This window comes from Metaclostridioides mangenotii (assembly GCF_017873185.1).
Lineage (GTDB): Bacteria > Bacillota > Clostridia > Peptostreptococcales > Peptostreptococcaceae > Metaclostridioides > Metaclostridioides mangenotii.
Genome location: NZ_JAGGJX010000003.1, coordinates 171,152 through 228,822, shown reverse-complemented (window position 1 = coordinate 228,822; position 57,671 = coordinate 171,152). Strand labels below are relative to the sequence as shown.

Sequence of the window (57,671 nt, the reverse complement as noted above, 5' to 3'; positions counted from 1 at the left end):
TCTAGATATTTAGCTTATGAAAATATGATTGCTGGATATATAAACAAAGAATATCAAGGAGAAACAATTGAAGAAAATATTATTACTGTACTGAAATTGTATTTTCCTGATAAACGAATGGGAGATCTACACAACTATCCGAAAAGTATATGCGATGGAATTGAAAAAAGCGGTATTATAAAAAATGATAAACAATTAAAGCCAGTATTGATGTTTGATTTTATAGATAAGGAAAATCCGCGCGTTGAGATAGAACTTTACCCTATTTCTAAGTATGATGTAAGTTACAACATAACTAAGAAATAGGGCATTTGTCCTGTTATTTTATTTAACTTATTATTTTTCAAGTTTTTCTCCTACATTTTTTAACATATCTATAATCGGTAAATCATATGGACATCTGCTTTGACAGACTCCACATTCTATACAAGCAGATGGCTTAACTTCCTGGCTTTCGTACCTCCCAGTCGCCCAATCCTTTAAATTATATCTTGTGTAATAACCTTCAAATAAGAAATTTGTCGGAATATTGATTCCCACTGTACAAGGCATACAGTACTCACATCTTCTACAAAATTTATTTCCTAATGTAGTTCTAATTTCTTCAATATTATTAACATCTTCGTCTGTTAATTTGTGATTATCCGCAGCTTTAATATTTTCACCTACTTGCTCAACTTTATCCATACCTGGTATTGCAACATCAATGTGGTCTCTAGACATTATGTACTTAAGTGCCAGTTCAGCATCATCCAAATTTCCACCAGCCAATGGCTTCATTACTATTGTTCCTATTCCCTTTTCATGAGCTTTTTTAAGAACTTCATCCGCTTGAATCTCCACCATATTGTAAGGGAATTGCACTGTAGCAAAATAATCCGTACCTATTGCTTTTCCTATTGTCTCTAAGCTATGACTAGTTATACCTATATATCTTATCTTGCCCTCTTCTTTTGCTTCTAAAAGTGCTTTATAGGCCATATTTTCTTCAAAAATCTTATCGTATTCTTCTGCTTTTACATTGTGTAATTGATATAAATCTATAAAATCAGTTTTAAAGTTTTTCAAACTTATTTCTATATCTTTTTTCATACCTTCGTAGTCTCTAGCCATGCTCTTTGTTGCTATAAAAAACTTATCTCTTCTTCCTTCAATTGCATTTCCTATTGCCTCTTCACTAATTGTGTATCCTCTAGCACTATCAATAAAATTTATACCGTATTTTTCTATTTCATTTATAACATCATTAGTCTCTTCTTGATTGATTCTTTGTATAGGAAGTCCCCCAAACCCTATTCTTTTAATCTTTATATCAGTATTTCCTAAATTTCTCATGATACACCCCCACAAAGTTTTATTAATGTATATTATACAGCAAAATAGAACTCTATTCTTTATTTTCAGATATTTTAGTGAATTTAAGTATACCTAAATAATATTTTACTTCGCTTCTATCAATCCCTTGATCATCTTTATCTCACTTTTATGCCCTTCATCATCAAAAGGAGTCTCTAAAAACAGAGGTATACCTTTTAGTTTTGGATGCTCTAAAATATTTATAAAAGCATCTATTCCAATTTCTCCTTCTCCTATAGGGGCGTGTCTATCTTTTTTACTTCCAAAAGGCATCATGCTATCGTTAAAGTGTATAGTCTTCAGTCTATCTAAGCCTATAACTCTATCGAATTCGTCAATAACACCATCTAAATCATTTACTATATCGTAACCCGCTGAGAATATATGGCAAGTATCTAAACATACACCTAATTTTTCGTTGCGTTCAACTCGATCTATAATCTCTTTGATTTGTTCAAAGCATGTCCCTATTTCAGTTCCTTTTCCAGCCATCGTTTCAAGCAGTATTGTAATATTTTCTTCTCCTGTCAGAGCTAAGTTAAGTGCTTTAACTATCTTTTCTATCCCAGCCTCAACACCTGATCCCACGTGACTTCCCGGATGAAAACACATATACTCTATTCCTAACGAATCCATTCTCTCTATGTCTTTTTTAATTACTATATTTGCAAATTCGTAAACTTCATCTTTAACTCCTGCTAAATTCATAGTATAAGGGGCATGCGCTAGAATAGGTCCAAAGTTATGTTCCTTTCTAATCTTTTGAAACTCACTTATATCTTTTTCATCAAACTTTTTAGCGTTACCTCCTCTTGGATTTCTACTAAAAAATTGAAATGTATTTGCATCTATGTCTACAGCAGTTTCAGCTGCCTTTTTAAATCCTTTTGCTATTGAAATATGTGGTCCTATATAAAACATAACTACACCTACTTATCTTATTTTTTATTTGAAGTTTTAACATCTGTAATAATATACTTTATGAATTTATAGATATATCTATTTGTAAATCTTTCTAGTTTTTAAATATCCCTAAATCTAATTCTTTAGATAAATCTTCTAATACTTTTATCCCAGCTACACTATTACCCTTGTCATTAAGAGATGGGCCATAAACGCCTATCCCTATTTTACATGGAACAGATGCCATAATACCACCGCCAACACCTGATTTTGCTGGAATTCCAGTTTTAATTGCAAACTCCCCTGATCCATCGTACATACCACATGTAAACATAACTGTTTTAACAGCTTTGGCTACTTCCTTACTTATTAAACACTCTTCATCTCCATGTTTGTACCCATCAGTTGACAAATTCAAACCCATCTTAGCTAGATCCTTTATATCTGCTTCTATAGAACATTGTTTAAAATAAAGATCCAGTATCTCATCAATATCTCCATCTATAAATCCACTGCTTTTAAGTAGATATGCCATTGCTCTATTTCTATCTCCTGTAAGCTTTTCAGATTTATATACTTCTTGATTGATATCCAAAGATTCATTTCCAGCAAATTTTCTGAAGTAGTCTAACATCCTTTTTTCTTTCTCTTCATAGCTATTTCCCTTTATCATTGAAGTTATGACTATAGCGCCTGAATTTATCATTGGATTGGATGGCTTTTTAATTTCATTTCCAATGCTAACTATTGAGTTAAATGGATTCTCACTTGGCTCAAATCCAACTTTGGTATTTACATATTCATATTTGTTTTCCATTAAAATCATAGACAGAAGTATAGGCTTTGATATACTTTGAATAGTAAATTTTTTATCTACATCTCCGGCTGTGTAGATATTGTTATCTTTATCTATAATACAGATACCTAAATCTCCTTTACATGCTTTTTTAAGCTCAGGTATATAGTCTGCAACATATCCAAACTCTGTATATTTTCTATTTTTCTCAATTATGTCTTTTAAAATTTTTTCCATATATACACCTCGACTTGTCTTAGTTATAGTATTTTTTATCAATTCACTTAAATAAATACCCTTTATCTAAATATCTCTTTATATTTCCCTCTAAATATAGTAGACAACAAAAGCGATTGATCATCTGTAGTGAGGTTTAAGTTTCTCACTTAACATTTGCTATGCAAATACAAACAATCAACCGCTCTATAAAGTTTTAAAAATCTAAAAAGATAGATCTCTATTCTTCTACTATTTTACTTCCGCCTATAAACTCTCTAAGTATTGAAGTTGAAGGAATATCTGATATATCCTCAAGTTCAACAAAATACTGTAAAAAATTAAGTAATCTATTAGATTCTATATAGGCTTCACTCGAAGTTTCTATTTCTTCTAATAACGGTTTTACATAACCTTTTAAAATCGACAGCTCATAAACACATGCTGAATTAAAAATAATATCTGCTTCCTCTTGGTAAGGGAAAATATTCTTCTTCTCTCCCCTTCTCACCGATTCCCATTGAAGTATAGTCTTTTCTGCGCTGTAGCCTCTAAAATTATGGTCTCTGACTATTCTCCTTATCAGTCTCAAGTCCGTAGTAGGAATTCTGTTGTGGTTATCTAAGTTCAACTGCGTTAGAGCACTTAAATATATCTTAAATTTTTCATCATCATCTATAGACTCTGTCAACATGGGATTTAATCCGTGTATTCCTTCTAAAATGATCGGCTGGTTTTTATCTATTTGTATAGTTTTATTTGTCTCTACTCTTTTTCCTGTCTTAAAATCGAACTTTATCTCCTGTATTTCCTCTCCGTCTAATAGTTTCTTTAGATCTGAGTTGAACTTATCTAAGTCAATTGCATATATAGACTCAAAATCAAAGTTTCCTAATTCATCTAAAGGTGTAAATTCCCTATCTACAAAATAGTTATCAAGTGATATAGATATAGGGTTTAGGTTATTTACCCTCAAATGTATAGAAAGTCTATTTGCAAAACTAGTTTTTCCAGAAGACGAGGGAGCTGCTATAAGTATTATTCTCTTGTTGTATTTACTTATCTCATCTGCAATTTGAGCGAGCTTCTTTTCATGGAGCGCTTCAACCGTTCTAATTACATCACCGTACTCATTGTTTTCAACTATCCTATTTAAAGATACTACTTTATCTATTCCTAAGAGCTTCGACCACTGCTCTGTTTCATAGTAAATATTTGCTAGCTTCGGCTGCGATACATACTTTGTTGGCACAGTCTTGTCATTTTTATTAGGTCCAAATAATATAAGCCCTTTATTGTGAAGCTCTACATTAAATATAGATACATCCCCAGTTGATGGCAGCATATAGCCATAGTAATGATCTATATAATCTCCACATTTGTACACAGTAGTGCTATCGTAATCCTTATATTTCAGAAGTTCTGCTTTTGAGTAAAGTTTATTTTCATTAAATATCTCTATTGCTTCATCTCTAGACATCTCAACTTTTTCTATCTCGTAGTTTTTATCTATTTTTTCTTGCATTGCTCTCTTTATATTTTCTAAGTCAACTTCATTTAAATCCCTACCAATGTGAACTTCACAGTACAGCCCTTTTGATAGAGAATGCTCTATGACTACTTTTCCATCACCAAATAATTCTTTGCAAGCCATAACAAGTATAAATGATAACGCTCTAAAATAGACTCTTTTTCCATCTTCCTCAGTAGTATCTATAAACTTTATTTTGCAGTCATCAAACACGTTGTAGTTTAGCTCTCTAAGTTTATTGTCTACACTTGCAATACATATCTTGCCTTTGTGTTTATCTTCAAAATCCTTTGCGATCTCTTTAAGTGGTATACCCAAATTATTTTCTTCTAAGTTGTATTGTTTTTCATTTCCATCAATATTCAGTGTTATTAATTTCATTAAAACAAATCCTTTCTTTAATATTGGATATCAAATAAATCACATTATAAAGAGAATCCACTCTAAACTAAATAAAACAGTGTATTCTCTCCATAGTATATATTAAATCTTCTTTTCGTACTTCTAAGATCAAATATTCTGGATCAACTTCTATTGATTTTTTTATATCCTTATCACTAAGCAAACCTTTACCTATCCCTATATGCAGATCATCTACTCCATCATTGTCGCTTAGATGGATAAGCTTAATATTTTTTTCTAATTTTTCAATATAATCGCTTTCATTTATTAAATTATGTCCGGTATCAAAGCAAAAAAATACTCCACTTTTTTTTATTCCTTTAAATATATATTCAAAATCAATGCTAGTAGTACCTATATTTGATATATCTCCACCTTTTGAATATGTATTTTCTAATGTTATTTTTGAGTCTATATTTAAATTATCTAAAAAATCGATACAGTTCTCTAAAAATTTGATTTTATTTTTTCCCAACCTACCCGTAATTGCATATCCTAAATGTAGGTTGTAGTATTCTATATCTAAATCTTTTAATTCTCTATCTACATTATGTAAAAAATGTATCCACGATCTTCTTATATACTCAACTTCTTCACAAGCGTTTAATTCCATAGGCAAATGAATACCTATGGATAAACCTAAATTATATATTCTATCTATATACGTATATAATTTTTTACAATCTTCAATGCAATCTACACCAACCTCTAAGTGATTTATTTTACTGTATTTTTCACAGAAATTTAGTGCAAAGTCAATATCTTGTACAAGTGACGATATACCCAACTTCATAGCTATTCAACTCCACCTATTTTATCAAATGGATAAAGTCTTATCATTACTTTACCGATAACAGAATCTTCATCTACAAGTCCAACTTCTTGAACCCTACTATCTTTACTTCTCTCTCTATTGTCTCCCATTGCAAATAGCTTGCCTTTTGGTATAGTTATGTCTATGTCTCCGCTAGTGTAATTATCATGAATATATACTTTCTCATCTAATAATTTATCGTTTACATATACATTTGAGTCTTGTATCTTTATATGATCTCCTTCAACTCCAATAACTCTCTTAACTAAATCTTTTTTACTCTTACCATCATCTTTAAGTATCTCTGATTTGAATACTATTATATCTTTCATCTCTGGCTCTCTAAATTTGTATGTCATTCTATTTACTATCAAATAATCATTTTCGTGTAGAGTTGGAAACATTGAGACTCCATACACTCTTGATGGTATGATAAAAATAGTTATTACAAATGCCAATATTAAGGCGGTTATAATTACCTTAACCCATTCAAAGATCGCTTTTTTTATATTTTCACTCATAAACAAATCTCCCAAAACTATTACTTTTGTCGTTTCATACTATATACAACAGATAAGACTAACTTCATAACTACTCAACTCCACCTATTTGGTCGAATGGATAAAGTCTTACCATAACTTTACCTATAACAGAATCTTCATCTACTAGACCAACTTCTTGAGCCCTACTATCTAAACTTCTCTCTCTATTGTCTCCCATTGCAAATATCTTGCCTTTTGGTACAGTTATATCTATATCTCCGCTAGTGTAATTATCGTGAATATAAGCTTTCTCATCCAATAATTTATCATTTACATATACATTTGAGTCTTGTATCTTTATATGATCTCCCTCAACTCCAATAACTCTCTTAACTAAATCTTTTTTACTCTTACCGTTATCTTGAAGTATCTCTGATTTGAATACTATTATATCTTTCATCTCTGGCTCTCTAAATTTGTATGTCATTCTATTTACTATCAAATAATCATTTTCATGTAGAGTTGGAAACATTGATTCTCCCTGTACTCTTGACGGTATGATAAATCTAGTTATTACAAATGCCAATATTAAGGCGGTTATAATTACCTTAATCCATTCAAAAATTTCTTTTTTTACATTTTCACTCATAAGCACATCTCCCTAAAACTATTACTTTTGTCGTTTCAAACTATATACATTATACTTCTTTTTCAAAGAATATTAAACCAATAATATAATATTGATACAATAATGTACTATAAAGTAGTCACTTCTTTTCAGATTCATCATAAATTTTTGATTTTTCCTTCTCAATTTTAATACTTTTTTCATCCATTTTCTTTTTTATATGAATATTTCTTTGCTTCTTCATATTGCTTTTAAATATTTTCTTAGAGTTTTCAATATACTTTTCTAACTTCTCTAAATTAAATTTTAAAAGTATAATAACATACAATAAAAACAATACTATAGCCCATCTGTACTGAATCATTAGAATAAAGTCAAATGTGCCGTGCATAAGAATGGGAACCAAAACAGATAAAATTAAATACTTTCTTTTCTTCTTTTTAGAGTCACAGAACTTATACTTTGACAAATAGTATCCCATAGCTATTGCAAACATTATATGCGCTGGTATTGATATAAAAGCTCTGTTTAAAGCTACTTGAAATACAATATCATGGTCTTCAGCAAGCAAGTAAATCAAATTCTCTACAGTTGCAAATCCTAATGATAAATACACTGAATAAGTTATCCCATCAACTCTTTTAGCAAACTCTTTTTTCTTAATGAGTATAGGTATCAATACTAATGCCTTAAATCCCTCTTCAGTAAAACCAGCTACTACAAAAGATATATATAAAATATTTGAATACCCAGTAAAATTATTTACATTCAATAAAAATTCTTCGGCGAAAATTACAATTACACTTAAAAATACTCCCATTAGAAAAAACTTTGATGATGCAATTATAGATTCTTTCGAATACTTTTTCGTTGAATATATCCACACTATCCCCATTAATATAGGTAAAATAGATAAAAAAATCAAATAGTATACCATAAACTTCCTTTCTATCCTGCCTTAACTTTAAATTTTTTAACCTCAAACAATCTAAATTACTAATATTTATTTATTATCTCCAAATATCTTAACAAAATAGCTTTATATTTATTTTTTTAGAATATAAATAGTAATAAAGACTTTTTTAGAAAGGATGATTATATGCAGGATGGTTACTTAACAGTCAGTTTGATTGACTCAACAAATAACAGACCCATACAAAATGGGTCAATTAATATCTACTCAGTTTCAGATGATGTAAGTAAAGCAAGCACTTCCATGTATCAAAATTTATTAACAAATGAGTCTGGTCAAGTATTAGATTTAGTACTTCCAGCTCCTGATAAGGAGTATTCACTAGATCCTACTAATACAATAAGACCTTACAGCCAGTACATTATAGAGGCAGTAGTGGATGGATATGAAACTGTCGTGATAGATGGTGCTCAATTATTTGCTACAATCGAAGCTAGGCAGGATATTACTATGATTCCAAGAACCAGAAGTAAACTTTCTTACTCAAGACAAAATGAATTAATATTCCCTATAGATGAACATACTCTATACGGAATATTTCCTCCTAAGATACCTGAGAGCAGTTTAAAACCTCTTCCACCTCCAACTGGATTTGTAGTACTAGATAATCCAGTAGTACCAGAGTTTATAGTAGTTCATGATGGGCTTCCAGAAAATACTTCTGCCGAAAACTACTGGATACCGTTTAAAGATTATATAAAAAATGTAGCTTCTTGTGAAATTTATTCAACTTGGCCTGAGCAGACGATTTATGCAAATGTTATAGCTATAATTTCATTTACTTTAAACAGAGTCTTCACAGAGTGGTATAGAAACAAAGGATACACTTTTACGATTACTACTTCTACTGCTTTTGATCATAAATTTGTTTATAAAAGAAACATATTTGATACAATAAGCGTCGTTGTAGACGATATCTTTAATACCTTCATTAGAAGACCTCCTACTTCTAGACAGCCTCTTCTTGCTCAGTATTGCGATGGACAAAGAACACAATGCCCAAATCAGATGACACAATGGGGAAGTAAGTCTCTAGGAGATCAAGGTTACAGTTGGGAAAACATACTTAGGAATTTTTATGGAAACGAACTAAGCTTTGATCAAGCTCCAGTTGTAACAGGCGTTCCTGTATCTTTTCCAGGTTATACTCTTCAAATTGGATCTTCAGGTAGATATGTTAGAACTATTCAAAACCAAATAAATGCAATTGCCAATAACTATCCAGCTATACCTAAGGTTCAAGAAGATGGTATTTTTGGTAATAACACTGCTGAATCTGTAAAAGTATTTCAAGGAATCTTCGGACTCCCTCAAAATGGTGTTGTAGACTTTAAAACTTGGTATGAAATCTCTAGGCTATATGTAGCTGTAACTAAAATAGCTTCTTTAAATCCTACGATATAGAAAAAGGTATGATATCCAAACTCTTGGGTATCATACCTTTTTTACTATTTAAACAAATCTACATACTCCTTTTTTACAATCGGCATTAATATATCGCTATTTATAGTAAATTCAGGTATTCCTGCAGCGTATGGAGCTATATCATATAGGTCGAAATATAGCACTATGTTATTTCCATAAAAATAGTATTTTTGGTTTTCTTTTATAGTATTAAACTGATAAATTCCTACGTTTTCTTTATTCTCACTCTCTAAAGATTTTATTTGAGATTTTATTTCGTTATTTATTATTTCTTTATAATTGCTTTGCTCTAAAAATAGATCCGACAGCTCTAAAAATTTCCCACTTCTAATATCTATATTATATGCAATATCATCATAAAATCCATGAGCTCCTCCACTGTATTTATAATACCTCATCTTTAAGCTCAAAATAGAATCTGTATTTTTTTCTACTTCAAAATCCGTATTTGCTTCAAATTTTACTCCATCTAAATTATTATTTACAAAATTATCTTTTGCTTCCTTATAGTTTTTTTCAAAAAATAAATTTACATCGCCTTTAATTTTATCATTTATAGTTTTTTCAACATTTTTATTTTCATTTACAATATTAGGTATATTTAATACACTATTGATATATTTATCAGTTTTATCTATTCTCTCATTATTTACTATACTCTTAGAACTATTGCTATCGGATGAATTTTGCCCTTTATTATCCTCTCTAACAACATAATTTGACTCAATTATATTTCCTGTTGTCTTATTTGTTTCCAACTTAAGTTGTTTATTTGTATAAACAACTACAGTAACTGTAATAATAAAAAATCCAATTAAAAAAATAAATTCATGTAGTTTTCTGCCTCTCTTACTTTTTTTATAAATCATATCAAACCTCCAAATACAGATAGTATTTGCTTTATGTTTGAATTATATTTATAAAATAAAAAAACTATTGGCAGTATCGAGAAAACTAGTTCTAATTTTTATAAATTAATATTATTTCAATCTTTATTGGCGATTTCTCATTAATTTATATAGCGGTTTTTTTAAATTATAGTAAACCGATTAATATATTATTAATTTGTTATTTAAATTTTTTGATATCTTTTCTACAAACCTTCTAACTTTAAAATCAAAACAAATTTATATGTGTTATAATATCTTCAAAATAGAATTTCAAGGAGAGGTTATTATGAGTAAATATAAAATTGCAGTTTGTCAGATGAAAACCACAGACGATAAAGAACAAAATATAGAACATGCTATAGACATGGTAAATATTGCCTCGAAAAAAGGAGCAGAATTAATAATTCTTCCAGAAATGTTTAATTGTCCTTATGAAAATAAGTATTTTCCCAATTTTGCAGAAGAATATCCAGGTGAAACTACTCAATCTCTGTCAAATGTAGCGAAAAAAAACCATATTTACTTAGTCGCAGGAAGTATACCAGAATTATCTTCAGGCAAAATATACAATACTTGTTACATATATAATAGAAACGGTGAATTAATAGGAAGACACAGAAAAATACATTTATTTGATATTGATGTAAAAGATAAAGTCTACTTTAAAGAATCCGATACCCTTTCAGCTGGAAATAAAGTCACAGTTGTCGACACCGACCTTGGAAAAATAGGTATAGCCATATGCTATGATATTAGATTTCCCGAACTATCAAGAATGATGGCTCTAGAGGGAGCCGAAATAATAATATTGCCAGCTGCATTTAATATGACTACTGGTCCTGCCCATTGGGAGTTATCAGTAAGGATGAGAGCTATAGATAATCAAGTTTTCTTCGTAGGTGCAGCTCCTGCTAGAAATAATGAGGCATCTTACACTGCATATGGCAACTCTAGAATTTCTGACCCTTGGGGAGATATTATTGCTTCGGCTGATGAAAGAGAATGTATCTTATACGCAGATATTGATAGAACAATGATAGGCTGTATTCGTGAACAACTGCCTTTACTTAAACATCGAAGAACAGATCTTTATTAAAACTATAAAGAAACTAGTCTTATAAGTAATTTTCAATATTAGCCTAGTTTCTTTCTATTTTATGTTTATTTTTTTATCTTTTATTCATTGTTAATTTTTATATTATTATTTTCATCCTCAACGTATGAATCCTTTGACACGCAATTTTTTTTTGAGGTCAATCGTAACATACTATTACTGAATACTATCCCCCCAGTCAACAGTATACCTTGGACAAAGGATGTGAATATTGCAAATAAAACTCCTTTCCAATTTGGTATACTAAGCGTAGAAAATAGATATAACCCACTTAGCAGAACTGATATAATCAATAAAATTATGTTTACTTTGTCTGGTTTCAGCTTTTCTGCAATTAAAAATTTCCCTAAAATATAAAGTACCGGTAGCAGTACAAGTAATTCACTTCTTATATATTTATTTATTAATGTAATAAAATCAGGCATAAAAAAATCACCTCCTTTAAATACACATGAATTCATAGTTATATTTTATTCAAAGTGAAGTGACTTTGTTCTTTAATTAATATTTATATATTTTAATTTCTATTTTATATCCTCGTAAGTATAAATTGACAGTTTCCTTCTATATTTATATCACCAGTGTTAGCAGGTATAAAAAGACTGTCCCCTTTTGTAAAATCTATTGAGACATTATCATTTACAACTCTTCCATCTCCTTCAAGTATAATAACAGAATTAAAACTAGCTTTGTCTACATTTATAAGACACTCTGATAATACGTCATACTTGAACACTGTAAAGTATTTACATGAAGATAACTTCCTCTTTGTGTAGTTTTTAAACTTCTCAAATTTATCTACAATATTAATATGTTCATCAGTTTTTTCTAACTTTACAACATCAATAGCTTTATCTATATGTAGCTCTCTGGTATTTCCATTCTTGTCTACTCTTCCAAAATCGTATATTCTATAAGTTTTGTTTGAATTCTGTTGTATCTCACAGATTACGATTCCTGAGCCTATAGCGTGTATAGTGCCCGCTTCAATAAAAAATACATCACCCTTTTTTATAGATATCTTATTTAAGACTTCCAAAACAGTATTGTTTTCTATTCTCTGCTTAAATTCGTCTTTAGATATATCTCTGTTTACCCCATAGTATAAAAATGAATCCTCTTCACAATCCATAACATACCATAGTTCAGTTTTACCGTGCTCTTTCTCTACTCTCAGTGCATATTCATCATCGGGATGAACTTGAACAGATAAAGAAGTCTTTGCATCTATAAATTTGATTAAAACAGGAAAGTCGTCAAATTGATCACAATTTGTACCTAAGCTTTCTCTACCTATTTTATTCAAATAGTCACCAAACTTAAGTCCTTCGTAAGTCCCACTTGCCACTATACTCTGCCCATCTTTGTGATTTGATAACTCCCAACTCTCAGCGACTTTATCTAAATCCACTTTTTTATTGTATAATTCTTTAAGTTTAGTTCCTCCCCATAGATAGTTCTGAAAGGCAGGTTTTAACTTTACTATCTCCATTATAAAATGTCCTCCACATCTGTTTACTAACTTGTTTATCTAAAATAAGATCTATACTGTATTTTAAGCTCGCTCTTTGGAAATAAAGTTTCGTATAGATTTATAAAATAATCATCAGTCATACTCGCAATATAATCTACAACTACTTCATCAGGTTTTACTTCTAAGTCACCTGTTATATTTTTTTTATAAAAATCTTTTAACTTAGGATGGTTTACATGGTGTCTATATATATAAGAATTGTAATCCTTACTTACTATATCTTCTATAAATTTATCATACAAGTCAAACAACATATGCCTTATAGTTTCATTATAAACGTCATCGATTTTAGGGTTTCTATATATTACTTTATTATTCTCATTTCTTAAAGCTATAAAATCACTGTATACTTTATCATCAATCTTTAAATAATTTTTTCCAAAGCTATTTTTCACTATATTAGATACCATCTTTTTTATAATATCTCTATTATCTTTTCCGAGTATTCCGCTGTGATCAAAATCCTCATCTGTTCTAAGCTTTGCTCTTATGGCATCCTGTCTATCTCTTCCTACATAAGCTACCATATCGCTAATCCTAACCACACAACCTTCAAGTGTAGCAGGTCTCATTTTATTTACAGCATTTTTATCTAAATAACACATCTCAATTCTTCTATTTAATTCTTCAAAATTATATATCTTTGATGATTCGAAATGTGAAAAATCTTTATCTCCATTGTGACATAAGATTCCATCAAGTGTCTGAAGTGTCAAATTGCTATTTGTTATATCCTGTAATACTCTAACACTATGCACATTATGCGTGAAGTATCTGCCAGTATTTTTGAAGAATTTTTCATTTAAAAACTCTTCTCCTTTATGTCCAAATGGCGTGTGCCCTATATCGTGACCAAGTGATATAGCTTCTATCAAATCTATATTTAAATTGAGCGCCTGACCAATTGTTCTCGCAATTCTAGACACAAGCTGGACATGTAGACTTCTTCGAGTTATGTCGTCATTTAAATAAAATGAAAATACTTGTGTTTTATCAGAGTATCTATTATAAAATAAATTATGAAGTATCTTATCAGTGTCAATTACAAAACTCGATCTGATTAAATCAGACTTGCTTCTCATCTTGTCACTTCTAAATGCTTCACTATCCTTTGTTGCAAATTTATTTAAATTTTCATTTTTCTTTTCAATTTGTTGTTTAAGTAATTCTTGTTGAGATGGATCTAATTGAAAATAATTTTCCATATTATCACAACTCCCAGTGTTTATTATAAACTTATTCTCATTTAATTAATATAAAAATTACTTATTTTCTATTCAAATTTTTTAGTATTATATTATTATAACATATGAAAGAGAGCGAATCTAATTTAAATCCACTCTCTTTTATATAAATTCTAAATCATTTTATTTTATTGTGTTGTTTGAAGCTACTTTTTAAAGTTTTCAATAATAAGTGGCTGTATCTGAGTCTTGTCAAATGCTAGTTCTATAGTCTCTACAAGCTTATCTAAGTTTGCAGTCATACTACTAGGCTTCGAAACAGGGTTATCTTGACCAAATGGAACAAAATAAATATGCTCTGTATTTATAAGCTTCATTATATTTATTCCATTCATCCCAAGAGCATCGTTAGTACATGGCGCTATAACGAGAGAATTCTTATTTCTAAGTGTTGCTTTTGCTGCCATTAAAACTGCTGTGTCCGTTATTCCATAAGCGAGTTTCGCCATAGAGTTACCCGTCATAGGTGCTACTACCATCATATCAAGCGGCATTATAGGTCCGAAAATCTCAGCCTCATCTATAGAATATATAACATCGTTTCCAGTTATACTTTTCAACTCTCCCAAAAATTCATCTCTATCGTGAAATCTAGAACTGCTGTTGTACACAATATCTGTAACTATTGGATATACTTTCGCATTTAGTTCTACTAGTGTTCTCATAGGTTCTAAAATTTCTTTTATTGTACAAAATGATCCTGTTATACCAAACCCTATTTTTTTTCCTGTAAGCATGACTTCACCTTCCTATAAATATTTTTAGCTAGTATATCTCCCGCAAACTTAACTGCACATTTGCTTGGAATACTTGATAGCATTACAAAGTTTTCACTTATACTCTCTACAAACTCCACATCAAATCCATGAGGCTTAGAAGATATATCTATTATTAGAGATTCTTTGAATTTTTCTATATGATCTCTTTCTAACACCTTATTTGGTACAGTATTTACAATTACATCAAAGGAGTAATTGTAGATATCTTCAATATATACTGGTTTTACTCCACTTCCTATAGCCCTAGCTTCTTTAATCTCATTCCTAACTAAAGCATATACATTTGCATTCAATCCGCTTAATCTTTTACACAAGTCTTGACCACATACCCCATAGCCAATAACCAGTATTTTACTGTCAAATACTGGCATCTTGGTATTTTGAATAATATGTGAAATTACTCCTTCTGATGTAGGAATCGCATTCATATGGGTTACACTCTTATCTTCCATCAAAGGCAAATAATCTAAATTGTAAATCTCGCTCATTTTATCCAAAAATTTATTTCTAACTCCTGAGAATAACAATGTATTTTTGCTCAATGATTCAAAGAATCTGTTGTTGTATTTTTCGTTGTCAATATCTTCTTTAAATGGAAATAATATAAAATCTAGATCTTGAATATTATTAGTACCAATATCAATTATTACTTCGTGTTCTTTTAAATATGAACTCACATAATCATATCTATCATCATCTTTAATGATCAGCCCTCTCAGATTGAACACCTCCCACTTTCTTAAGTATAATGTTATTTTATGCTTCTTAGACCTTTCTGTGATTAAACAAAATTGTGAATTAATAAAATAATATGTATGCTATAATGTGTTTATTATATCTTCGAGGTGATAAGATGCAGATAAGCCGATTATTTCAAATTGTGTACATACTATTAGACAGAAAGACCATCACTGCAAAAGAACTAGCTGATCGTTTTGAAGTGTCTGTTAGAACTATATATAGAGATATAAATACTCTCGGTACTGCTGGTATTCCTATATATACTAGCCAAGGTAGAGGTGGAGGAATTAGTATTTTAGACGACTATGTACTCAATAAATCTCTACTCTCAGATGATGAGCAAAAAGAAATCTTAATAGGACTTCAAAGCCTTAAAGTTGCTAACTATCCAGATATAAAAACACTAGATAAAAAACTTGGAGCCTTATTTAGTAAAAATAAGCAAAGCTGGATTGAGGTAGATTTTTCTCATTGGGGAAGTGGAAATGAGGAAAAAGATAAATTTCAAACATTAAAGAACTCAGTGTTAAACAAAAACACTGTAGGGTTTAGCTATTCCAACTCAAATGGAGAGCAAACTACTCGTCAAATAGAACCTCTAAAGCTTATATTTAAGAACAAGTCCTGGTATGTGAGTGGATTTTGCCTACTAAAAAATCAGTTTAGAATATTTAAAATTTCTAGAATATCAAATTTAAATTCTACAGAAATATTCTTTGACCGGGATTTACCAGATGACTTAGATCTAATCAAAGAAAAATCTGTGGGTTATAAAGCCTCAAATATAGTACTAAAATTTTCAAATCACATTTCTTACAGGGTCTACGATGAATTTAATATAAATGATATAGAAATAGATGCTGATGGAAATCTTATAGTATCATTATCATACCCACAAGATGAATGGCTTTATGGATATATACTTTCCTTTGGTTTTTATGTAGAGGTGATTGAACCACAAGGGTTAAGAGATGTTATTTCATATAAGATATCTAAAATGATGAATATTTATAATTAATGTAATATATAGTATTTTTATTATCAATGACTCTGATACAAGATCATACCTTTTCATAACAAATTTAAAAGACGCTCTACAGTGATAATTAATCACAGTTTGAGCGCCTCTTAGATTTTTTTATTTTTTAATACCATTTTTAAGTCTTTTTTAATTCTATTTTTTAATTCTATCTTTTAATGTAACTTTTATTGTATCTCCGGGTTGTTTACCTATCTTCTCCCTTATATCCTTTCTGATGCCAATTATATGGCATGGCGTTTTCATTCTGACTAAACTACCATCATAAGGTTCTCCGTCAAATGTAGCATGAACAGGGACTCTTCCCTTTCCAAATTCTTCTTTCACATCGAAAGGTATTTCTATATAGGCACCATTTATATCAGGAACCTTTTTTATAACTGCTTCAAATTTATATATTTTATCCATTTTGACTCCACGATTTAATTATAGTTTATTTTCCTTTATTCTATCTTTTGTCCTTTTAATAAAACTCCCCGACATAATTCCCATAAAATTAAATATAAAGTAAAGTACCCCATAGTATGCAGCTGAACTATTGTAGTATATAAATATTGTCGGAAAGAATAGTATTGCTAAAACTAGTAGATACATCAAGCTAAAACCATTTCTATATCCAAAAACCATGCTTATTATAATACATGCAATTGGATTTACAAGCACTAAAAACGTAAAAAGTAGCTCTTTTGAATAGTTGAATTTTGCTATCAGCGGCAATACATAAAACAACACTGCAAATATTATTGCATATATAGTTATATTATTTTTTGCTTTATTCAATTTCTACACTCCTTTTAGAGTAATACTCTTATTTTAAGTCTATCTAAGATTAATATACACCAATTTACTTAATTTGCAAAGAATTGTATATTTTTAGGAATTTTTCTAATTATACTATAGAATTTTCCCTTAATCAACACAATTTATATAATTACATCAATTTGAAAGAATAAAGATATATAGTATAATGTATTGGTATCTTAAGAAATTATTAAGATTTTCATAAACTTTAATTAAAACTCTAAATAAAGGGTTTTGATATGATTAACTTATCAAATTTCTGAGTTAAAAGAAATTAATATTAGGAGGAATCATGAGCGTAAATATTTTAGTAGTAGACGATGAAAAAGAAATAGCCGATTTGATTGAATTGTACTTAAAAAATGAAAACTACAATATATATAAGTTTTATAGTGCAAAAGAAGCACTAAACTGTGTCCATACTGTCGACTTAGATTTAGCAGTAATCGATGTCATGATGCCAGAAATAGATGGGTTTGAGCTCTGCCAAAAAATCAGGCAAACACATAACTTTCCTGTGATAATGCTTACTGCAAAGGTAGAGGATATAGATAAAATAACGGGCCTTACACTTGGTGCAGATGATTATATAACCAAGCCGTTTAATCCATTAGAAGTAGTTGCACGTGTTAAAGCTCAACTTAGGAGATTTACTAGATACAACGAAGGATCACAGGTTCAAAAAGATGTTATAGATTTTGCGGGACTTGTTATGAATAAAAATACATATAAATGCAGTCTAAACGAAAAAGAATTATCCCTTACTCCCACTGAATTTTCAATTCTGTGGATCCTCTCTGAAAATATAGGAAATGTAGTTAGCTCTGAAGAATTATTTGAAAAAGTATGGGGAGAAAAATATTTCAGCAATAACAATAATACAGTTATGGTTCACATTAGGCATATACGTGAAAAGATGAACGACACTGTGAGTGAACATAAATTTATTAAGACAGTTTGGGGTGTTGGTTATAAAATTGAAAAGTGATATTTCAAAATTAAAGAATAAGATATTTTTACATATTTTATTTGTAACAATCGTAATCAGTATTATAGGACTCTTTATTATACTATCAATGATGAATGGAGTTTTTGCAAACTTCATTATATCAGTCTTAGAAAATATCTTTGGAATGGACTCTAGAAATTCGTATTACTTTTATACCTATGTTATTAGAGGCAACAAAAGTTTTCTTCTTGTTTCCACATTTATAATTATTCTACTTATAGGATTTTATTTTGCACTTTCTAGATTAACAACCTACTTCAATCAAACAATTGAAGGCGTAGATAAACTTCTTGATGAATCCCATGAATCGATCAAGCTATCACCTGAGTTAGAATTTATGGAAAAAAAACTAAATGCAGTTAAAATGATACTTCGAGAGAGAAATGAACAAGCCCAAGAGAGCGAGCAGAGAAAAAACGATCTCGTTGTTTATTTAGCACACGATATAAAAACACCCCTAACTTCTGTTATAGGATATCTTACACTTCTAAGCGAAGCCTATGATATGCCACTTGAACAGAGGCGTAAATACACCGATATAGCACTGAACAAATCCTTTAAATTAGAAGATCTAATAAATGAATTCTTTGAGATCACTAGATTTAACCTTCAGAATATAGATCTCGAAAAAGAAGAAGTTAACTTATCATTTATGATAAAACAATTATCAGATGAATTCTACCCAACATTTGAATCTAAGGGTATTTCGTGCACAGTTTTAAGCGATGGAGATATATATTTAAAGTGCGATGCAAATAAACTTGCAAGAGTATTTAACAATATACTAAAAAATGCACTTTCTTATAGTTACAGCAACAGTGAAATCAAAATAATAGAAAAAAATTTTGGAGACTATGTTGATATCACATTCCAAAATAAAGGAAAAAAGATACCTGAACATCAGTTAAACTCTATCTTCGAAAAATTCTATAGATTAGACTCAGCCCGCTCTACAAATACTGGTGGCTCAGGTCTGGGCCTTGCTATTGCTAAAGAAATCGTAGAACTACACGGTGGAAAAATATTTGCCAACAGCAATGATGAATTTACTAGTTTTACTATTCAACTTCCTTTGTTATAGCAAGTAAGAAAAATTAATCTACACATTAAAATCGTATCGATAAGTTATCGATACGATTTTATTGCGTAGATTGCAGTATAGCCCTCCTCATTTACGTAAATTGCTTAAACATATACTCCAAACTTGATATAAATATATATTACATTCCTTATTATCTTCATTCAACTAGCTATTTTAAAATTTAAGGTTATCTTAAGATTTAAATAAGTTTACATTAATAATTTACTAAGTTCGAATTAAAATATCGCTCTTTTATATGTAGTTAAATAGAGTTATGAAGAATTACATAACCGAGGAGAGTGCAAATTATGTTTAAAGAAAGAAATAATAAAAAATTAAAACCAATGAGTATATTTATACCAACTATAATTTTTCCTACAATTTTACTCTGCATTACTTTATTCACCGTGTACAACACAGGTAAATATCAAAACTGGAACAATAGTAATACTTCGCTTACTAGCTCACTTATATTTAATAAATCAAGCGATAAAAACAACTCTGTAATACCTATAATTAGAAACTTGAACAGTGAAAATGCTATTTTAGTAGAAAATAGTAGCGGTAAAATTATTGTTCAAAAAAATAAAGATGCTAAATGCTACGCCGCATCTCTAACAAAGATAATGACTACTATTGTAGCAATAGAAAACTTAAATGATTTAAATGTGGAAATCCCAATGAAAAGAAGTATATTCGAATCTCTGAAAAATTCAAATGCCTCTATGGCTGGTTTTTTACCTGATGAAAAGGTGAAAGCAAAAGATGCGCTTTATGGAATAATGCTTCCATCAGGAGCCGAATCATCATTAGGAGTTGCAGAGTATATATCAGGTTCTGAGGATAAATTTGTAGACCTTATGAACAAAAAAGCAAGAGAGCTTGGAATGAAAAATACACACTATTCAAATACAATCGGCTTACATAACTCCGATCACTACACAACTGCCTACGACTTATCTATCTTGCTGGATTACGCGCTTGAAAATGATATTTTTAAATCTATATTTACAACAGATAGATATTCCACATCCCCTACAAATTTAAATTCTGCTGGAATAACATTTAGAAGCACTACCTTTGATAAAATAGATAACGAAAACTTTGGTAAGGGAAAAGTCATTGGTGGTAAAACTGGATTTACAGATAAGGCAGGTCTTTGCTTAGCAAGTCTGCTTGAAAAAAATGGTAAAGAGTACATTTTAATAACTACCGGTGCAGAAAAAACTAACAACGAATCTTCTTCTAATATAATTGATGCTTTTAATATATACGATACTTATTTTCACTAATTCTAGAACAAATTTAGATATTTATATATACAATAACTATATAAAACTATATTATTTATGTTAAGTATTGCCTATTAATTATTAGATCAAAAACAATTCTATGTTTTGAGAAAGGAGTTTTTAATGAGTAATAACTATCAAATCAGAACATTTAAAGAAGAGGATTTAAAATACGGGTTAAATTTAGCTTGGAATGTTTTTCTAGAATTTGTAGCTCCTGACTATACATATGAAGGGATCGATAACTTTAAACAGTTTATCGATTATAATTCTATGTTAGAACTTTACAAGAATAAAACTATGAATTTTTGGGGGTGCTTTGACGGAGATGAGATTGTCGGCGTGATGGCGACTAGAAATACAAATCATATTGCTCTTCTATTTGTGAATAAAAGCTATCATAATCAGTACATTGCTGCTAATTTATTTTCCAAACTTACAATGTACCTAAAAGACTTTGCTTTAGTAAATAAGATTACTGTAAATGCTTCACCATATGCAATAAACTTTTATCGCAAATTAGGTTTTTTGGATCTCGATAATGAAACAAATGCAAATGGAATGAAATTTACTCCAATGGAATATTTTATCAATTAATTTCCTTAATTAAAGACAAAAAATTAACTCTAGAGAATAAGAAACAACTTATTTATCTCTAGAGTTTTTATTTTTTTATTTCGATATACTTATTATTTCATATTAAATCCTCAAAATTCAATCTAATTCATTAACTTTATAAATTAACCTATAAAAACTCACCGTATCTTCTTATATAAACTTTCTTTAATATGGTTACTAAAATCATATAAGAAGCTATTATTAATCCAAGCCAAGAGAAATAATAAATAGGAAGTGCTGCCATACCTAAACTGGCACCTAGGCTAGTATACGGTAAAATTGTTCCAACTGCTATTCCTATAGAAGTGAATACAGTAACAGCTAACGATGCCCTGCTTTGTACAAATGGTAATTTTGGAGTTCTAATCATATGAATTACTAATGTTTGACTCCATAGAGATTCAACAAACCATCCTGCATGGAATAATGCAATAAACATTGTTTTGTCTACTCCAGCATCACCATAAAAACCTCCAAGTGCAATCGGACACACTACAAAGAACATAACGATATAAGTTACGATATCAAACACTGAACTTGTAGGGCCTATCCAAACCATAAACTTACCTATTGAAGAAGCATCCCACTTTCTAGGTTCTTTGATATAGTCTTCGTCTACATTATCCCATGGCATCGAAACACATGATATATCATAAATTAGATTTAATACTAAAAGTTGGATAGGAAGCATTGGTAAAAATGGTAAGAATGCACTTGCTACCAAAACTGAGAACATATTTCCAAAGTTTGAACTAGCAGTCATTTTAATATATTTTATTATATTGGCAAAAGTCTTTCTTCCTTCTTTAACTCCCTCTTCAAGCACCATTAGATCCTTTTCTAGAAGTATAATATCTGCGGACTCTTTTGCTATATCAACTGCTGTATCTACTGAAATTCCTACGTCTGATTCTTTCATCGCAGCAGCATCATTGATACCATCGCCCATAAATCCTACTGTATGACCATTTTTTCTTAGAATATTGACTATACGTACTTTTTGCATAGGAGAAAGTTTTGCAAAAACAGTTGTATTTTCTACTACTTTAGATAATTCACCATCATTCATGTTGTCAATATCAGAACCTAATAATAAATTATCTACTTCAAGGCCTACTTGCTTACATATAGATCTTGTAACTGCATCATTATCTCCAGTAAGGACTTTAACGCCCACTCCATAATCATTAAGTGCAATTATTGCATCTTTAGTAGTTTCTTTTGGCGGATCTAAAAATGCTAAATACCCCATTAATACCATGTTTGATTCATCACTTACAGAAAACAGACCTTCTGTAGACGGATTTGTCTTTTGAGCTATAGCTATAACTCTCATTCCATTGCTATTTAATTCTTCTACAGTATTTAGAATTTCATTTTTTATTTCTTTAGACAACTCAACTACTTCGCCTTTATACTCTGCCCACTCACTAATACTAAGCATTTCTTCAACAGCGCCTTTTGTAATCATTTGAGTTTTGTCGTTTTTGTCTTTAATAACTACGCTCATACGTCTTCTATCGAAATCAAATGGAATCTCATCTACTTTTTCATAGTCCCTAGTTAAGTCAGGGAACCCAATATCTTCTGTATGATTTAATATTGCTATATCCATAAGATTTTTTAAACCAGTCTGATAATAACTATTTAGAAATCCATGACGCAGTATTCTGTCATTGCTATTCCCGTGTATATCTAAATGGTACTCTAGAACTACCTTATCTTGCGTAAGAGTTCCCGTTTTATCTGTACAAAGTACATCCATGGCGCCGAAATTTTGAATTGAATTTAAATTTTTAATAACAGTCTTCTTCTTTGACATTTTTACTGCACCTTTTGCAAGGTTTGTAGTCACGATCATAGGTAACATCTCTGGAGTTAGACCTACAGCGATTGACAACGCAAATAAAAATGCCTCCATCCAATCTCCCTTTGTAAATCCATTTACAAAGAAAACTATTGGAACCATACACGACATAAATCTAATTAGAAGCCATGAAACTGAGTTTACACCTTTTTCAAAGCTAGTTTCAGTTTTTACTCCAACTATTGACTTAGCCATAGATCCAAATACAGTGCCATTTCCTACAGAAACTACAACTGCACTTGCTGAACCGCTTATTACATTACTCCCCATAAAAGCTAAATTGTTGCTTTCAAGGTGATTTAAAATTGTATCATCTACTGCATTAGGTAATTTTTCTAGTGCCTCGCTCTCACCTGTTAGAGCTGATTGACTTATAAACAAATCTTTTGCTTTAATTATACGAACATCAGCTGGTATCATGTCGCCTGCTGATAAATGTACTATATCACCTACGACTACTTCACTTAGCGGAATCTCCTTTGCTCCCATACCTTTACGCTCAATATTGGCAGTTATCTTTACCATTGCCTTTAGCTTTTCAGCTTCATTTCCAGAACGCATCTCTTGCATGAATCTCAAAACACCGCTTATTGTAACCATAGTTAGCACGATAATCACTGCAGTATAATCTTTATCTCCTGGTGCAGCGATCAAAACATCTGTAATAAATGAAATAACTGAAAGTACTAATAGTACTATTGTGAATGGATTTATAAATGCCTCTACTAATCTTTTGAAAATAGATTCTTTTTCATCGTGATCGATCGTATTTTCACCATATTTGTCGCGTATATCTTCTACTAAAGTCTCATCTAATCCATCAAATGAGGTGTTAAACTCGTTTAAGATTGTATCTACATCTTTTCTTGCTATATCTAATAATCTATCTGTTGATATTAATTTTTCTTCTTTTTTTAAATTTCTTCTAGTCATTATTTTATACCTCCTCGTTATATTCTTTCCAAAACCACCTGGATGTATAACGACACAAAATAAGAAAGAAGTAATTCCTATTAATTATTTAATTTTATATAAAAAACATTAGGCGGAAAAATGAACCGTGGAATAACATCAGTTTCATCAATCCCTTTACTTCGACCATCAAATTTTATGCCTTTGCTACTTTCAGGGTCCATTTTGTTCACCTCCATAAATTAAAATATCTATATAAACCCCTAAGGGGATAAATTAAGATAACTAAAAAATCCCTCGCCAAAGCAAAAGCAGTGACAAGGGATAAAAGTCCGCATTAAATATAAGACTGAAAAATTACAGTCTATCACCGTTCAAGCTTTAGCTTCGCAGGGCAATGAAATTGCATTAGATTATGCCTTGTTTATCGACATAATCTGCTAACCATCTCATAGTGTCTCCACTATTTTGCGGCAGCAACCCGTATCCCTGCGGTAACCTCACCTACCGAGTTTATTTAGTTCTCTAGTATTTAGTATATGTATCTTTTTAAAATTTGTCAACCCAACGTATAATTTATTTATCACTTTATATTGTAAATTTTCGTCTTAAATTGTCTTATTTATACCTTTTAAGTTTAACAGTAAAAGTAGTCTTTTCAAATGCAACACTGTCGAGCATTATACTTCCGCTGATCATTTTTCTTGCTAGTTTATTACATATTTCTTACATTCGCAATATCTAAATATCCTATACCTATTAAATCATCCCTATAACATATAAATACACACAACTATACCATCATTTAAAAAAACAAAAAGAGGCTAAAGTCAAAAGTAAGTTTCTAAAACTTTTGATTCAGCCTCATTATATTAATTTTATGTTGACCATTATCTCAAAACATACTATATTACTCTATACAAGATTTTACAAACTCTATTGAGTGCTGGGATCTATCAGCAGTTTCTCCAATTGATAGACCCTGTTTCAAAAATCGCCTAACAACACTTGCCATACTCTCTCCAACCTCTATGATATGCCAATCCAGATCGTAAAACCTTACTACTCTTTGTCCCCAATCGTAGCTCTTTACATCGTGTAAAAAAGTTATATCAGGATATTTTTTCAAACGATTAATAAACCCCTCTAAATCCTCAGTTTCAAAGTAAAGTTCAAAATTATTTGTCTTATATTTAATCTCCTCTTTATTCAAACCAACTAACCAGTCAAAATCTTGTTGAAGTGATAGTCCACAATCGAATCCTATATTTATGCCGAAATCAAATCCAACTTTCAAACCAAATAAGTCTTCATAAAACTTTCTCGAAACATTTATATCTTTTACTGAAATAAGCGAACCTGAAAACTTCATATTTACTCCCCCTAAATAAAAATTTTATCATTAGAAACATAAAATAATAATTACAAACTCTTACTCAAATTTTTTCTCGCCCAAACTTTGCACTGCTCAATTCTCTTTCCATCATCACCTTGCTCTTTGTCGTAAGAGAATTGCTCAAGTAGACCACATGCAAAGTCACTACATTCTCCACAGTAGTCAAGTTTCTTACCTTCACAGCAAGATTTTACTGGACAGACATCCCCCCAAAATGGTTTATCAATATTTACACAACCATTACATCCGGCCTGTTCTTTATGACCACATTCACTACATAAGATACCACATCTAGATTCTATCATATTTATCCCCCTCTGATCTTTTAAGTCATTTGTATATTTTTTTAATTATAATAAATTTAAATAACTGCAAGATTATATATCTATATTAAACTAATATTTAAATTCTTCATTGTAAAAATCGGACATATTTTTTAAAAAAGACTTTGGAGTCACTCCGCATATTGCCTTAAAGTCCCTGATAAAGTGTGATTGATCATAAAATCCTAATATCTGTGCATTATCCGATAGATTATAATTAGTCGCTTTAAGAAAATTGATTGTATTGTTTATTCTTACCAACCTCAAAAACATCTTTGTGCTCATTCCTATATATTCATTAAAAAGTCTGTTCAACTGCCTTTCACTTATGTATTCAGCAGATGCGAGATCTTTTATAGTTATAATTCCACTTGTATTTGAAGCTGTAATCAAAGAAGACTCAATAACTGAACTTGATTTACTGTTCTTTTCTATCGCTTCAATAAATATACTATTTAAAGAAGTTATTAAAATATCCATACTCTTAGAGTTTTCCAGTAAATAAATAATTTTTTTATACAAATCTTTATTTACGTCTTCTATTGATGTTTGGACATCGCAAAGTTCTGACTGTTTTATTCCAGTTAATGCATGTAATCCCCCTGGTAAAAATTCAATAAAAAATCTAACTATATCATCATTCATATCATTTTTCACTGTTACAATCTTTGTAGTCGCACCCCATAAAGTAATATTAAATTTATTTTTTTCATATGTGCACACTATGCAACCACTAGAGTCTGGGATTAAATTTAAATAACCTAGATCTAAATTTATTAAATTATTATCAGGTACACATATAGTGTAATGCGCTATGTACTTTCTTAGAATAGGATGAGGAAAAATATATGTGTAATTTTTATCTGCTTTTATTTTAACGTGTTCCTCTATTGAAACTCTGTTAAAATACATAAAATCCACCCCCTCAATCAACTCTAAAAATATTATTATACTAAATTTAATTATACAGTCGAAAATTAAAACTGTAAACTTACATCCCAATATGGTATTCTAATCATAATTATAAATAATCTTGGAGGTAAAAAATATTGATAAAAATAATATCCTTGCTAGAAAACGTTAGCAATTTTGATAATTTGAAATCAGAACATGGTTTATCTCTATACATAGAAAAAGATAATATAAAGTGTCTAATGGACACTGGCGGTTCTGATAAATTTCTAGAAAATGCTAAAGAGCTCGGTATCGATTTGACAGATTTAAACTGGGTTATAATTACACACAATCATTTAGATCATATAGGAGGTCTTGAATCACTTCTTGAATACAATAAAAATGTTAATGTAATTATAAAAAATGATGCTAAAGGCGCCTTCCATTTGAAAAAACTTTTTATTAATAAATACATCGGAATAGATATAAATATATTTGAAAAGTATAAAGATAGGATTATATTTTTTACAAAAGACTGTAAAATCTCAGATAACTTTTACTTAAGATCAGATACTATAAAAGATCCTTACTTTGTTTGCAAAGATAAATCTCTTATGGAGAGGAAGAAAGGTAAACTAGTACCCGATGAATTTAATCATGAACTATTTTTGACTATTGAGGAAGGCAATAAAGTAATTATAATAAGCGCTTGTAGTCATAGCGGAATAGTTAATATAGTAAACACTACACAGCTTTTGTACCCTAATAAAGAAATCTCCCATGTTGTAGGTGGGTTTCATATGATGGGATTTGGTATCAAACAATTAAACTGCGATAAAGAATATATACACGAAGTTGCAGACATACTTGATAAATCCTGTACTGAAAAAATTCTAACTTGTCATTGTACAGGAAAAAAAGCCTATAAAATAATGAAAGAGCAACTCGGAGATAAAATATCATACCTTTCTACTGGACAAAGCATCGTAATTAATTAATTTTTCTATGTCATTTTAATATTATAAGGTTAATGATATATTAGATTAAAAATAGAAATAGGCCTGGCTCAAAAGTAGTTTTCTGATATTCTTAATATCTAGACAAATAGCAATCATACTTTTGAGACAGCCCATAGATTTATCTTTAATTTTCCTTTTCTAATTTTAATAAGAATTCTTTTACATCAAGGCCCCCACCGTATCCTACTAATTTTCCATTTGATCCAATTACACGATGGCATGGAATAAATATAGATATAGGATTTTTGTTGTTTGCCAGTCCTACAGCTCTGTATGCCTTTGGGCTGCCTACTTTTTCTGCTATATCTTTATAGCTACAAGTCTCTCCATATGGAATACTTTTTAAAGCTTCCCATACTTTTAGTTGAAATTCTGTTCCTTCTGGCTCTAGTGGTATGTCAAAGTTTTTTTTCGCTCCAGATAAATACTCTTTAAACTCATTAAAAGCTTTTTTTATTAGTTCTGTTTCCTCGATATTTTTGCCTTCTACGTCTATTTTATTCTTGAAGTACAGTTCTGTAATAGCTTTACCATTATCTGCAATAGCTAACTCACCAATCTCGGTTTCGTATATAAATATATTTTTCATAAACTCCTCCTAAAATGTCTTACTTAAACTTTCTTTATTTCTTTATTTCTTTATTTCTTTATTTAAAATTATATCAGTAAGTACATACGTTTGCTATACATAAAAGTAAATTTTCCATCTATTACCTGTAGAATATTTTTCACCTTATTGAATATAATAGAACATAAGTTCTGTTATTTGTGGTAAAATAATATATGAGGTGATTTTGTATGGATAGAATTATATTACATTCTGATATAAATAACTTTTATGCTAGCGTCGAGTGTTTATACAACCCCTCTATACGCAATAAGCCAGTAGCTGTTGGAAATAATTCAGATGCGACTTACGGAGTTGTTCTAGCAAAAAACTATTTAGCTAAAAAGTTTCAAATTAAAACTGGTGAATCTCTGTGGGAGGCAAAGCGAAAATGCCCTGAGCTTGTAATTGTACCTGCTAACTTTGACAGATATCTTAGATTTTCTAAAATGGCTATTGAGATTTACAATGAATTTACCAATCAAATAGAGCCTTTTGGACTAGACGAATGTTGGTTAGATGTTACTAATAGCCCATTTGGAGATGGCGAAACAATTGCAAACACTATTCGGGATAGAATAAAAAATGAACTTGGTGTAACAGTATCAATCGGTGTAAGTTTCAATAAGATTTTTGCAAAGCTAGGTAGCGACCTTAAAAAACCAGATGCCACAACTGTTATACATAAAGATAATTTTAAAAGTGAAATTTGGGAACTCAATGTTAAGGAACTCTTATGTGTAGGTAAATCAACACAGAATACATTAAAAAAATACAATATCTTATCCATAGGAGATCTCGCAAGCGCCTCTCCTCAGTTTATAAAGAGAGTGTTGGGTAAAAGAGGTGAAGAAATTTGGAGCTTTGCAAATGGTTATGATTCATCACCAGTTGCAGAACTAGACTCTAAGTCTCTTATCAAAAGTATAGGAAACTCTACAACTACTAAAAAAAATTTAGAAACTTATGAAGATGTGAAGATAATTCTTTATAAGCTAGTAGAAAGTGTAACCGAAAGACTTCGAAGACACGAATTTGTGTGCAGTACGATTCAAATAACTGTAAGAGATAATACACTCACTTCTTACGAAAGACAGGCAACTTTAGACATACCATGTTCATGCACAAATGAGATTTTTAATAAGGCTTTCGAGTTATTTAAAAGGCACCATAACCCTTTTATACCTGTAAGGAAACTTGGTGTTAGAGCATGTAATTTATCAAGCTCTAATATTACACAGCTTTCGTTTGATGATCAATTTGTAGATGTTCAAAAAAATGAAGAACTAGACAAAACAATGGATACCATAAGATATAGATTTGGCCACTTTGCTGTACAACGAGGCGTTTCACTTGTAGACACAGAACTTTCGAGTCTTAATCCAAAAGACGACCATAAAATCCATCCAATTGCTTGGACAAAATAAATTAAGTTGGCAAATGTCAATATATATTAGGAGTGCTTTATGAAAGAAAAAGTTTTTGTTGAAATAGTAGCGAAATATACTTATGAAGGTTCAATTCACCCATTAGCGATCTTATGGGATGATGGACGAGTATTTAAAATAGATAAGATCACAGATGTATGTAGAGCCGCATCTTTAAAATCTGGAGGTGTAGGAATAAGGTACACAATATCTGTGAAAAATAAACAGAGATACCTGTATTTAGACGAAGATCATTGGTTTATTGAGTCATAAGAGTTATAATTGTATCTATGTAATATTTATGTAGAATTAAGATTTATCTACTTTTAAAGTAAAGGAGAGATTACATTGAACTTCCAGATAAAAAAATTTGAGGATCTAACTGCTGATGAAATATATGAAATTTTAAGAATAAGAAGTGAAGTTTTTGTAGTAGAGCAAAATTGTGCTTTTCAGGACTGTGACAACGATGATCAAAACTCATACCATATTTTCACTGCCGAAAATGACAGAATAGTATCCTATCTACGAGTATTAAAAAAAGGTATATCTTATAATGAAATATCTATCGGTAGAGTCTTAGTCGCTAAAGATCACCGAGATAAAGGTGTTGCCAAGGAACTGTTGATAAAGGCTATAGAATTCATTGAAAATACTCTTAATGAATGTGAGATTAGAATTTCTGCACAAGAGTATTTAAAAGAATTCTATAGTAGCCTTGGATTTGAAATATCTTCTGACATGTACTTAGAGGACGAAATTCCTCACATAGAAATGTACTATAATAGCTCTAAATAAATATTATTTCGTAGTGCTTCTTCATCTTTTTTTGTAATACTAATGTAAATGATTATTTGTAGTGTTATTTCGACTACTGCTCTGCGATGACTCTGCATCTTAATCCTGTAAGGTCACTATCATCCAGCCACATAGTATATACAGTAAAGGGATCAGATCCTATTTTTCGTAAATTGGTTAAATTTTCGATAACATATACCCCTTTACTTTCACACAATCTATCAGCTGGTTGGTGTTCCTGACCTCTACGTATCCCCGAACAATCGATGCCGATAAAATTAATATTTTTATCAAGTAGATAATCTATTAATTTATGAGAAAGTTGAGGGTGATTGTTGAAATACTCTTTGCACCCATAATCAAATTTATCGATGTGAGATGTTCTAAAAATCACAAAAGAATTTTCTAAAATATTCGTTCCTTCAAGATCTTTTGGCTCAACCTCTCTATCATAGCAGATTTCTGACACATCTATTAAAACACCAATACTCTTAAAGTACTCTATCGGAATATCGCTCTTACAGTAAGTATCTAAATGAGTTCCAACGTGACCCGCTGCCCTTAATTTATTTTCCTGAGTTTCAACCCACTTCATAGCATCACTATCTTTTTCTAACTTTGTTGTCAAATCAATTATCATAATTACCCTCCTCTATTTCTATTCTTAAATATTCATTAAATTTTTCTAGAACATCTAAAGTTATATTTTTGTATTTATCCTCTATTTCTTTAAAAAATCTTTCGTCTGTTTTTTCCCACATACTATGAATTTTTTTATGCTGCAAGTATATATCTTTCCCTACCTCAGTCAATAAGAAATACCTTTCTTTCTTATTTTCAGGAATTTGAAAAACTCTAATAGCATCTTTATTTACAAGTTTTTTTATTATCTTACTTACTGCACTTTTTGTCATATTTAAATTTTCGGCTATTATAGTGACATTTACTGATTCAGATGCTCTGCCTATTGCATCTATAGTGTGAATTTCTGATAATGTATATCCCTCTATTATTCCTTTGCTTCTAAACTTACTAAGTACATCTTCTTTTTCATATACCTCTTTTAATACCTTAATTATTTTTTTATCAACATTCATAACTGACACCTCTTTTTAGTTTCCTAGGACACAATATTATTATATTACTTGTTTATCTATCTGTCAAATATAAATTTAAGCATTGGCATAATGCTTACTTTATCAATTCTTAAATTTAATTATATAATTAAAAATTCATATAAAAAAAAGCTACCTCAACTATTATGTTGAGGTAGCTTTTTTATTCATCTATTTTTCTAAAGATTTGTCTTCATCAGGATTAATTTCAACAAAATCCTTTTCTATACGAACAATATATTTGGCATTTACTTCGATATGATTTAGAAAAAGCAACAATCTTTCATACAGTGGTTTGGCTTCCTCACCGTACTTTTCATCCATGATTTCCCCAATCTCTTTAACTGTCCTATTGCCATCTATATTTAAAAATATAAAACTGGAATAAGCGTCTAGTTTAATATAAGTAACCTCAGGAATTTTAAATTGTAATTTTCTAAAAAATCTCTGTACCCAATGATCTTGTCTTTTTATTATTGTGACGATATTTTTTTCATCAACCTCGTATTCTAAATCATCTCTAATTTGATACACAAGGTTTAAAACCTCTTCATTACTCTTCATCGCTCTTCGCAGGCTTAGAATTCATGATAGGTATCGCTGTCAATATAACAAGGGCAGCAAGTAATATAAGCGCCATTCCGTTTCCAGCTGCAAATCCTGTTACTTCACCAAGAGTTATAACTCCTGTAACTTGTAGGATTATACCTATAAGACCTATTATAGATCCACCAGCAACTAATCCAGAAGATAAACTTACTCCGTTGGAAACTTTTGCTTCTTTTTCAGCGTCTGATTTAGACATTTTTTCAACTAGAACTCTTACTAAAGCACCTATTAATATTATAGATGTTGTTGATATTGGTAAGTAGAATCCAATAGCAACTGTCATTATTGGTAAGTTTAAGAAGTATAAAACTACCGCCATGAATATACCTATAAATATCATAACCCAAGGAAGATCCCCAGACATTATACCTGAAGTAAGTGTAGCCATTAAGTTAGCTTGTGGAAGACCGAATTGTGCGTCTGCTCCAGTTACAGCTAATTGATCTGAGTATTATCATTGTTCCTATAACAACTATAACACCAACTATAGCAGCGATAGCAAAATATTTTTGCATTTCACTTTTATCGCCACCAATTATATAAGTAACTTTTTGTGATTGTGAATATCCACCTGCAATGGCAATGGCAATAACTATTAATGTACCAAATAATAATAACGATTTATTGTCTTCTATACCAGTCCACTTCATTACAACGAATATCATAGTTACTATAACTAATGACGCTATTGTCATACCAGAAACAGGAAGGTTAGAAGTACCTATAGTACCAGTTAAACGTCCTGCAACTATTATGAATAGTAACATTAGAACTAATGAAGCTATAGTTCCTATAATCGCCATACCAATGTTTCCACCAGTAATCATAAATCCAGCAACAAATGATATAACAATACCAGCAAGTAGTATTATTATTTGTAAAGAACCTTTAGAGTCACCTTCACCACCTGTAGCTTTCATTGTTTCTTTTATTGAAGCAACTATAACAGGTATTAGCTTTATAGCACCTATAATTCCTCCAAAAAGCATCATTCCTGCGCCTATGTACTTAACATATGAACCTGCTATTGTACCAACTTCCATACCGTTTATAGCAACATCTGGAGCATTCCATACCATAGCACCAGGAGCAGCCATATCAGCAAAATAGCCGATTAATGGTGTAATACCAAAGTTAGCTAACATTGAACCTGCAAACATAGTAAGTGATATCTCTAAACCAACTATAAACCCTATACCAAGTAATAGCGGATTCACTTCTATATCCAACTTCCATTTGTAAGCTCTTGTTCCGACAAAACTAGCCATGTTGTTTACAAGACCTAAAACAGATCCAGTTAACACAGTAAGGACACCACCTATACCAAATCCAATTCCCATGTACTTAAGTGATTCTCCACCTGTGTCAGATGCAACTAAAGTTTCAGAAATAGCCATTGATTCTGGATACATTAAGTTTCCATGCTCTTCAATGATAAGGTAGTTGTGAACTAGTGCTGCTATACCTATACCAAATAGTACACCACCAACTCCTACTGCTAGACCTTCAAAAAACGTAATCTTACCACCAATTAGTAAAACCGCTGGCAACACGAATATCGCACCACTAGCAACTGATTCCCCAGCACTTGACATCCCTTGAATTAAGTTCTTACCTAAAATTCCTTTTTCTTTTGCAAAAACTCCAACTAATCCTGCACCAAGAATAGCACCTGGAATACCCGCTGCAACTGTTAACCCGGCTTTCATACCTGAATATGTAGTTGATGCAGCGAAAACTGCAGATAAGAGTATACCTATTAAGAGAACTGCTATATTCCCGCCTGTTCTCGATTTGTCGGTAACATAAGGTACATAATCTTTACCAGAAACGCCACCATATGCTCCCGTAGGCAATTTTTTCTTCATTTTTTTCACTCCTTTTTGGCTAATTATTATCCAATTAAATAATACCATAATTTCATGAAAGATTGGAGTACCCTTTTTTTAATTTTTAGTCTAACACCTTGATATAAGCTAGTTTGAGCTATTCAAGAAAATTTACATAATATTTTCAATTAAAAAAACATTATAATCCATCTTATAAATTCTCCAAAATGTCCAAAAAAGCATAATATTAGACATGGAAAATTTAATTAGGATTTGCCAAACAATCTTCCATATATGTTATTATGCCACTAATTTATTATTTAAAACAGTTTATTTATTTTATCAATAAAAAAACAAGAATAATTCGACTATACGTTAAAAAATTTAATTTAAATATCCTTATAATTAATTGCTAATTAATAATTCTTAAAAGTTGCCCTGACACTGTTAGCAAAAAGGATAGAGAGGTCAAATAATTATTATAAGGATTACTTTATATACAAAAATTATTTAACCACTCTACTAATGTTAAAAAAAATTAACTTTACATAAACATTATCAAACTAGCTGCCATAACAGCCATCCCTACAACCATCCCATATATAGAAAGATGATGTTCACCGTACTCCCTCGCAGAAGGCAAAAGCTCATCTATGGAAATGAAGACCATTATCCCTGCTACTCCTGCAAATATCACTCCAAATAAAACATCGTTCATAATTGGAAGTAATATCATAAACCCTATTATAGCCCCAACCGGCTCTGATAAACCCGACAAAAAGGAATATATAAATGCCTTCTTCTTACTACCAGTTGCATAGTATATTGGTACAGATACTGCAATACCCTCAGGTATATTATGTATCGCTATAGCCACTACTATCGGTATTGCAAGAGATGGCTCTTGTAGTGCCGAAACAAATGTTGCAAGTCCCTCTGGGAAGTTGTGAATCGCTATTGCTAAAGCTGTAAATACTCCAGTTCTCATAAGACGACTGTTGTTTATATTAGATTGTCCTTCTACATTATCATCTTTTGAGCCATCGAATATGTCTTGGCCTTTTTGATGCCCGTCTGCTTTTGCAATTTCTTTAGTTTTTAAATTTCCTAATTGATCCTCCGATTCTATTTTTATTAAAGTTTCCACTCGTTCAACTTCGTGCGGGTTATCTTCTGATGGTATCAATTTATCAATTAAAGCTATCAAAATCATACCTCCAAAGAATGCTAATACAGTTACAATAGTCCCATTTTTTAATCCTAAAGGAACTATCAACGTATTTTTTGCTTCTGTAAATATCTCGATCATAGAAACATATATCATAACTCCAGCAGAAAAACCAAGACTTACTGCAAGGAATTTTGTATTTGTCTTTTTAGCAAAGAATGCTATTGCACTTCCTATTCCCGTCGATAAACCAGCTATCAACGTCATCATAAACGCAAATAAAATATTTTGATCCATAAATTCCACCTACCTCTTTATACTATTGTCTAAATTTATTAGTTGTCTTTTTAGTTACAAAATTTAATCCAAGACTTTTAAAAGTCCGTTCATTTTCTATATACTATATTTAAATTATAATTTAATTGTAATCTATATTAAATATTATATCTAATAAAACTGCATTGATTTACAAGTATTCTATAATTTTTTATACTACATAACTAAATAATATACCAATGAATGTTTTACATAAATTAATTTTTTTAAATATAAGAAAAAAACTATTCATTAATTATTTACCCAAAACCGAGGTTCTTCAATCACAAACAATATATTTATATAGTAATTTAATTAATATTTTTTTAAAAATCTTATTTATATAAAGTAATTTTTTAATTCCACATAATTTTACTTCGTAATTGATATTGACTTTCATTTTCTATTTTGTTAAAATGAGTACTGACATAGGAGGAACTATAATGAATAAAAATATACTGCGATTGATTTCAAATAGAACCACATTAATAATTTTGCTTCTAATTCTATCAGTAGTATCTATAGGAATTGGGGTCGAAAATTTTAGTTTTCGCGGCTTAATCAAATACAATGAAAGTGATTTGTATCTGCTTATGATCAGTAGACTACCAAGATTAATAAGTATAATCATAACAGGGGCAACGCTTAGTATAGCTGGACTAATAATGCAGACTATAACTAATAATCACTTTGTATCACCATCTACAGCAGGTACAATGGAATGGTGTCGTCTCGGTATACTGATTTCAATTATAGTAGCAGGAAATGAAGCTAAGATATCTAAGATGTTAATCGCTTTTGCTGTTTCTCTGCTAGGAACTATGCTCTTTATGAATCTTTTGCAACGTATTACATATAAAAACGCTATCATGGTGCCTCTAATCGGTATTATGTTAGGGAGCGTTGTAAGTGCGATAACGGAGTTTCTTGCCTATAGATACGATGTAATTCAAAATATGTCTTCATGGCTTCAAGGAAGTTTTTCGCTGATCATAAAGGGTCGATATGAACTACTTTTTATAGGTATACCAGTGCTAATAATCGCATACACATATGCTGGTAAATTTACCATCGCAGGAATGGGTGAAAGTTTTTCTACAAATCTTGGACTAAATCATAAGTGGGTTGTAATGATTGGTCTAATTATTGTTGCATTTATAACTTCATTAGTTGTTATAACAGTTGGAAGTATTCCATTTGTAGGTTTGATAGTACCCAATATTGTAAGGCTTTATAAAGGAGATAATCTAAAGAATACTCTACTCGATACAGTTCTTATCGGTACATTATTTATTCTTATTTGCGACATCATAGGGCGTACACTTATATCGCCATATGAAATATCAATAAGCGTAGTAATTAGTATTCTCGGAAGTATCATATTTTTGGGAGTCTTATTTAAAAAGAAGGAGGCGCTATGATAATCAAAAGACAGTTTTTCAAAAAACACAGCAGAGATATAAAAATAATTTTACTTCTCTTTTTAGCAACGTTATGCGTAATGTCTTTTTACACTTTCTGGGGCCTAACTGAAAAAAATATAGGATATTATCTTCCAAGAAGAAGTTTAAAAATGTTGGCAATAATAGTTGTAAGTTACTGCGTAGGATATTCAACAGTAACATTCCAGACTATAACAGGTAACAGGATACTAACACCTAGTATTATAGGACTTGATTCATTATATTTATTTATACAAACTGTTATCGTTTTTTCTTTCGGATCGAAGCAACTTTCCATGATGACCGGATACCCAAATTTTATTCTGTCGATAGTATTTATGATAGGAAGTTCGTGTTTACTATTTTACTTCTTGTTTAGAGGTGAAAATAAAAATCTATATTTTTTAGTTCTAGCAGGTATGATAGTTGGAACTCTGTTTAGAGGTATGTCTACGTTTATGCAAGTACTTCTTGATCCAAACGAGTTTTCAGTGCTTCAAGGAAAGATGTTTGCATCTTTTAATAATATAAATCAGGACTTATTAGGTATTAGTTTGTTACTGATAATAATTATCATTATAATCACACTAAAGGATCTTAAAGAATACGATGTAATCGAACTTGGAGCCGATCATGCTATAAACTTAGGTATATCGTACAATAAAGCAGTACTAAAATCACTTATAATAACATCTATTTTGATATCAGTATCTACTGCTCTAGTTGGTCCGATAACATTTTTAGGAATATTGGTTGTAAGTTTATCACGTAGAATTGTAAAATCCTACCATCATAGCTTGCAGATAATTGCTGCAGTACTGATTGGATGCTTGTCGCTTTCTGTTGGTACATTAATTGTTGAAAAAGTGTTTCAATTTTCAATCCCGATAAGTGTAATAATAAACTTCTTCGGAGGAATATGCTTCATATATCTTTTATTAAAGGAGAGTAAAAAATGATAAAACTAAAAAATATATCTAAGCATTACGGTAAAAAAGAAGTTATAAATAACGTGAATCTTGAACTTCCTCAAAATAAATTGATAGCATTTATCGGTAGTAATGGAGCTGGTAAAAGTACATTGATCTCTATAATAAGCCGAACTCTCGCTAAAGATGCTGGAGAAGTATTTATAGATGACAAAGAACTTAAAGATTGGAACAACAGTGAATTATCTAAAAGACTATCGATACTGAGACAATCAAATCATTTAAATATCAGACTTACTGTTAGAGATTTAGTTAGCTTTGGACGCTACCCACACTCTCAAGGTAAATTAACAGAAGAGGACGAAAAATTTATTGATGATTCTCTAAACTATTTAGGACTTACAGATTTACAAGATAGATTCTTAGATGAGCTAAGTGGTGGACAAAGACAGATGGCGTATATAGCAATGGTTATTGCCCAAGATACAGACTACATATTCCTAGATGAACCGCTAAACAACTTAGACATGCTACACTCTGTTCAAATCATGAAAGTCCTTAAAAGACTTGTAAATGAATTAAATAAGACTGTCATGATCGTTATACATGATATAAATTTCGTATCTTGTTATGCAGATTATGTAATAGCAATGAAAAATGGACAAATTGTTCAAGATGGGGATACAAAAGATATTATGAATTCCCCAGTACTTAAAGAGATTTATGGAATGGATATAGACATTCAAAATATTGACGGCAAAAACATATGCCTATACTACAGCTAATATTTAGCTGAGTTTTGCAAATCTGTTGATAATGATAATTAATAGCATTTTGCTAATTAAAAATAAATTATAAAATAATTGGAGGAAATAACAATGAAAAAACTATTCTCGATGCTTTTAGTATTAACAATGACAGTAGTCATAGTAACAGGTTGTAGTCCAAAATCGGACAAAAAAGAAGAAAGTAAAAATGCAACGGAATCATCAGAAAGCGCTGGTGAAGTAGTATTTAAACACTCAAAAGGAGAAACAAAGGTTCCTAAAAACCCTAAAAAAGTTGTTGTTTTCGATATGGGTATATTAGATACAATGCAGGCACTTGATGTAGATGCAGATACTGCGGTACCATTAGATAGCCTACCAAAATATCTTTCAAGCTTTGAAAAATCAACAAATGTTGGTGGTATAAAAGAGCCAGATATGGAAGCAATCTTTGCATTCGAACCTGATGCAATATTTATATCAGGAAGACAAGAAGAATACTACGATAAATTATCTGACATAGCACCTACTGTATACATAGACTTAGATGCAGAAACTTATATGGATGACTTCAAGAAAAACACTACAGAAGTAGCTGAATTATTTGGAAAAGAAGATGATGCTAAAAACTACTTAGATAAAATAGATAAAAAGATCGAAAAAGTAAGCGCAATGGCTGAAAAATCAGACAAAAAATCTTTAATAATATTAACTAACGATGGAAGTTTAAGTGCTTACGGTAAAGGATCTCGTTTTGGAATAATCCATGATGTTCTTAACTTAAAAGCTGCTGACGAAAAAATAGAAGCCTCTACACATGGACAAGAAGTAAACTTTGAGTATGTATCTAAAATAAATCCTGATATGCTATTTGTAGTTGACCGTGCTGTTGTAACTGGTGGACAAATCAAGAGTTCTGATACTCTAAACAACGATCTAGTTAAAAACACAAACGCAGGTAAAAATGATAAGATTATAAACTTAGATCCTGAATTCTGGTACTTATCAGGCGGAGGTTTACTTTCAGTTGATGGTATGATAAACGAAGTTGAATCAGCTTTAAAGTAATTAATTAGATAATCCTAAAACTATATAAAACAGATTACGTTTAATATTAAGAGTGAAAAAAGTAAAATTTTTGTTATAGAATTTTGAAATATAAAGTTTTATATCATAAAATTTTCAAAGGTATTTTTCACTCTTTTTTTATTTATATTTTATTTCGTATTATATAAATAAACCACACTATCAATCCAAGAATGTACTTGCATTACAATATCATCAAAGCCAACCTTAAGGGGTGAATTATAACTGGAGTTACCAACGAATTCATTGCCTAGTAACGTATTTTCGAGTTTCTCAAAGCACTTATCTGATCCACCTCCTGAGTGGCATGCAAATAAAGCGATCTTCTTTCCTTTTAAATGATTTTTCGAAATGAACGACGCAATTGGAGATGAATAGCTACCTGCCCAAACAGGTGTCCCAATAAATATAGTGTCGTACTCATCTAAATCTATTTTTTCATTTAATAGCTTCGGATTCTCGTTTAGCATTACGCTTTTTCCACCTAAAAAAAATTTCATGAATCCCTTTTTAGGTATTTCTTTCTCCGGTCTTATCTCAAGTATATCGACATCTATCTTTTGCGATATAATACTTGCAATCAACTGTGTATTTCCTCCTAATGAATAATATACGACCAATGATTTCATTTTAATTTACCCCCAAAATTTTTATAGATAATGTAATGTTCTCTTCTATATTATCGGTTATTACATAATATTCCTTAATTTATTAAATTCAAAAATGTTTCTTAGAATTTAGTTTCTATTCTATAGTAAAATATACCAATCCGCCCCCAAGTAGAGTTGTTTCTACCCAAAGCCTTATATCAAAGTCTCTCTTCACACCTTCGTCAGATGCTGTTGCATAAACTGTCCCATTTTCATCTTCCCAAAGTTCAACCAATGTTACCCAGTGCCAATTGTACAGATTATCGACTCTACCATTTGATAGATTTAAAAAAGCTACTGGACAATTATTTTCTAGACCTTCCCTTATAAAATCGATAAATTCTTCAGCTGTAGGTCTTTTACAATCCAATCTACTTCGTACATTTAGCGAATGTCCCTTAATCTCGACTCCTCGTGAAGCTGCATACTTTTTAGATCCTTCAATAAAAAGAGATGTCGAATTTGTTCCTTTTGCTGTTGGAGTAACACAACTCCATAAATTTTCCATATGCTCTAAAAATGATACTTGCTCATATGGTGGTCTTAGATCACATAAATCTTTAGCTTTTGGATTTTGACTTGATATATAAGCAAATAAATTTGCAGCTGATGATGGACCACAACCGCTCTTTCGTTGCCATTCGCTTTTATACCAGTTTTGATTTGCTCCGTACTCTATTTTTCCATCTTTCGTTTTAATATTTAATATATCTTTGTTCATTTTGATTATTCACCTACTCTATGTATTGTTGTGTTTAATAATACAAATAATGAAATACTACCAGATTATTATCAGCATTATTCTGTAAAAAATTCAAAAAACTTTATATTCTAATATTAACCAAAGTAACCTTAAGTTACAATATACCCTAAGTGACGAATTTGTCAATAAATAACTAAGAAAACTGCCATCAATATTTGAAGTTATTTATATAAATATTGATGGCAGTAGGTGCTTCTATAAAATTTTTCTATTATGATTTTAATTTAAATTTACCTCAAGTTTCCAGTCAGAAATTTTCATAAAAAACATATTTTTTATATTTTTTATTCATTATTCACTATACACTATTCATTATTCAAATATTGATTTTACTTTCTTCAATTCTTCACGAATTTTAATTCCTTGAGGACAGTGCTTTTCACATTTCCCACACTCCACACAATTTGATGCCTTTTGTTTAGGCACAAGCAATTCATTATATAAAGTTTCTTCACCAAACATATGATGGTTATTGTACATAGTAAAGCAAAAAGGTATTTCTACACCTGAAGGGCATGGCATGCAGTAACCACAACCTGTGCAGTTTACTTTTATCTTTTCTTTAAATATAGCCTTCGCCTTGTTTACAATATTTACTTCGTCTTCAGTCAGTGATTTTTCTTTTGAATCGCCTGCTGTTACAAGATTTTCTTCAACTTGATCCATAGTGTTCATACCACTTAATACTACTGATACTTCAGGATGATTCCAAATCCATCTTAAAGCCCAATCTGCTGGAGTTCTTTTGTCTTCAGCACTATCAAAAATATTTTGTACATCTTCTGGCAGATTTACAGCAAGTTTTCCCCCTCTAAGAGGTTCCATAATAGTAATCCCTAATCCTTTTTTAGCTGCATATTCTAGCCCCTCTTTTCCAGCTTGAAACTCTTCATCCAAATAATTATACTGAATTTGGCAGAATGACCAATCGTAATAATCCACAATCTCTTTAAATAAATCTAACTTGTCATGAAATGAGAACCCTGCATATTTTATTCTTCCATCTCTTATTGCTTGATCTAAAAATTCATCAACACGTGCTTCTTTTAAAATCGGCCATACCTGACTATCAACAGCATGCACTAAATAGAAGTCAATTTGATCTACCTCCAACCTCTTTAGCTGATCGTTTAAATATTTATCCATATCTTCTCTTGTCTTTATCAACCAGCTTGGGAGTTTCGTAGCTATGTTCACCTTTTCTCTGTAACCACTTTTTAATACCTTTGCCAAGAAAGGTTCACTTTGACCACTGTCTTCCATTCCATTACCATGATAGGGATACGCAGTATCAATATAGTTAACTCCTCCGTCGATTGCACGATGAATTAACTTAGTCGCCTCATCCTTATCAATTTGGCTTGGATCACCTTCTGGCATAAGCGGAAGTCTCATACATCCAAAACCTAAAATAGATACCTTTTCATTGGTTTTTCCGAACTTTCTGTATAACATACAACCCCTCCTTTTACTGAAACTATAACATAAAATAAATTAAAACAGCTAATATAACATCAATAAAGTATATTTGGCTGTTTTAAAATCATTCCATAAGTTCATTTTTTCTGTATAAAGTACGAAATAAAAAACAGTATATAGATGTGAGTTAGGTAAAAATAGAAAGCATGGATTATAAATTTGTTCATATATAATAGTAGAAATGCCCATTGCTAACAATATCAAATGTGTTATTAGCAATGGGCATTTTAAAAAGTTTTATATCATCTTAATATTTCTTGATTTTTTATATATTTATTTTTGCATAAAGTATGAAATAAAAAATAGTATATAAATATGAGCTGGATAGAAGAAGTAGAAGAAATTACGCATTCCTCTTCCCTTTTCTCCATTGTAAAGTACAATTGGTATTGATGCTAAGCACATCATCCATTGATAATTCTCTGTAAATGGATTTCCTGTTCCTGTAAAGTACGCTAATAATGCAACAGTAACTAATGCACCTACCTGCATTCCCTTTCTACCATGGAATTTGTAAAAAAGAACTGCAAGAATTATAAATAGTGGACCACCTTCAACTATAATTGGTATCGGAACAATATTCATTAAAGTTGTAAATATTTTAAGGTATATAGAATTTGAACCAGTTGATGATAATGCTATTAATACTATTACACACATCAATATTGGTATTAGCATTAAAACAATAGATCCAAATATTTTAGATTTTTTCTTTTCATTCCATCCTTCGTTAAACATATCGATGGAATACATATAAAATACTCCTAAAAATAAAGTACCAAATATATTATTTATGACCATCATATTCCCAATTTGAAAATATTGATTGACTATATAGTTCCCGACATTCATGATCCAAAATCCCAAAAGCAATCTAAACATGTATTTCTTTTTATTTCTTGTATGAATATATCCTTCTGAACTTGTAAACAAGAAGATTGGCGCAACTAATCGTCCTAACCAATGAAACCATACTGGTGCACCTAAAAATGCAAAGAATTCCCCTATATGATCAAATACCATTAAAATAATACCGTATAATTTCAGCTGAAAACTAGTGATTCCTTTTTTTATGTCTTCCATTTCCTGACCTCCTACTAACTCATTATAAATATATAATATAGGATTTACAGAAAACGTGCCTTTTATTGATATTACATTTATATAACAAAAATGTAAGGAAAACGAATGCTCGTAAATTTTATATTTCTTTAATGTTTTTAATATAATTGCTAATATCTTTATCATAATCTGGATTTTGCAAAGTCTAAGATTATTTTATACATTTCATCTTCAGTTCTCAAATTCTCGTCTTATAATCATACAATTTTATCTATAGTTAATTTTCTTATAAAATATTAAATATTATTAATGTTAATTATTTTTAAGCATTCTTCTAATAGTAAATACTACTACACATGATATTAACAATAAAACAGCTGAAACTTTAAAAGTAAAAACAAAAAATGGTGGGAAAGCAGAATACATAGAACCTTTATATCCCCATACTGCGGCGGCGGCTGATAATACAACAATATTTAATAATATAAATCGAATTTTTGACGCATATTTTAACACTTCGTTTCCATTCATAATAACCACTCCCTATTTTAATTTGAAGCTTTGAACTTATATTTTCATTCTGTTTCTTATGATAAAATACAATACTATCACAATCAATTCAATTGTAATGAAAATTCCATATGCAACTATTGAATCAATTTGAACTATTCCATTTCTAAAGAAGACAAGCGCTATTCCTGTAAGTAGAATTGGTAATCCATTCTGCTGTACAGTGTTTTCACCAGTACCATAAAAAAGCGGCAAATTTAACTTTAACTCTATAAAAAAGAAAATTATACCTAATGATATAAATAACATTCCAACAATACCAATAATAATACCTACCATACAACCATCCCCCATTTTTTTAATACTTACCAAAAAGGTCAAACTGAATATTCAGTTTGACCTTTAATTATAAAATCTTAGATCAAACTTATGAGCACACATAATTATTTATTCTAAGTTTTTACTTGATTTCTTTCTTCTTTTCACACTCTCCGATAGAAGGTATTCAATTTGGCCATTGATTGATCTAAAATCATCTTCAGCCCAAACTGCTAACTCTTCCCATAGCTTTGGAGATAGTCGAAGAAGTACCTGTTTTTTATCTTTATCTTTGTTAGCCATCTAGGTCACCCTATCTACTATTCTATAGTTAATATATAGATCCACTATTTACAATTGGTTGCGCATCCTTACTTCCACAAAGTACTACCAATAAATTACTTACCATTGCAGCTTTACGCTCTTCATCTAAATCGACAACATTATTTTCATTTAGTTTTTCAAGAGCTATTTCTACCATTCCAACTGCACCTTCTACAATCATTTGTCTAGCATCTATTATTGCTGCTGCTTGTTGTCTCTGAAGCATTGCTGCTGCAATTTCTTGAGAATATGAAAGGTGTGTTATTCTAGCTTCCATAATTTCAAGACCTGCTATATCAACTTTTGATTGTATCTCTTCTTTTAATTTTTGTGCTATTTCTTGACTACTTCCACGAAGTGATTTTTCGTTATCATTTACATCAGCTGTATCATATGGATATAGACGAACTATATTTCTTAAAGCTGAATCACATTGTGTAGTTAAGAACTCTTTGTAATTATCAACATTAAATACTGCGTTTGCTGTATTTACAACTCTCCATATAACTACTATCCCTATGATTATTGGATTTCCTAATTGATCATTGATCTTTTGTTTATCATTGTTTAGAGTCATTGCCTTTAAAGATATTCTCTTACTTGGAATATATACTCCCTTGCTCACATTTCTACCGCCTTCTTCTGTATCTGCTGGTGGTGATATCGCTGTAGCGAAAGGATTCACAAAGTAGAAACCATCTTCACGTATACTTCCATAATACTTCCCAAATAACGAAAGCACCAATGCCTCATTTGGCTTTACTACTTTTAATCCAAAAAAGATGATTGGAGCAACTACAAATAGATATAAGAAAAGCAATACTGCTACACCTATCTTAAATGCATTTGGCTCTCCTGAAAGCATAAATACAATCCCTATTATATCTAAAACCATAAGAACGATATTCAGTAGTAGAATAGACATACCATTTTTTGATTTTGCTTTAAATTCTTTAAATTCTCTTTTTTCTACATTGGATAAATCATTCATAAATAACACCCCTTTTTGATTGTTTTTATATGTTTTTGATATTGTTTTGATATCATTATTATATTTCTAATTTTATCCAATGTCAATTACAAAATATCTTAATTTTGTAATTATTTCAGAGAAAGTCCATAGATTTCGCTCTTTTTACAAGGTTCTATGGAATTAATTTTTTTTATTATAAATTTTGAAGCCTCATTTCAGTCACGATTTTTCCATCGCTCATAAACATAATACACTCTGTCTGAGCTGACACCTTTGCATCATGAGTTATAAGCATAACTACAGTACCATCTGCGTTTATGTCGAAAAATATGTTCATGTTGCCGGAAGAATGATGTTGTCGAGGATATTCAGATTTTTCAGCAAAGTTGGCTGCTAAAAAAACTATAATGGGAAAATGCTTATATCTTATTGAAGTTTACAAAAAAACAGGATTTTGCTGATAAGCTGGTAAAAACCTGCCATCAAACAAAATCCTGCTTTTTCAATTATTAAAAACTTTAATATCTATTAGTTAACTTTAGTTTTTACACTCTTTATCCATTTAACAACTTCCATTTGGACTATTGATAACACTGACAATCCTAAAACTATAGCCCATTCTGATCCACTTAAAAAAGTAAGTTTAAAGGCTGATTGTAGTGCTGGAATTAAAAGTATACAAAGCATTAGCGCTCCCGAAACTACAAAAGATACAGAAAGCCATGGATTGCTTCCCTCTGCACGAACCCATATTGGTTCCGTATTAGATCTCTGATTTAATGCACGAAGCATCTGTGAAAACGCAAGTACACTAAACGCCATTGTCTGACCTGTAGTGTAACTTCCAAACTCAACACCTATCCAGAACGCTGCTATTGTAAGTATTGCCACAAATACACCTTGTGTTACAACTCTCGATATCAAATCTTTTTCAAACAATGTCCCAGACTTTACTGGTTTATGTTTCATTATATTTTTACTTGCTGGATCTACACCGAGTGCTAAAGCCGGCAATGTGGCAGTTGCAAGATTAACCCATAATATATGAACTGCTAAAAGCGGCGCATCCCAGTTAAGTATAGTTGCTACAAATAAAGTCGTAATCTCAGCAATATTCCCGGCAAGCAAGAACTGTATTACCTTTTGTATATTTCTATAAACTCTACGACCTTCTTTTATCGCATATGCAATAGTTGTAAAGCTGTCGTCAAGCAGTATCATATCCGATGCGTCTTTTGCAACATCGGTACCTGTTATACCCATAGATACTCCTATATCTGCTGATTTTAATGCAGGAGAGTCGTTTACGCCATCGCCGGTCATTGCTGCAACTTCACCTGTACGCTTTAATGACTGTATAATATTTAATTTATCTGCTGGTGAAACACGAGCAAAAACTGTAGTAGTTTTAACTGCTTTATCTAGCTCATCATCTGTCATACTATCTAGCTCTTCTCCGGATATAACAGTATCTCCCTCATTTAATATCTCAAGCTCTTTTGCTATTGCTATAGCAGTATCCTTGTGGTCACCAGTAATCATAATAGTACGAATGCCAGCTTTTCTACAAGTTTTAACTGATTGTGCAACTTCTTTTCTAGGTGGGTCTATCATTCCAACTGCACCTACAAATGTTAAATCAAACTCTATATTTTCATAATCTTCGTCTGGAACAGATACTATATCCTTTCTAGCGAATCCCAGAACACGAAGTGCGTCTTTAGACATATCTAAACACAACTTCTGTATGTTATTTTTATCCTTGTCTGTTATCTCACGTATACCGCTTGAAGTCAGTATCTGTGTACATAAAGGTAATATCTCATCTACAGCACCCTTTGTGTACACTGTGAATTTATCATCTATATCATTAACTGTGGACATACGCTTACGCTCGGAATCAAATGGCTGTTCAAATAATCTAGGATATTTATCTTCTAGAGTATCATGGTCAATACCAAATTCCTGAGACATATAGATTAGAGCACCTTCTGTCGGATCTCCAATAATCTCACCTTTTCTATCTGGGTCAAAACTTGCATTGTTACACAAAGCACCTGCGTATACAAGTTCTCTATATACATCTGGATGTTTATCCTTCGCATCAGAAATTAAAGTAGTTTTACTATCTTCAAAATCTCCATTTACTGCAATATGAGTTACTGTCATTTTATTTAAAGTAAGTGTGCCTGTTTTGTCACTACATATAACTGTAGTACTACCAAGAGTTTCAACTGCTGGCAATTTACGAATAAGTGCATTTTTCTTCGCCATACGTTGAACTCCAAGAGCCATTACTATTGTTGCAGTTGCTGGTAACCCCTCTGGAATTATTGATATAGCAAGAGATATCGCAACTAAAAATTGTGGCCCAAGAGGTCTGTTATATAATGCTCCTATGCCGAAAATCAGTATACACACTATAATCCCAACTATTGTAAGTGTTTTACCTACAGAGTTTAGTTTTCTCTTTAAAGGTGTATCAAAATCATCTTGATTTTCTAACAATCCAGCAATATTTCCAACTTCTGTATCCATTCCAGTTTCAGTAACAACACCAATCCCACGACCATACGTAACTATTGATGTCGTATACACCATGTTGTTACGGTCACCAAGGGCACTATTTTCTTCTAGTATCTCGTCTGACTCCTTTTCTGATGGAACAGATTCACCTGTCAACGATGCTTCCTGAACCTTTAAATTAACTGATTCAATCAACCTCATATCAGCAGGAATCATTGATCCATCCTCTAAAAACACAATATCACCTACAACTATTTCGTTTGCAGGTATGATGCTCTCCTCACCTTGTCGAAGAACTTGTGCATTTGGAGCACTTATACTTCTAAGAGCCTGTATTGACGACTCTGCTTTTTTCTCCTGTACAATACCGATCACTGCATTTAACACTACGATAGTCAAGATTACAAAAGCTTCTGTCCATTCCTTTAAAATAAAAGAAAATGCTGCTGCACCTATCAGTATTAAAACCATTGGATCTGTAATTTGCGACCACAACATCTGCCATATTTTTTTTGAAGGCTTCTGACGTAGTTCATTTGGTCCATTTTTTTCTAGCCTTTTAGCCGCCTCGGCATCGCTTAATCCTTCTTCTGAAGTTTGAAGAGATTTATAAACATCATCAATATTTTTTGAATGCCAAGGCATCCGTCCGTGACTTTCCATAATAGGAAGATCACTCCTTTCTTTTTTAGTTTAATTTATATAAGTCAAGACACAAAAAAGACATAGTGTTTTAGTTTTAAAAAACTACACAGATATGCCTTGTATATTCTTGATTCTTATTAAGTTTTAATGTATTTATGTTGAGACTCCTTTCAGAGTCGCTTTCATCGGAATCATCCATAATTTGTAAATCTACTCTCCTCATAAAATAATTAAAAACTATATAAATATTATAGCTCAATAAAATATGAAGTACAATAAGATATACAATAATTTAACGAATCCTTTACATTCGTTGTAATATCTATTTAATTATTTATGTATTTTCGAGCATCTTACAATGTTTAAATACAAATTATCACAAATAAGCCTATTAATCCATACTCCATATATAAAATCACTTAAATTCGTTATTTAATATACTTTTTTAATTTAAAATACCTAACCGTGATAAATTATCAAATGGCTAGGTATTTTAAATTAGTTATTTTAACTTCTCAATATATTCTTGTAATTTTTGAGCTTGAAGTCCTTCTACTTCTGCGTATGCTTTAAAGCAACTACTTAAATCTTTGTCTTCTATCTTATCGGCATACAGCATAAAATCTCTAACCTTTTCTTGAGTATCTAATAATGCCTTTTTCAGATAATCTTGTGTGTTCATTTCCATACAATCACCTCATATAACATATTTTTAATATTATCTCACTGTATGGAATTATTATTCACTAATATTAAAATCATTTAATCGCTAATTATTTTGTACGTTGAAATTTTTTGTATACTATCCATTTCGCCAAAACTGCGCAACACTATAACTTTTCTATTTGAACCGATTTTTAGACACCTCAACTTTCAAAATCGAATAAAATTTTACATTGATTAATATCCACATACTAACCCCTAGCATTTATTTTTATAAATCTTATATCTGCTACTGCATACGTTGATAAAGGCCTATAATCGCTATCATCACTATGAGCTGCAATCAATATATCATCCGCCGTATTAAAAAATCCAGTCTCAACAACTAAAAGTGTATGAGTGAATATAATCCCCGAATTAGACAATTGAATTACATCTCCAGGCTGTAACTCTGACATTGAAACTAGCTTCCCAAATGGACCTACACCTTTATTTGTCATTAAGAACCTATACAAAAATTCTACCCCAGTCCAAGCTGGTGCTCTATTATTTGCATTTATATAGTACCATCCATAATCTTTTGTAAAATTCATTTTAGCTCCACCTGCATATAAACATTGCGAAATAAAATTTGTACAATCGCCCCCTATACCAGCGAAATTTAAGTAAGCTGGATTCCTATTGAAAGCCCATCTATGTGCGTACGCTACTGCTTTTTCTCTATTATAAGCCATCTTTTACCTCCCAATTTTATCTATATATTATTAGGATATGTAACGCTTAGTAAAAAGTAACAGTTTATCAGCATGCCGTAACGTATCTCTATGATTCGTGATCTCAACTCATTGCCTTTAAATTACATTTTTTTAAGATATCTATATAGCTTATAGAATTTTATATGGAAGTAATTCATTGTTATAATTCTTCAAATTAACTGCTCTTGTATCAACAAATTTTATAGTCTCTCTAATATCGGAACCTCCTTAATAGTTGATTATTACCCCGCTGTTACTTCACTCATCCACATAGAATAATACTTTCCTTTATTCTTCATAAGTTTTTCATGACTTCCCTGCTCAAGTATTTTACCATCACCTACTACTAAAATATTATCAGCATTTTTTATTACTGAAAGATTGTGTGCGATAATAATTATAGTTTTATCTTCCTTAACTAGTTTAGATATCGCATCTTTTACATAAAGTTCATTCTCAATATCTAAAGATGCTGTAGCCTCGTCTAAAAGAAGTATTGGGCTATCTTTTAATATAGCTCTGGCTATTGAAATACGTTGTTTCTCTCCGCCAGATAATCTATTTCCATTTTCCCCTACAAATGTATCGTAGCCTTTTTCTAGATCTTTTATGAAATTGTTACAGTTAGATGCTTTACAAGCTTCTATTATTTCTATATCTGAGGCTGCAGGTTTCGCAAATTTTATATTATTTTTTATACTATCATTAAATAAGAAAACATCTTGATATACCATTGAAACACTCTCAAGTACTTTTTCAGAGTTTATATATTTAGTGCAAAATCCACCTATTTTTATATTTCCGCTATCTGCCTCATAATATTTTGAAATTAGATTGAGTATAGTAGACTTTCCTGATCCAGAATCACCTACAATAGCTGTTAATTCACCGTGTTTGGCTTTAAAGCTAACATTGTTTAATACTGGGTTGTTCTCAACATAACTGAACGAAACATTCTTAAATTCAATATCGTAGTTTTGGGGATCAAAGTTATTTTCAGAGTAATTATCTTCTTCTTGATGTGCCAAACTATCCATAGATTTTTTTGAAATCATAAGGTTTTTATATGTTGTTAAGTCTATAAAAAGTGTTCCCATTAATTGAGATATAAAAAACGATAGTATTACACAAATTATATACTCTGGTGAACCGAAATCATTGGCTAGCCATTTAGCTCCTCCGATTACAATCGTTAGCGGCATACTTAGATCCATTATAATTCTATAAAGATTCCCTACTGGTACAACTTTAGACTCGAATCTATAACTTATATCACTTATATCTTTTAACGATTTATTAATCTTATCATTTTTTACTCCACCTAGCCCGTAACTTCTAAATGTTTGAATTCCATTGATATATTCAACTAAATCACTTACATTGTCATCGAGTATATCCTTCTTCATCCCTCCGTATTTTGTTACAATTTTTGCTGATAGTACCATAAAAGGAATAATAAGCAATGCTAAAACTATATTTATAGAACCGATAATTGGATTTATAGTTGATAAAAATAACAGTGTAACTACTACTAAAGTTATATTTTTAGCTATTTCCCCAATTTTGTGGCCTAAAATATCTTCATAGTTATTCACATCGTTGGTTATTATGTTGATAAATTCTCCTGTTTTATACTTAGAGAAATTTATTAGTGGAAGATTTTTTATCTTTTTTCCTAAAAAAATTCTTATATTCCTTGCAGTTGAGGATCCACCAGTATGTCCTAATGTATAACCTATTGAATACAAAAGTAAACGTACTATAAATATTCCTGCTAATAGTATACATAAATTTGTCAACTTACTTATTTCAAAAGTATCTTTAAATAGAGAGTCTATAGTTAAAAATACTATTCCAAGTACGGAACCAGTAAGTAGACCTTCGATTACATTTAGTATTATCGAAACAGTTAGCTTTCTATCTCTTCTTATCCATACAGATTTTTCCATATTACACACCCGCCTTTACTGCGTACTCTATCGATCTTGTTTTATCGTATATTTCAAAAACTCTGCGATAGTAGTCATTAACTTTTAGAAGCTCATCATGTAATCCTATATCTGTGACAGTATTATTTTCAACAACCGCTACCCTATCACATTTCTTTACTATGTTTAACCTATGCGCAACTATAATTACCGTCTTACCTTTACATAAATTATCTATAGCTGTGTCTATGTCTCTTTGGTTCTCTGGGTCGGCTGCTGAAGTTGCCTCATCTAAAATAAGTATAGGGGCATTTTTTAATATGGCTCTTGCAATTGCTATTCTCTGTTTCTCGCCACCACTAAAACGCGAACCATATGCTCCAACTTTTGTACTATATCCTTCTGGTAAGCTTTCAATTACATCATGGATCTGCGCCTTTTTAGCTGCATCAATTACTTCTTCAATAGATGCATCTGTACCCATTTTAATATTATCGAAAATCGACTCTTTTGTAAGAAAAGTATTTTGGAATACTATTGATATATTATCTAATAAAGTTTCATAGTCCATATTTTTTATATCCTTGCCGCCTATTTTGATACTTCCTTTATCTATATCAAAAAATCTTGCGATAAGCTGTATTATTGTACTTTTACCCGCTCCAGATTTTCCGACTAGTGCTATTTTCTCACACTCATTAATTGTTAGATTAACATTCTCTAATATATTTGTTTTTTTATCATAAGAAAAACTTACATCCTTAAATTTGATTTCAGTATTTTTGGGAAATTCTGAACTACCCTTTTTATATGCAGGAATTTCAAGAATCTTACTTGCATTATTTACTCCATTTAACACTTTAGAAAAGCTTGAACCTAGTTCCATCAAAGGACGAAGCTCTGAAAGATAAAGACTTCCTACAAAAGCAAATAACATCAATCCTCCCGCACCTATTTGTCCATGATTGTACATTATCCCTCCTACTGGGATTATCAATGCTACACCACACTGTAAAATTATAACGAAAATCGCATATAAAGGTCCCATTTTATGTGCTACTTTTTTCCACAAACTCTGCTGCTCGTCTATTGCACCTTTATACTTTTTAAAAGAATCAGAACCCATATTGTAAGCTTTTATTAACTTCATACCATTTATATATTCAATCATTACTGAATTTAAATTTCCTATAACTCTATTGAGCTCATTCATTCTTTTATTTTCACCCTTAAACATTTTAAGTTGGATTAAAATTCCAATAGGCACTGGTATCAACGAGATTAGAGCTAGTTTTGGATTTACAGTACACAGATAAATAAATATAGCTATCGGTCCACTTAAATACATAAAAATTTCAGATAGATGGTGTGCTAAAAACAACTCCAACTTCTCTATATCTTCGCTAATTACTTTTTTAATTTCTCCAGAGTCTCTATCACTTAAATATCCCAAAGGTATCTTAGCCATATGATTTATGATCATACATCTCACTTTGTAAAGAGCATTGTATGCACCTTTATGTGAAGCTACTATACCTACCGCCATGAATACATATCTTACAATAATAGAAATCGCTAGTACAACACTATACTGAATTACCATATTCATCGAACCATGTTTATAAAACACAATTTCGATGATTTTATATATTGTGATATATGGGATTACTACCATAAGTCCGCTCACAAGGCCACAAAATATTGAAAAATATAACTTATATTTTTCTTTGCCAGCCCATTTAAATAAAACTAAAATAAGATTTTCCTTTTTCTTATCCATAAAATCTCCCTCCAATATTCTTTCGTAAATATAGGATACTTTATGGACAAATCATTATCTACTCCGTTAAACCGTAAATGCTCCATTTTGAAATACGATTTCACTTGATAGCTTATATCACTCTTTAATTATTATTATGTAAACAAAAAAAGTCAGGAAATACTCGTTTCCCGACCTTTGTGACTTTTATACTCCCCCTATTATCTTACCTTTTGCTACCTGCTAGATACTCTATATTCTGATGGAGTCATACCAAATTCAGATTTAAAAGCATTGGAGAATTTGCTATTATTTATATAACCAACTAAATTAGCAATGTCAGAAATACTTAAATCCTCTTTAACAAGCAATTCCTTTGATTTTTTCATTCTATAACTTTTTACATATGCGTAAATTGAGCTTTGGTAAATTTCTTTAAAGCCTTTTTGTAAATCTGTAGCATTAACTCCAACCATGTCAGATAGCTCTTTTATAGTTATATGAGAATCCATATTTGTAATTAGAATTCTCCTTGCTTCTTTTATTTTATCTACAAATGATTTAGGAAAATACGTTTTTTCTTTAGTTTTATAATCCGAATTACTTAAAATATAAAGTAATAATTCAACTACTTTTATTTTAAGAAACTTATCCTTAAACTTATCTGGAATCACATAAAGTTCTTTGAAAATATGCTCTAAACTTTGATTTCCGTGGTTTACTATACAAGTATCTGAATTAAATAACGAATTTATCATATTTTTAATTTCTTCTTCTGAAACACCAAGCATATTTCCGATACTCTTAGTTGCTTCATTCAAATAAAGCATTATTGTTAATCCCTTATAATGTTTAGTTGTAAAATCCGCTAGAACAACTCCTGTACTGTACCCGAAAATGGAGATATCTCCACCTCCCATATATACAATTTTGCTATTTGGAAGTTCACTTTCCAAACAACCCTCTAAGCAGTAGTTTATTTCTAAGGAATCTACACTTATCTTAAACTTTTCGCTAAGTGGTTTGTATATTTCAAAGTCATTATAAGTGAGTTCAACACCATTCATCACACTATAACTTTTTATAGTTCCACTTCCGAATTTATCCGAAATATTGTATACAACATGATCTCCCATGTGTTGCTTTGAATCAATAATATGCCTAAACATATTCATATCTTGGTCAAATTTTCTTATTGGTAATTCACCGCCTAACTTAATTTTTTTATGTGTATTATATCACAAACGTCCTTGTGTTATCTAATTACTTTAGTTTATAAAATCAACAAACTATACCTGATCGATCATCACTTTTCTATACATAATTGCACCTAACAAGTTTGATAAAAACCAACCGATTACTATTGACCAACTTATTCCTGTAAATCCCATTGATGTTTTAGCTAATACAAATGCTAATAACACTCTTATCCCTTGTGATACAACAGTTAATATTATTGAAACATTTACTGCTCCTATTCCACGGAAAAAACCATAAAACATAACTATGCAGCCGAGCAATACATAAAAAATACAAACAATACGAAGATAACCTACTCCAACTAATATGATATCTACTGACTCTTTCTTTACGAATATTGAAATTAAATCTGGTGCAAATATAAACACAACTATAGATATTATAAAAGAAATTATTGCTATTAGTTTTAAAATAACATAGAACCCTTCGCGAATTCTTTTTGTATTCCCTGCACCTTTATTTTGCGCTACATAAGTTGAGAACGCGTTGCTTAGATCTTGTAAAGGCCTATTTGCAAACTCATCAATCTTTGAACATGCCGCAAATGCTGCCATAATAGTAGTTCCAAATGTATTAATCAATCCCTGGATCATTAACATACCAAAACTAGATACAGATTGTTGCACTGCTGTTAAAACAGAGTAACTTAAAATTGTTTTAAATAGATCTCTACTAAATACAATATCATTTCTCTCGAAATTTAGAAATTTCATATGTTTTGCTGTGTAGATAGCACACCATATTGCAGCGAATCCCTGAGCAATAAATGTAGCTAATCCTACACCTACAACTCCCATATGAAATACTATAACGAATACTAAATCTAATATAATATTTAAAATACAAGAGACAATTAAAAAATACAATGGTGATTTTGAATCCCCGATAGATCTTAGCAAATAAGCACACACATTATAGAGTCCTGTAAATACGAGCCCTGATAATATAAATCTTAGATACTCTGCAGAATACGTAATAGTATCTATTGGCATCTGAAATAAGTTGATTATTTCATACATAAATACATTTGTTACAATGCTCAATACAATACTTATAGTTAGTATAAAGATAAAAGATGTAGATATAGCTTTTTTCATTTGATCATATTTTTTTGCTCCGTAGAGTTGAGAAAAAAATGCAGATGCCCCCATAGCTAATCCAATTAAAATGGATGTCATAAAACTCATAATTAAGAAACATGACCCTACTGCTGCAAACGCCTCTTTTCCAACGAATCGACCTACAACTATAGAGTCTACAACATTGTATATTTGTTGAAATAAATTTCCAATAAACATAGGAATAAAGAAACGTACAATTATTCCCATTGGCTTTCCTTTTGTCATATCAGTCTCCATAATATAAACCTCCCTTATTAAGAGATACACTCCTTCACTTCTGGCAATTTATATGCAATAGCCATTTCTCCAGTTATAGGATTTGTATATATGTCACAATCAATTTCATATACTGACTTTACAAGCTCTTTAGTTAATATTTTTTCTGGCTTTCCATGAGCTACTATTTCTCCGTTTTTTACCACATATAAAATATCACAGTATGTGGCCGCCATTGATAAGTCATGGAGGGCAGCTAGCACTCCTACTTTTAATGACTTAACAGTTGAAAATATCTGTAGTTGATATTTTATATCTAGATGATTTGTTGGCTCATCTAAAATTAGAAACTTAGGTTGTTGTGCTATAGCCCTAGCCAGTATTACCCTTTGTTTTTCTCCACCCGAAAGTGTTAAATAACTTCTATCTGAATATGCAGCTAAATCCACCTTCTCTAAGGCATCACATACAATCTCATGATCTTCTCTGCTATCTGCCTCCATAAGGTCTTTATGAGGCGTTCTCCCCATCATAACCATATCGTAAAC

At 30.8% G+C, this 57,671-nt stretch carries 58 protein-coding genes, 1 pseudogene and 1 riboswitch (2 of these 60 running past the window's edge); of the genes and pseudogenes, 16 read left to right on the top strand and 43 right to left on the bottom strand.

The window, feature by feature from the left end; genetic code table 11:
- A protein-coding gene (locus J2Z43_RS09700) for a RusA family crossover junction endodeoxyribonuclease (RefSeq protein ID WP_209457006.1) crosses the window boundary here: on the top strand, window positions 1-306 show its 3' portion. It extends 99 nt beyond the left edge of the window; 306 of the gene's 405 nt are visible here — the last part of the coding sequence; its start codon lies beyond the left edge, outside the window; it ends in the stop codon at window positions 304-306.
- 30 nt (window positions 307-336) lie between these two features.
- Here the strand turns inward: J2Z43_RS09700 and J2Z43_RS09695 are convergent, their stop codons facing one another.
- The 8 genes from J2Z43_RS09695 to J2Z43_RS09660 all read right to left on the bottom strand — a co-directional run bounded on the left by J2Z43_RS09695 (window position 337) and on the right by J2Z43_RS09660 (window position 8,023).
- Complete coding sequence (locus J2Z43_RS09695; protein ID WP_209457005.1) at window positions 337-1,335, bottom strand: aldo/keto reductase; 999 nt, start codon at window positions 1,333-1,335, stop codon at window positions 337-339.
- Window positions 1,336-1,440: 105 nt separating this feature from the next.
- Window positions 1,441-2,277, bottom strand: a complete 837-nt coding sequence (locus tag J2Z43_RS09690) for a deoxyribonuclease IV (RefSeq protein WP_209457004.1) — start codon at window positions 2,275-2,277, stop codon at window positions 1,441-1,443.
- 94 nt (window positions 2,278-2,371) lie between these two features.
- Complete coding sequence (gene glsA, locus J2Z43_RS09685) at window positions 2,372-3,292, bottom strand: glutaminase A (protein WP_209457003.1); 921 nt, start codon at window positions 3,290-3,292, stop codon at window positions 2,372-2,374.
- Between the two features lie 220 nt (window positions 3,293-3,512).
- Entirely contained in the window at window positions 3,513-5,183 is a 1,671-nt protein-coding gene (locus J2Z43_RS09680) for a nucleoside kinase (protein WP_209457002.1), read from the bottom strand.
- A gap of 67 nt (window positions 5,184-5,250) precedes the next feature.
- Window positions 5,251-5,997: a TIM barrel protein gene (locus J2Z43_RS09675; protein WP_209457001.1), complete on the bottom strand. Its 747-nt coding sequence runs from the start codon at window positions 5,995-5,997 to the stop codon at window positions 5,251-5,253.
- A gap of 2 nt (window positions 5,998-5,999) precedes the next feature.
- Complete coding sequence (gene lepB / locus J2Z43_RS09670; RefSeq protein ID WP_209457000.1) at window positions 6,000-6,539, bottom strand: signal peptidase I; 540 nt, start codon at window positions 6,537-6,539, stop codon at window positions 6,000-6,002.
- Between the two features lie 70 nt (window positions 6,540-6,609).
- Entirely contained in the window at window positions 6,610-7,149 is a 540-nt protein-coding gene (gene lepB / locus J2Z43_RS09665) for a signal peptidase I (protein WP_209456999.1), read from the bottom strand.
- A 118-nt stretch (window positions 7,150-7,267) separates the two neighbouring features.
- A complete protein-coding gene (locus J2Z43_RS09660) occupies window positions 7,268-8,023 on the bottom strand; it encodes a PrsW family intramembrane metalloprotease (RefSeq protein WP_234926325.1) in 756 nt (251 codons plus the stop codon).
- A gap of 204 nt (window positions 8,024-8,227) precedes the next feature.
- Between J2Z43_RS09660 and sleC the strand changes: the two genes are divergently transcribed.
- Complete coding sequence (gene sleC / locus J2Z43_RS09655) at window positions 8,228-9,505, top strand: spore cortex-lytic germination protein SleC (protein WP_209456997.1); 1,278 nt, start codon at window positions 8,228-8,230, stop codon at window positions 9,503-9,505.
- Between the two features lie 44 nt (window positions 9,506-9,549).
- On the opposite strand, the gene J2Z43_RS09650 is transcribed toward sleC, so the two are convergent.
- A complete protein-coding gene (locus J2Z43_RS09650) occupies window positions 9,550-10,395 on the bottom strand; it encodes a DUF3298 and DUF4163 domain-containing protein (protein ID WP_209456996.1) in 846 nt (281 codons plus the stop codon).
- Between the two features lie 307 nt (window positions 10,396-10,702).
- Between J2Z43_RS09650 and J2Z43_RS09645 the strand changes: the two genes are divergently transcribed.
- The gene (locus J2Z43_RS09645; RefSeq protein WP_209456995.1) at window positions 10,703-11,512 is read left to right on the top strand and encodes a carbon-nitrogen hydrolase family protein; all 810 of its coding nucleotides are present in this window, start codon (window positions 10,703-10,705) and stop codon (window positions 11,510-11,512) included.
- A gap of 80 nt (window positions 11,513-11,592) precedes the next feature.
- Here J2Z43_RS09645 and J2Z43_RS09640 read toward each other — a convergent pair whose 3' ends face one another.
- The 5 genes from J2Z43_RS09640 to J2Z43_RS09620 all read right to left on the bottom strand — a co-directional run bounded on the left by J2Z43_RS09640 (window position 11,593) and on the right by J2Z43_RS09620 (window position 15,815).
- The gene (locus J2Z43_RS09640) at window positions 11,593-11,955 is read right to left on the bottom strand and encodes a phage holin family protein (protein WP_209456994.1); all 363 of its coding nucleotides are present in this window, start codon (window positions 11,953-11,955) and stop codon (window positions 11,593-11,595) included.
- A 104-nt stretch (window positions 11,956-12,059) separates the two neighbouring features.
- A complete protein-coding gene (locus tag J2Z43_RS09635; protein WP_209456993.1) occupies window positions 12,060-13,022 on the bottom strand; it encodes a type I phosphomannose isomerase catalytic subunit in 963 nt (320 codons plus the stop codon).
- Between the two features lie 35 nt (window positions 13,023-13,057).
- Complete coding sequence (locus J2Z43_RS09630; protein WP_209456992.1) at window positions 13,058-14,269, bottom strand: deoxyguanosinetriphosphate triphosphohydrolase family protein; 1,212 nt, start codon at window positions 14,267-14,269, stop codon at window positions 13,058-13,060.
- A gap of 185 nt (window positions 14,270-14,454) precedes the next feature.
- Window positions 14,455-15,045, bottom strand: a complete 591-nt coding sequence (locus tag J2Z43_RS09625; protein WP_024620228.1) for a dipicolinate synthase subunit B — start codon at window positions 15,043-15,045, stop codon at window positions 14,455-14,457.
- The gene (locus tag J2Z43_RS09620) at window positions 15,024-15,815 is read right to left on the bottom strand and encodes a hypothetical protein (RefSeq protein WP_209456991.1); all 792 of its coding nucleotides are present in this window, start codon (window positions 15,813-15,815) and stop codon (window positions 15,024-15,026) included. The genes J2Z43_RS09625 and J2Z43_RS09620 overlap by 22 nt, the downstream gene beginning before the upstream one ends.
- Before the next feature lie 125 nt (window positions 15,816-15,940).
- Between J2Z43_RS09620 and J2Z43_RS09615 the strand changes: the two genes are divergently transcribed.
- A complete protein-coding gene (locus J2Z43_RS09615; RefSeq protein ID WP_209456990.1) occupies window positions 15,941-16,846 on the top strand; it encodes a helix-turn-helix transcriptional regulator in 906 nt (301 codons plus the stop codon).
- 156 nt (window positions 16,847-17,002) lie between these two features.
- On the opposite strand, the gene J2Z43_RS09610 is transcribed toward J2Z43_RS09615, so the two are convergent.
- Both J2Z43_RS09610 and J2Z43_RS09605 read right to left on the bottom strand, forming a co-directional pair.
- Window positions 17,003-17,275, bottom strand: coding sequence for a DUF1905 domain-containing protein (locus J2Z43_RS09610; RefSeq protein WP_209456989.1), 273 nt, complete (start codon window positions 17,273-17,275; stop codon window positions 17,003-17,005).
- Window positions 17,276-17,293: 18 nt separating this feature from the next.
- Window positions 17,294-17,647 carry a hypothetical protein gene (locus J2Z43_RS09605; RefSeq protein WP_209456988.1) on the bottom strand — a complete coding sequence of 118 codons (354 nt, stop codon included), beginning with the start codon at window positions 17,645-17,647 and terminating at the stop codon, window positions 17,294-17,296.
- A gap of 313 nt (window positions 17,648-17,960) precedes the next feature.
- Here J2Z43_RS09605 and vanR point away from each other — a divergent pair, with 313 nt between their 5' ends.
- The 4 genes from vanR (at window position 17,961) to J2Z43_RS09585 (ending at window position 21,647) form a co-directional block, all read left to right on the top strand.
- Window positions 17,961-18,656 carry a VanR-ABDEGLN family response regulator transcription factor gene (gene vanR / locus J2Z43_RS09600; RefSeq protein WP_209456987.1) on the top strand — a complete coding sequence of 232 codons (696 nt, stop codon included), beginning with the start codon at window positions 17,961-17,963 and terminating at the stop codon, window positions 18,654-18,656.
- A gap of 88 nt (window positions 18,657-18,744) precedes the next feature.
- A complete protein-coding gene (locus J2Z43_RS09595; RefSeq protein WP_327786953.1) occupies window positions 18,745-19,758 on the top strand; it encodes a sensor histidine kinase in 1,014 nt (337 codons plus the stop codon).
- Window positions 19,759-20,066: 308 nt separating this feature from the next.
- Window positions 20,067-21,050: a D-alanyl-D-alanine carboxypeptidase family protein gene (locus J2Z43_RS09590; protein ID WP_234926318.1), complete on the top strand. Its 984-nt coding sequence runs from the start codon at window positions 20,067-20,069 to the stop codon at window positions 21,048-21,050.
- Window positions 21,051-21,173: 123 nt separating this feature from the next.
- The gene (locus J2Z43_RS09585; protein WP_209456985.1) at window positions 21,174-21,647 is read left to right on the top strand and encodes a GNAT family N-acetyltransferase; all 474 of its coding nucleotides are present in this window, start codon (window positions 21,174-21,176) and stop codon (window positions 21,645-21,647) included.
- Window positions 21,648-21,795: 148 nt separating this feature from the next.
- Here J2Z43_RS09585 and mgtA read toward each other — a convergent pair whose 3' ends face one another.
- The 4 genes from mgtA to J2Z43_RS09565 form a co-directional block, all read right to left on the bottom strand.
- A complete protein-coding gene (mgtA, locus tag J2Z43_RS09580; RefSeq protein WP_209456984.1) occupies window positions 21,796-24,468 on the bottom strand; it encodes a magnesium-translocating P-type ATPase in 2,673 nt (890 codons plus the stop codon).
- 340 nt (window positions 24,469-24,808) lie between these two features.
- Window positions 24,809-24,966, bottom strand: a riboswitch (M-box (ykoK) riboswitch).
- Between the two features lie 391 nt (window positions 24,967-25,357).
- Window positions 25,358-25,819: a VOC family protein gene (locus tag J2Z43_RS09575; protein WP_209456983.1), complete on the bottom strand. Its 462-nt coding sequence runs from the start codon at window positions 25,817-25,819 to the stop codon at window positions 25,358-25,360.
- Between the two features lie 50 nt (window positions 25,820-25,869).
- Entirely contained in the window at window positions 25,870-26,148 is a 279-nt protein-coding gene (locus J2Z43_RS09570; protein ID WP_209456982.1) for a DUF3795 domain-containing protein, read from the bottom strand.
- Window positions 26,149-26,238: 90 nt separating this feature from the next.
- On the bottom strand, window positions 26,239-27,078 hold the full coding sequence (locus J2Z43_RS09565; protein WP_209456981.1) for a helix-turn-helix transcriptional regulator: 840 nt from the start codon (window positions 27,076-27,078) through the stop codon (window positions 26,239-26,241).
- Window positions 27,079-27,215: 137 nt separating this feature from the next.
- On the opposite strand from J2Z43_RS09565, the gene J2Z43_RS09560 reads away from it, so the two are divergent.
- A complete protein-coding gene (locus tag J2Z43_RS09560) occupies window positions 27,216-28,058 on the top strand; it encodes an MBL fold metallo-hydrolase (RefSeq protein ID WP_209456980.1) in 843 nt (280 codons plus the stop codon).
- A 145-nt stretch (window positions 28,059-28,203) separates the two neighbouring features.
- On the opposite strand, the gene J2Z43_RS09555 is transcribed toward J2Z43_RS09560, so the two are convergent.
- A complete protein-coding gene (locus J2Z43_RS09555; protein ID WP_209456979.1) occupies window positions 28,204-28,668 on the bottom strand; it encodes a methylated-DNA--[protein]-cysteine S-methyltransferase in 465 nt (154 codons plus the stop codon).
- A 209-nt stretch (window positions 28,669-28,877) separates the two neighbouring features.
- Between J2Z43_RS09555 and J2Z43_RS09550 the strand changes: the two genes are divergently transcribed.
- From J2Z43_RS09550 to J2Z43_RS09540, 3 genes are all read left to right on the top strand, one after another.
- On the top strand, window positions 28,878-30,113 hold the full coding sequence (locus J2Z43_RS09550) for a DNA polymerase Y family protein (protein ID WP_209456978.1): 1,236 nt from the start codon (window positions 28,878-28,880) through the stop codon (window positions 30,111-30,113).
- A gap of 39 nt (window positions 30,114-30,152) precedes the next feature.
- On the top strand, window positions 30,153-30,386 hold the full coding sequence (locus tag J2Z43_RS09545) for a hypothetical protein (protein WP_024620241.1): 234 nt from the start codon (window positions 30,153-30,155) through the stop codon (window positions 30,384-30,386).
- Window positions 30,387-30,461: 75 nt separating this feature from the next.
- Window positions 30,462-30,911, top strand: a complete 450-nt coding sequence (locus J2Z43_RS09540; protein WP_209456977.1) for a GNAT family N-acetyltransferase — start codon at window positions 30,462-30,464, stop codon at window positions 30,909-30,911.
- A gap of 73 nt (window positions 30,912-30,984) precedes the next feature.
- On the opposite strand, the gene J2Z43_RS09535 is transcribed toward J2Z43_RS09540, so the two are convergent.
- The 5 genes and pseudogenes from J2Z43_RS09535 to zupT form a co-directional block, all read right to left on the bottom strand.
- Window positions 30,985-31,551, bottom strand: a complete 567-nt coding sequence (locus tag J2Z43_RS09535) for a cyclase family protein (protein ID WP_209456976.1) — start codon at window positions 31,549-31,551, stop codon at window positions 30,985-30,987.
- Window positions 31,541-32,008: a MarR family transcriptional regulator gene (locus J2Z43_RS09530; protein ID WP_209456975.1), complete on the bottom strand. Its 468-nt coding sequence runs from the start codon at window positions 32,006-32,008 to the stop codon at window positions 31,541-31,543. The genes J2Z43_RS09535 and J2Z43_RS09530 overlap by 11 nt, the downstream gene beginning before the upstream one ends.
- Window positions 32,009-32,197: 189 nt before the next feature.
- On the bottom strand, window positions 32,198-32,590 hold the full coding sequence (locus J2Z43_RS09525) for a PqqD family protein (protein ID WP_209456974.1): 393 nt from the start codon (window positions 32,588-32,590) through the stop codon (window positions 32,198-32,200).
- Window positions 32,580-34,503 (bottom strand): annotated as a pseudogene (locus tag J2Z43_RS09520) (OPT family oligopeptide transporter). The gene J2Z43_RS09525 and the pseudogene J2Z43_RS09520 overlap by 11 nt, the downstream one beginning before the upstream one ends.
- A 505-nt stretch (window positions 34,504-35,008) precedes the next feature.
- Complete coding sequence (zupT, locus tag J2Z43_RS09515) at window positions 35,009-35,929, bottom strand: zinc transporter ZupT (RefSeq protein ID WP_209456973.1); 921 nt, start codon at window positions 35,927-35,929, stop codon at window positions 35,009-35,011.
- Between the two features lie 461 nt (window positions 35,930-36,390).
- Between zupT and J2Z43_RS09510 the strand changes: the two genes are divergently transcribed.
- From J2Z43_RS09510 to J2Z43_RS09495, 4 genes are all read left to right on the top strand, one after another.
- Window positions 36,391-37,368: an ABC transporter permease gene (locus tag J2Z43_RS09510; protein ID WP_209456972.1), complete on the top strand. Its 978-nt coding sequence runs from the start codon at window positions 36,391-36,393 to the stop codon at window positions 37,366-37,368.
- Window positions 37,365-38,348, top strand: coding sequence for an iron chelate uptake ABC transporter family permease subunit (locus J2Z43_RS09505; protein WP_209456971.1), 984 nt, complete (start codon window positions 37,365-37,367; stop codon window positions 38,346-38,348). The genes J2Z43_RS09510 and J2Z43_RS09505 overlap by 4 nt, the downstream gene beginning before the upstream one ends.
- Window positions 38,345-39,103 carry an iron ABC transporter ATP-binding protein gene (locus J2Z43_RS09500; protein WP_209456970.1) on the top strand — a complete coding sequence of 253 codons (759 nt, stop codon included), beginning with the start codon at window positions 38,345-38,347 and terminating at the stop codon, window positions 39,101-39,103. Before J2Z43_RS09505 ends, J2Z43_RS09500 begins: the two co-directional genes overlap by 4 nt.
- Window positions 39,104-39,196: 93 nt before the next feature.
- On the top strand, window positions 39,197-40,153 hold the full coding sequence (locus J2Z43_RS09495; RefSeq protein ID WP_209456969.1) for a siderophore ABC transporter substrate-binding protein: 957 nt from the start codon (window positions 39,197-39,199) through the stop codon (window positions 40,151-40,153).
- A gap of 149 nt (window positions 40,154-40,302) precedes the next feature.
- On the opposite strand, the gene J2Z43_RS09490 is transcribed toward J2Z43_RS09495, so the two are convergent.
- From J2Z43_RS09490 to J2Z43_RS09410, 17 genes are all read right to left on the bottom strand, one after another.
- Entirely contained in the window at window positions 40,303-40,800 is a 498-nt protein-coding gene (locus J2Z43_RS09490) for a flavodoxin family protein (protein ID WP_209456968.1), read from the bottom strand.
- Between the two features lie 115 nt (window positions 40,801-40,915).
- Window positions 40,916-41,542 (bottom strand): hypothetical protein, encoded by a 627-nt coding sequence (locus tag J2Z43_RS09485; RefSeq protein ID WP_209456967.1) that lies wholly within the window; start codon window positions 41,540-41,542, stop codon window positions 40,916-40,918.
- Window positions 41,543-41,896: 354 nt separating this feature from the next.
- Window positions 41,897-43,039: an aldo/keto reductase gene (locus J2Z43_RS09480; RefSeq protein WP_209456966.1), complete on the bottom strand. Its 1,143-nt coding sequence runs from the start codon at window positions 43,037-43,039 to the stop codon at window positions 41,897-41,899.
- Window positions 43,040-43,336: 297 nt separating this feature from the next.
- On the bottom strand, window positions 43,337-44,146 hold the full coding sequence (locus J2Z43_RS09475; protein ID WP_209456965.1) for a TraX family protein: 810 nt from the start codon (window positions 44,144-44,146) through the stop codon (window positions 43,337-43,339).
- A gap of 291 nt (window positions 44,147-44,437) precedes the next feature.
- On the bottom strand, window positions 44,438-44,656 hold the full coding sequence (locus tag J2Z43_RS09470) for a hypothetical protein (RefSeq protein WP_027702749.1): 219 nt from the start codon (window positions 44,654-44,656) through the stop codon (window positions 44,438-44,440).
- Between the two features lie 36 nt (window positions 44,657-44,692).
- Complete coding sequence (locus J2Z43_RS09465) at window positions 44,693-44,974, bottom strand: hypothetical protein (RefSeq protein WP_209456964.1); 282 nt, start codon at window positions 44,972-44,974, stop codon at window positions 44,693-44,695.
- A gap of 108 nt (window positions 44,975-45,082) precedes the next feature.
- Complete coding sequence (locus J2Z43_RS09460; protein WP_185748295.1) at window positions 45,083-45,256, bottom strand: Arc family DNA-binding protein; 174 nt, start codon at window positions 45,254-45,256, stop codon at window positions 45,083-45,085.
- Window positions 45,257-45,284: 28 nt separating this feature from the next.
- Window positions 45,285-46,268, bottom strand: a complete 984-nt coding sequence (locus J2Z43_RS09455; protein ID WP_209456963.1) for an SPFH domain-containing protein — start codon at window positions 46,266-46,268, stop codon at window positions 45,285-45,287.
- A gap of 175 nt (window positions 46,269-46,443) precedes the next feature.
- Window positions 46,444-46,587 carry a hypothetical protein gene (locus tag J2Z43_RS09450; RefSeq protein ID WP_209456962.1) on the bottom strand — a complete coding sequence of 48 codons (144 nt, stop codon included), beginning with the start codon at window positions 46,585-46,587 and terminating at the stop codon, window positions 46,444-46,446.
- Between the two features lie 191 nt (window positions 46,588-46,778).
- On the bottom strand, window positions 46,779-49,439 hold the full coding sequence (locus tag J2Z43_RS09445) for a cation-translocating P-type ATPase (RefSeq protein WP_209456961.1): 2,661 nt from the start codon (window positions 49,437-49,439) through the stop codon (window positions 46,779-46,781).
- 484 nt (window positions 49,440-49,923) lie between these two features.
- Window positions 49,924-50,109 (bottom strand): hypothetical protein, encoded by a 186-nt coding sequence (locus tag J2Z43_RS09440; RefSeq protein ID WP_024620260.1) that lies wholly within the window; start codon window positions 50,107-50,109, stop codon window positions 49,924-49,926.
- Between the two features lie 226 nt (window positions 50,110-50,335).
- Window positions 50,336-50,818, bottom strand: a complete 483-nt coding sequence (locus J2Z43_RS09435) for an amidase domain-containing protein (RefSeq protein WP_209456960.1) — start codon at window positions 50,816-50,818, stop codon at window positions 50,336-50,338.
- A 263-nt stretch (window positions 50,819-51,081) separates the two neighbouring features.
- Window positions 51,082-52,788, bottom strand: a complete 1,707-nt coding sequence (locus J2Z43_RS09430) for an ABC transporter ATP-binding protein (protein ID WP_209456959.1) — start codon at window positions 52,786-52,788, stop codon at window positions 51,082-51,084.
- Between the two features lies 1 nt (window position 52,789).
- The gene (locus J2Z43_RS09425) at window positions 52,790-54,547 is read right to left on the bottom strand and encodes an ABC transporter ATP-binding protein (protein WP_209456958.1); all 1,758 of its coding nucleotides are present in this window, start codon (window positions 54,545-54,547) and stop codon (window positions 52,790-52,792) included.
- A 215-nt stretch (window positions 54,548-54,762) separates the two neighbouring features.
- Window positions 54,763-55,701: a helix-turn-helix domain-containing protein gene (locus J2Z43_RS09420; RefSeq protein WP_209456957.1), complete on the bottom strand. Its 939-nt coding sequence runs from the start codon at window positions 55,699-55,701 to the stop codon at window positions 54,763-54,765.
- A 114-nt stretch (window positions 55,702-55,815) separates the two neighbouring features.
- Entirely contained in the window at window positions 55,816-57,144 is a 1,329-nt protein-coding gene (locus J2Z43_RS09415; protein WP_209456956.1) for an MATE family efflux transporter, read from the bottom strand.
- Window positions 57,145-57,161: 17 nt separating this feature from the next.
- A protein-coding gene (locus J2Z43_RS09410; RefSeq protein ID WP_209456955.1) for an ABC transporter ATP-binding protein crosses the window boundary here: on the bottom strand, window positions 57,162-57,671 show its 3' portion. It continues 276 nt past the right edge of the window; only the last 510 of its 786 coding nucleotides appear in the window; its start codon lies beyond the right edge, outside the window — the gene reads right to left on this strand; it ends in the stop codon at window positions 57,162-57,164.

Bases quoted from the DNA above. Each gene is read 5' to 3' on its own strand.
- J2Z43_RS09460 (WP_185748295.1), bottom strand. From the start codon at position 45,256: ATGGCTAACAAAGATAAAGATAAAAAACAGGTACTTCTTCGACTATCT.
- vanR (WP_209456987.1), top strand. From the start codon at position 17,961: ATGAGCGTAAATATTTTAGTAGTAGACGATGAAAAAGAAATAGCCGAT.
- J2Z43_RS09585 (WP_209456985.1), top strand. From the start codon at position 21,174: ATGAGTAATAACTATCAAATCAGAACATTTAAAGAAGAGGATTTAAAA.
- J2Z43_RS09510 (WP_209456972.1), top strand. From the start codon at position 36,391: ATGAATAAAAATATACTGCGATTGATTTCAAATAGAACCACATTAATA.
- J2Z43_RS09615 (WP_209456990.1), top strand. From the start codon at position 15,941: ATGCAGATAAGCCGATTATTTCAAATTGTGTACATACTATTAGACAGA.
- J2Z43_RS09690 (WP_209457004.1), bottom strand. From the start codon at position 2,277: ATGTTTTATATAGGACCACATATTTCAATAGCAAAAGGATTTAAAAAG.
- J2Z43_RS09530 (WP_209456975.1), bottom strand. From the start codon at position 32,008: ATGAATGTTGATAAAAAAATAATTAAGGTATTAAAAGAGGTATATGAA.
- J2Z43_RS09480 (WP_209456966.1), bottom strand. From the start codon at position 43,039: ATGTTATACAGAAAGTTCGGAAAAACCAATGAAAAGGTATCTATTTTA.
- J2Z43_RS09535 (WP_209456976.1), bottom strand. From the start codon at position 31,551: ATGATAATTGATTTGACAACAAAGTTAGAAAAAGATAGTGATGCTATG.
- J2Z43_RS09450 (WP_209456962.1), bottom strand. From the start codon at position 46,587: ATGAACATATTTTTCGACATAAACGCAGATGGTACTGTAGTTATGCTT.
- J2Z43_RS09675 (WP_209457001.1), bottom strand. From the start codon at position 5,997: ATGAAGTTGGGTATATCGTCACTTGTACAAGATATTGACTTTGCACTA.
- J2Z43_RS09630 (WP_209456992.1), bottom strand. From the start codon at position 14,269: ATGGAAAATTATTTTCAATTAGATCCATCTCAACAAGAATTACTTAAA.
- J2Z43_RS09625 (WP_024620228.1), bottom strand. From the start codon at position 15,045: ATGCTTACAGGAAAAAAAATAGGGTTTGGTATAACAGGATCATTTTGT.
- J2Z43_RS09425 (WP_209456958.1), bottom strand. From the start codon at position 54,547: ATGGATAAGAAAAAGGAAAATCTTATTTTAGTTTTATTTAAATGGGCT.
- J2Z43_RS09415 (WP_209456956.1), bottom strand. From the start codon at position 57,144: ATGGAGACTGATATGACAAAAGGAAAGCCAATGGGAATAATTGTACGT.
- lepB (WP_209457000.1), bottom strand. From the start codon at position 6,539: ATGAGTGAAAATATAAAAAAAGCGATCTTTGAATGGGTTAAGGTAATT.
- J2Z43_RS09565 (WP_209456981.1), bottom strand. From the start codon at position 27,078: ATGTATTTTAACAGAGTTTCAATAGAGGAACACGTTAAAATAAAAGCA.
- zupT (WP_209456973.1), bottom strand. From the start codon at position 35,929: ATGGATCAAAATATTTTATTTGCGTTTATGATGACGTTGATAGCTGGT.
- J2Z43_RS09465 (WP_209456964.1), bottom strand. From the start codon at position 44,974: ATGGTAGGTATTATTATTGGTATTGTTGGAATGTTATTTATATCATTA.
- J2Z43_RS09550 (WP_209456978.1), top strand. From the start codon at position 28,878: ATGGATAGAATTATATTACATTCTGATATAAATAACTTTTATGCTAGC.
- J2Z43_RS09455 (WP_209456963.1), bottom strand. From the start codon at position 46,268: ATGAATGATTTATCCAATGTAGAAAAAAGAGAATTTAAAGAATTTAAA.
- J2Z43_RS09495 (WP_209456969.1), top strand. From the start codon at position 39,197: ATGAAAAAACTATTCTCGATGCTTTTAGTATTAACAATGACAGTAGTC.
- glsA (WP_209457003.1), bottom strand. From the start codon at position 3,292: ATGGAAAAAATTTTAAAAGACATAATTGAGAAAAATAGAAAATATACA.
- J2Z43_RS09420 (WP_209456957.1), bottom strand. From the start codon at position 55,701: ATGAATATGTTTAGGCATATTATTGATTCAAAGCAACACATGGGAGAT.
- J2Z43_RS09660 (WP_234926325.1), bottom strand. From the start codon at position 8,023: ATGGGGATAGTGTGGATATATTCAACGAAAAAGTATTCGAAAGAATCT.
- lepB (WP_209456999.1), bottom strand. From the start codon at position 7,149: ATGAGTGAAAATGTAAAAAAAGAAATTTTTGAATGGATTAAGGTAATT.
- J2Z43_RS09500 (WP_209456970.1), top strand. From the start codon at position 38,345: ATGATAAAACTAAAAAATATATCTAAGCATTACGGTAAAAAAGAAGTT.
- J2Z43_RS09570 (WP_209456982.1), bottom strand. From the start codon at position 26,148: ATGATAGAATCTAGATGTGGTATCTTATGTAGTGAATGTGGTCATAAA.
- J2Z43_RS09435 (WP_209456960.1), bottom strand. From the start codon at position 50,818: ATGGCTTATAATAGAGAAAAAGCAGTAGCGTACGCACATAGATGGGCT.
- J2Z43_RS09505 (WP_209456971.1), top strand. From the start codon at position 37,365: ATGATAATCAAAAGACAGTTTTTCAAAAAACACAGCAGAGATATAAAA.
- J2Z43_RS09640 (WP_209456994.1), bottom strand. From the start codon at position 11,955: ATGCCTGATTTTATTACATTAATAAATAAATATATAAGAAGTGAATTA.
- sleC (WP_209456997.1), top strand. From the start codon at position 8,228: ATGCAGGATGGTTACTTAACAGTCAGTTTGATTGACTCAACAAATAAC.
- J2Z43_RS09645 (WP_209456995.1), top strand. From the start codon at position 10,703: ATGAGTAAATATAAAATTGCAGTTTGTCAGATGAAAACCACAGACGAT.
- J2Z43_RS09635 (WP_209456993.1), bottom strand. From the start codon at position 13,022: ATGGAGATAGTAAAGTTAAAACCTGCCTTTCAGAACTATCTATGGGGA.
- J2Z43_RS09610 (WP_209456989.1), bottom strand. From the start codon at position 17,275: ATGGATAAAATATATAAATTTGAAGCAGTTATAAAAAAGGTTCCTGAT.
- J2Z43_RS09470 (WP_027702749.1), bottom strand. From the start codon at position 44,656: ATGAATGGAAACGAAGTGTTAAAATATGCGTCAAAAATTCGATTTATA.
- J2Z43_RS09490 (WP_209456968.1), bottom strand. From the start codon at position 40,800: ATGAAATCATTGGTCGTATATTATTCATTAGGAGGAAATACACAGTTG.
- J2Z43_RS09680 (WP_209457002.1), bottom strand. From the start codon at position 5,183: ATGAAATTAATAACACTGAATATTGATGGAAATGAAAAACAATACAAC.
- J2Z43_RS09695 (WP_209457005.1), bottom strand. From the start codon at position 1,335: ATGAGAAATTTAGGAAATACTGATATAAAGATTAAAAGAATAGGGTTT.
- J2Z43_RS09525 (WP_209456974.1), bottom strand. From the start codon at position 32,590: ATGAAGAGTAATGAAGAGGTTTTAAACCTTGTGTATCAAATTAGAGAT.
- J2Z43_RS09445 (WP_209456961.1), bottom strand. From the start codon at position 49,439: ATGGAAAGTCACGGACGGATGCCTTGGCATTCAAAAAATATTGATGAT.
- J2Z43_RS09485 (WP_209456967.1), bottom strand. From the start codon at position 41,542: ATGAACAAAGATATATTAAATATTAAAACGAAAGATGGAAAAATAGAG.
- J2Z43_RS09590 (WP_234926318.1), top strand. From the start codon at position 20,067: ATGTTTAAAGAAAGAAATAATAAAAAATTAAAACCAATGAGTATATTT.
- mgtA (WP_209456984.1), bottom strand. From the start codon at position 24,468: ATGACTAGAAGAAATTTAAAAAAAGAAGAAAAATTAATATCAACAGAT.
- J2Z43_RS09650 (WP_209456996.1), bottom strand. From the start codon at position 10,395: ATGATTTATAAAAAAAGTAAGAGAGGCAGAAAACTACATGAATTTATT.
- J2Z43_RS09595 (WP_327786953.1), top strand. From the start codon at position 18,745: ATGATGAATGGAGTTTTTGCAAACTTCATTATATCAGTCTTAGAAAAT.
- J2Z43_RS09545 (WP_024620241.1), top strand. From the start codon at position 30,153: ATGAAAGAAAAAGTTTTTGTTGAAATAGTAGCGAAATATACTTATGAA.
- J2Z43_RS09430 (WP_209456959.1), bottom strand. From the start codon at position 52,788: ATGGAAAAATCTGTATGGATAAGAAGAGATAGAAAGCTAACTGTTTCG.
- J2Z43_RS09440 (WP_024620260.1), bottom strand. From the start codon at position 50,109: ATGGAAATGAACACACAAGATTATCTGAAAAAGGCATTATTAGATACT.
- J2Z43_RS09575 (WP_209456983.1), bottom strand. From the start codon at position 25,819: ATGAAGTTTTCAGGTTCGCTTATTTCAGTAAAAGATATAAATGTTTCG.
- J2Z43_RS09475 (WP_209456965.1), bottom strand. From the start codon at position 44,146: ATGGAAGACATAAAAAAAGGAATCACTAGTTTTCAGCTGAAATTATAC.
- J2Z43_RS09555 (WP_209456979.1), bottom strand. From the start codon at position 28,668: ATGAAAAATATATTTATATACGAAACCGAGATTGGTGAGTTAGCTATT.